Annotated in this window: 48 protein-coding genes, 1 tRNA gene and 1 pseudogene (1 of these 50 only partly in view); 28 read left to right on the plus strand and 22 right to left on the minus strand. The window is 74.5% G+C overall.

From position 1 onward, the window contains the following. Both AB7F12_RS14465 and AB7F12_RS14470 read right to left on the minus strand, forming a co-directional pair. Window positions 1-330, minus strand: the start of a protein-coding gene (locus AB7F12_RS14465; RefSeq protein WP_428499117.1) for a SigB/SigF/SigG family RNA polymerase sigma factor. The gene continues 450 nt to the left of window position 1, outside the view; the window shows 330 of its 780 coding nt (coding positions 1-330); it begins with the start codon at window positions 328-330; its stop codon lies beyond the left edge, outside the window. Next, window positions 327-767, minus strand: coding sequence for an ATP-binding protein (locus AB7F12_RS14470; RefSeq protein ID WP_428499116.1), 441 nt, complete (start codon window positions 765-767; stop codon window positions 327-329). The genes AB7F12_RS14465 and AB7F12_RS14470 overlap by 4 nt, the downstream gene beginning before the upstream one ends. A 473-nt stretch (window positions 768-1,240) precedes the next feature. On the opposite strand from AB7F12_RS14470, the gene AB7F12_RS14475 reads away from it, so the two are divergent. Then, window positions 1,241-1,840 (plus strand): hypothetical protein, encoded by a 600-nt coding sequence (locus tag AB7F12_RS14475; protein ID WP_428502226.1) that lies wholly within the window; start codon window positions 1,241-1,243, stop codon window positions 1,838-1,840. A 138-nt stretch (window positions 1,841-1,978) separates the two neighbouring features. Here the strand turns inward: AB7F12_RS14475 and AB7F12_RS14480 are convergent, their stop codons facing one another. The 4 genes from AB7F12_RS14480 to selA form a co-directional block, all read right to left on the minus strand. Continuing rightward, window positions 1,979-2,272 (minus strand): WhiB family transcriptional regulator, encoded by a 294-nt coding sequence (locus tag AB7F12_RS14480; protein ID WP_428502227.1) that lies wholly within the window; start codon window positions 2,270-2,272, stop codon window positions 1,979-1,981. A 303-nt stretch (window positions 2,273-2,575) separates the two neighbouring features. Continuing rightward, window positions 2,576-2,974 carry an STAS domain-containing protein gene (locus AB7F12_RS14485; RefSeq protein WP_428502228.1) on the minus strand — a complete coding sequence of 133 codons (399 nt, stop codon included), beginning with the start codon at window positions 2,972-2,974 and terminating at the stop codon, window positions 2,576-2,578. 71 nt (window positions 2,975-3,045) lie between these two features. After that, on the minus strand, window positions 3,046-4,836 hold the full coding sequence (gene selB, locus AB7F12_RS14490; protein WP_428502229.1) for a selenocysteine-specific translation elongation factor: 1,791 nt from the start codon (window positions 4,834-4,836) through the stop codon (window positions 3,046-3,048). Between the two features lie 4 nt (window positions 4,837-4,840). Then, on the minus strand, window positions 4,841-6,196 hold the full coding sequence (gene selA / locus AB7F12_RS14495) for an L-seryl-tRNA(Sec) selenium transferase (protein WP_428502230.1): 1,356 nt from the start codon (window positions 6,194-6,196) through the stop codon (window positions 4,841-4,843). Between the two features lie 37 nt (window positions 6,197-6,233). On the opposite strand from selA, the gene selD reads away from it, so the two are divergent. Together selD and AB7F12_RS14505 are read left to right on the plus strand one after the other, a co-directional pair. Then, window positions 6,234-7,271, plus strand: a complete 1,038-nt coding sequence (selD, locus tag AB7F12_RS14500) for a selenide, water dikinase SelD (RefSeq protein WP_428502231.1) — start codon at window positions 6,234-6,236, stop codon at window positions 7,269-7,271. A gap of 129 nt (window positions 7,272-7,400) precedes the next feature. Next, window positions 7,401-8,171, plus strand: a pseudogene (locus tag AB7F12_RS14505) (alkaline phosphatase PhoX); the annotation flags it as partial. Window positions 8,172-8,294: 123 nt separating this feature from the next. Here the strand turns inward: AB7F12_RS14505 and AB7F12_RS14510 are convergent. From AB7F12_RS14510 to AB7F12_RS14520, 3 genes are all read right to left on the minus strand, one after another. Next, a complete protein-coding gene (locus tag AB7F12_RS14510; RefSeq protein WP_428502232.1) occupies window positions 8,295-9,626 on the minus strand; it encodes an amidase in 1,332 nt (443 codons plus the stop codon). A 113-nt stretch (window positions 9,627-9,739) separates the two neighbouring features. After that, window positions 9,740-9,835 (minus strand) — tRNA-Sec (locus AB7F12_RS14515). A gap of 16 nt (window positions 9,836-9,851) precedes the next feature. Continuing rightward, window positions 9,852-10,244 (minus strand): STAS domain-containing protein, encoded by a 393-nt coding sequence (locus AB7F12_RS14520; RefSeq protein WP_428502233.1) that lies wholly within the window; start codon window positions 10,242-10,244, stop codon window positions 9,852-9,854. Window positions 10,245-10,523: 279 nt separating this feature from the next. Between AB7F12_RS14520 and AB7F12_RS14525 the strand changes: the two genes are divergently transcribed. The 5 genes from AB7F12_RS14525 to AB7F12_RS14545 all read left to right on the plus strand — a co-directional run bounded on the left by AB7F12_RS14525 (window position 10,524) and on the right by AB7F12_RS14545 (window position 18,139). After that, complete coding sequence (locus tag AB7F12_RS14525) at window positions 10,524-11,372, plus strand: alternative oxidase (protein ID WP_428502234.1); 849 nt, start codon at window positions 10,524-10,526, stop codon at window positions 11,370-11,372. 139 nt (window positions 11,373-11,511) lie between these two features. Further along, on the plus strand, window positions 11,512-12,306 hold the full coding sequence (locus AB7F12_RS14530) for an ABC transporter ATP-binding protein (RefSeq protein WP_428502235.1): 795 nt from the start codon (window positions 11,512-11,514) through the stop codon (window positions 12,304-12,306). Next, the gene (locus AB7F12_RS14535) at window positions 12,303-13,970 is read left to right on the plus strand and encodes a GAF domain-containing sensor histidine kinase (protein ID WP_428516583.1); all 1,668 of its coding nucleotides are present in this window, start codon (window positions 12,303-12,305) and stop codon (window positions 13,968-13,970) included. Before AB7F12_RS14530 ends, AB7F12_RS14535 begins: the two co-directional genes overlap by 4 nt. Continuing rightward, window positions 13,963-16,320: an FtsX-like permease family protein gene (locus AB7F12_RS14540; RefSeq protein ID WP_428500032.1), complete on the plus strand. Its 2,358-nt coding sequence runs from the start codon at window positions 13,963-13,965 to the stop codon at window positions 16,318-16,320. The genes AB7F12_RS14535 and AB7F12_RS14540 overlap by 8 nt, the downstream gene beginning before the upstream one ends. 184 nt (window positions 16,321-16,504) lie before the next feature. Beyond that, window positions 16,505-18,139: a trypsin-like peptidase domain-containing protein gene (locus AB7F12_RS14545; RefSeq protein WP_428500033.1), complete on the plus strand. Its 1,635-nt coding sequence runs from the start codon at window positions 16,505-16,507 to the stop codon at window positions 18,137-18,139. A gap of 233 nt (window positions 18,140-18,372) precedes the next feature. Here AB7F12_RS14545 and AB7F12_RS14550 read toward each other — a convergent pair whose 3' ends face one another. Together AB7F12_RS14550 and AB7F12_RS14555 are read right to left on the minus strand one after the other, a co-directional pair. Continuing rightward, a complete protein-coding gene (locus AB7F12_RS14550; RefSeq protein ID WP_428500035.1) occupies window positions 18,373-18,750 on the minus strand; it encodes a PASTA domain-containing protein in 378 nt (125 codons plus the stop codon). A gap of 80 nt (window positions 18,751-18,830) precedes the next feature. Then, on the minus strand, window positions 18,831-19,490 hold the full coding sequence (locus AB7F12_RS14555) for a LuxR C-terminal-related transcriptional regulator (RefSeq protein WP_428500036.1): 660 nt from the start codon (window positions 19,488-19,490) through the stop codon (window positions 18,831-18,833). A 170-nt stretch (window positions 19,491-19,660) separates the two neighbouring features. On the opposite strand from AB7F12_RS14555, the gene AB7F12_RS14560 reads away from it, so the two are divergent. Then, window positions 19,661-20,395, plus strand: a complete 735-nt coding sequence (locus AB7F12_RS14560) for a hypothetical protein (RefSeq protein WP_428500037.1) — start codon at window positions 19,661-19,663, stop codon at window positions 20,393-20,395. Between the two features lie 65 nt (window positions 20,396-20,460). Further along, the gene (locus AB7F12_RS14565; RefSeq protein ID WP_428500038.1) at window positions 20,461-21,747 is read left to right on the plus strand and encodes a competence/damage-inducible protein A; all 1,287 of its coding nucleotides are present in this window, start codon (window positions 20,461-20,463) and stop codon (window positions 21,745-21,747) included. Window positions 21,748-21,861: 114 nt separating this feature from the next. On the opposite strand, the gene AB7F12_RS14570 is transcribed toward AB7F12_RS14565, so the two are convergent. Beyond that, window positions 21,862-22,686, minus strand: a complete 825-nt coding sequence (locus AB7F12_RS14570; protein WP_428500039.1) for a hypothetical protein — start codon at window positions 22,684-22,686, stop codon at window positions 21,862-21,864. Window positions 22,687-22,949: 263 nt separating this feature from the next. Continuing rightward, window positions 22,950-23,708, minus strand: a complete 759-nt coding sequence (locus AB7F12_RS14575) for an IclR family transcriptional regulator (protein WP_428500040.1) — start codon at window positions 23,706-23,708, stop codon at window positions 22,950-22,952. A gap of 59 nt (window positions 23,709-23,767) precedes the next feature. On the opposite strand from AB7F12_RS14575, the gene AB7F12_RS14580 reads away from it, so the two are divergent. The 4 genes from AB7F12_RS14580 to AB7F12_RS14595 all read left to right on the plus strand — a co-directional run bounded on the left by AB7F12_RS14580 (window position 23,768) and on the right by AB7F12_RS14595 (window position 26,848). Next, a complete protein-coding gene (locus AB7F12_RS14580; protein WP_428500041.1) occupies window positions 23,768-24,949 on the plus strand; it encodes a 4-hydroxybenzoate 3-monooxygenase in 1,182 nt (393 codons plus the stop codon). Further along, window positions 24,946-25,653: a protocatechuate 3,4-dioxygenase subunit beta gene (gene pcaH / locus AB7F12_RS14585; RefSeq protein ID WP_428500042.1), complete on the plus strand. Its 708-nt coding sequence runs from the start codon at window positions 24,946-24,948 to the stop codon at window positions 25,651-25,653. The genes AB7F12_RS14580 and pcaH overlap by 4 nt, the downstream gene beginning before the upstream one ends. Next, the gene (pcaG, locus tag AB7F12_RS14590; RefSeq protein WP_428500043.1) at window positions 25,646-26,188 is read left to right on the plus strand and encodes a protocatechuate 3,4-dioxygenase subunit alpha; all 543 of its coding nucleotides are present in this window, start codon (window positions 25,646-25,648) and stop codon (window positions 26,186-26,188) included. Before pcaH ends, pcaG begins: the two co-directional genes overlap by 8 nt. 144 nt (window positions 26,189-26,332) lie before the next feature. Beyond that, entirely contained in the window at window positions 26,333-26,848 is a 516-nt protein-coding gene (locus AB7F12_RS14595) for a GtrA family protein (RefSeq protein WP_428500044.1), read from the plus strand. A 21-nt stretch (window positions 26,849-26,869) separates the two neighbouring features. Here the strand turns inward: AB7F12_RS14595 and AB7F12_RS14600 are convergent, their stop codons facing one another. Next, window positions 26,870-28,042, minus strand: a complete 1,173-nt coding sequence (locus AB7F12_RS14600; protein WP_428500045.1) for an acetyl-CoA hydrolase/transferase C-terminal domain-containing protein — start codon at window positions 28,040-28,042, stop codon at window positions 26,870-26,872. Between the two features lie 57 nt (window positions 28,043-28,099). Between AB7F12_RS14600 and AB7F12_RS14605 the strand changes: the two genes are divergently transcribed. Both AB7F12_RS14605 and AB7F12_RS14610 read left to right on the plus strand, forming a co-directional pair. After that, complete coding sequence (locus AB7F12_RS14605; protein WP_428500046.1) at window positions 28,100-29,086, plus strand: glutathione S-transferase family protein; 987 nt, start codon at window positions 28,100-28,102, stop codon at window positions 29,084-29,086. A gap of 79 nt (window positions 29,087-29,165) precedes the next feature. Continuing rightward, on the plus strand, window positions 29,166-30,374 hold the full coding sequence (locus tag AB7F12_RS14610) for a glycoside hydrolase family 3 N-terminal domain-containing protein (protein ID WP_428500047.1): 1,209 nt from the start codon (window positions 29,166-29,168) through the stop codon (window positions 30,372-30,374). Window positions 30,375-30,477: 103 nt separating this feature from the next. Here the strand turns inward: AB7F12_RS14610 and AB7F12_RS14615 are convergent, their stop codons facing one another. Further along, entirely contained in the window at window positions 30,478-36,090 is a 5,613-nt protein-coding gene (locus tag AB7F12_RS14615; RefSeq protein ID WP_428500048.1) for a carboxyl transferase domain-containing protein, read from the minus strand. 277 nt (window positions 36,091-36,367) lie between these two features. On the opposite strand from AB7F12_RS14615, the gene AB7F12_RS14620 reads away from it, so the two are divergent. After that, complete coding sequence (locus AB7F12_RS14620; protein ID WP_428500049.1) at window positions 36,368-36,910, plus strand: carboxymuconolactone decarboxylase family protein; 543 nt, start codon at window positions 36,368-36,370, stop codon at window positions 36,908-36,910. A gap of 1 nt (window position 36,911) precedes the next feature. On the opposite strand, the gene AB7F12_RS14625 is transcribed toward AB7F12_RS14620, so the two are convergent. Beyond that, on the minus strand, window positions 36,912-37,403 hold the full coding sequence (locus tag AB7F12_RS14625) for a hypothetical protein (protein ID WP_428500050.1): 492 nt from the start codon (window positions 37,401-37,403) through the stop codon (window positions 36,912-36,914). A 117-nt stretch (window positions 37,404-37,520) separates the two neighbouring features. On the opposite strand from AB7F12_RS14625, the gene AB7F12_RS14630 reads away from it, so the two are divergent. Then, window positions 37,521-38,687, plus strand: coding sequence for an acyl-CoA dehydrogenase family protein (locus tag AB7F12_RS14630; protein WP_428500051.1), 1,167 nt, complete (start codon window positions 37,521-37,523; stop codon window positions 38,685-38,687). An 18-nt stretch (window positions 38,688-38,705) separates the two neighbouring features. Beyond that, the gene (locus AB7F12_RS14635) at window positions 38,706-39,116 is read left to right on the plus strand and encodes a VOC family protein (RefSeq protein ID WP_428500052.1); all 411 of its coding nucleotides are present in this window, start codon (window positions 38,706-38,708) and stop codon (window positions 39,114-39,116) included. Window positions 39,117-39,139: 23 nt separating this feature from the next. On the opposite strand, the gene AB7F12_RS14640 is transcribed toward AB7F12_RS14635, so the two are convergent. From AB7F12_RS14640 to AB7F12_RS14655, 4 genes are all read right to left on the minus strand, one after another. Next, entirely contained in the window at window positions 39,140-39,550 is a 411-nt protein-coding gene (locus tag AB7F12_RS14640; RefSeq protein WP_428500053.1) for an SRPBCC family protein, read from the minus strand. A gap of 25 nt (window positions 39,551-39,575) precedes the next feature. Beyond that, window positions 39,576-40,148: a TetR family transcriptional regulator gene (locus AB7F12_RS14645; RefSeq protein WP_428500054.1), complete on the minus strand. Its 573-nt coding sequence runs from the start codon at window positions 40,146-40,148 to the stop codon at window positions 39,576-39,578. Continuing rightward, the gene (locus AB7F12_RS14650; RefSeq protein ID WP_428500055.1) at window positions 40,145-41,551 is read right to left on the minus strand and encodes an MFS transporter; all 1,407 of its coding nucleotides are present in this window, start codon (window positions 41,549-41,551) and stop codon (window positions 40,145-40,147) included. Before AB7F12_RS14650 ends, AB7F12_RS14645 begins: the two co-directional genes overlap by 4 nt. A 386-nt stretch (window positions 41,552-41,937) precedes the next feature. Next, window positions 41,938-42,363 (minus strand): hypothetical protein, encoded by a 426-nt coding sequence (locus tag AB7F12_RS14655; protein ID WP_428500056.1) that lies wholly within the window; start codon window positions 42,361-42,363, stop codon window positions 41,938-41,940. A gap of 189 nt (window positions 42,364-42,552) precedes the next feature. On the opposite strand from AB7F12_RS14655, the gene AB7F12_RS14660 reads away from it, so the two are divergent. From AB7F12_RS14660 to AB7F12_RS14670, 3 genes are read left to right on the plus strand one after another with little or no spacing between them, the layout of a single operon-like run. Then, a complete protein-coding gene (locus AB7F12_RS14660; protein WP_428500057.1) occupies window positions 42,553-42,945 on the plus strand; it encodes a pyridoxamine 5'-phosphate oxidase family protein in 393 nt (130 codons plus the stop codon). 37 nt (window positions 42,946-42,982) lie between these two features. Further along, a complete protein-coding gene (locus AB7F12_RS14665) occupies window positions 42,983-43,768 on the plus strand; it encodes an MBL fold metallo-hydrolase (RefSeq protein ID WP_428500058.1) in 786 nt (261 codons plus the stop codon). After that, entirely contained in the window at window positions 43,765-46,617 is a 2,853-nt protein-coding gene (locus AB7F12_RS14670) for a phage holin family protein (protein ID WP_428516585.1), read from the plus strand. Before AB7F12_RS14665 ends, AB7F12_RS14670 begins: the two co-directional genes overlap by 4 nt. A gap of 18 nt (window positions 46,618-46,635) precedes the next feature. On the opposite strand, the gene AB7F12_RS14675 is transcribed toward AB7F12_RS14670, so the two are convergent. Beyond that, on the minus strand, window positions 46,636-48,126 hold the full coding sequence (locus AB7F12_RS14675) for a long-chain-fatty-acid--CoA ligase (RefSeq protein ID WP_428500975.1): 1,491 nt from the start codon (window positions 48,124-48,126) through the stop codon (window positions 46,636-46,638). A gap of 149 nt (window positions 48,127-48,275) precedes the next feature. Here AB7F12_RS14675 and AB7F12_RS14680 point away from each other — a divergent pair, with 149 nt between their 5' ends. Further along, a complete protein-coding gene (locus AB7F12_RS14680; protein ID WP_428500976.1) occupies window positions 48,276-49,175 on the plus strand; it encodes an alpha/beta hydrolase in 900 nt (299 codons plus the stop codon). A gap of 417 nt (window positions 49,176-49,592) precedes the next feature. Then, on the plus strand, window positions 49,593-50,372 hold the full coding sequence (locus tag AB7F12_RS14685) for a GIDE domain-containing protein (protein ID WP_428500977.1): 780 nt from the start codon (window positions 49,593-49,595) through the stop codon (window positions 50,370-50,372). A 165-nt stretch (window positions 50,373-50,537) separates the two neighbouring features. Here AB7F12_RS14685 and AB7F12_RS14690 read toward each other — a convergent pair whose 3' ends face one another. After that, entirely contained in the window at window positions 50,538-52,118 is a 1,581-nt protein-coding gene (locus AB7F12_RS14690) for a trypsin-like peptidase domain-containing protein (protein WP_428500978.1), read from the minus strand. A gap of 169 nt (window positions 52,119-52,287) precedes the next feature. On the opposite strand from AB7F12_RS14690, the gene AB7F12_RS14695 reads away from it, so the two are divergent. The 4 genes from AB7F12_RS14695 to AB7F12_RS14710 all read left to right on the plus strand — a co-directional run bounded on the left by AB7F12_RS14695 (window position 52,288) and on the right by AB7F12_RS14710 (window position 55,370). Continuing rightward, the gene (locus tag AB7F12_RS14695) at window positions 52,288-52,422 is read left to right on the plus strand and encodes a hypothetical protein (RefSeq protein ID WP_428500979.1); all 135 of its coding nucleotides are present in this window, start codon (window positions 52,288-52,290) and stop codon (window positions 52,420-52,422) included. Continuing rightward, a complete protein-coding gene (locus AB7F12_RS14700; RefSeq protein ID WP_428500980.1) occupies window positions 52,419-52,859 on the plus strand; it encodes a pyridoxamine 5'-phosphate oxidase family protein in 441 nt (146 codons plus the stop codon). The genes AB7F12_RS14695 and AB7F12_RS14700 overlap by 4 nt, the downstream gene beginning before the upstream one ends. A 182-nt stretch (window positions 52,860-53,041) precedes the next feature. Then, window positions 53,042-54,319 carry a TMEM165/GDT1 family protein gene (locus AB7F12_RS14705; RefSeq protein WP_428517947.1) on the plus strand — a complete coding sequence of 426 codons (1,278 nt, stop codon included), beginning with the start codon at window positions 53,042-53,044 and terminating at the stop codon, window positions 54,317-54,319. 256 nt (window positions 54,320-54,575) lie between these two features. Next, on the plus strand, window positions 54,576-55,370 hold the full coding sequence (locus AB7F12_RS14710) for a DUF1684 domain-containing protein (protein WP_428500982.1): 795 nt from the start codon (window positions 54,576-54,578) through the stop codon (window positions 55,368-55,370). The last annotated feature ends 17 nt before the right edge of the window (window positions 55,371-55,387 follow it).

The following is a 55,387-nucleotide window of genomic DNA, read 5'->3' on the forward strand; positions in this document are numbered from 1 at the left end:
CCGCGGCACCCGCATGGACCAGCCGAGGTCGCGGAAGTGCCGGCGGACCTCGCCGCTGATCGTGGGGACGGCGAAGGAGAAGAAGTCGTGTCCGCGGTCGGGGGCGAAGCGGTCGATGGCGTTGATGAGCCCGACGGTGGCGACCTGGGTCAGGTCGTCGAGGGGTTCGCCGCGGTGGGCGAAGCGGCGCGCGATGTGCTGCGCGACAGGCAGGTAGCCGCGGACCAGCTCGTCACGGAGCTCGTCGCGTCGGGGGTCGTCGTCGGCCAGGCCCGCGAATTCTTCGAGGAGCGGGACGAGGTGGCCGTACTCGGGGTCGGTCCTGCTCACCTCTCGGTCGCGCCGGCGCTCTTGCCGAGGACGATCCCGACGAGCGGGCGTCCGTCCGGGCCCGGGCTGAGGCTGACGGTGACGTCGTCGGTGAGCGTCTCGAGGACGCGCCAGCCGAAGGTGTCGGTGGCGACGGTGGTGTCGGCACCTGCTCCTTCGACCTCGGCGCGGACGTCGATGCGGTCGTCGCGGACCTGGAAGCGGCAGCGCAGACCGGAGCCGGGGGCGGCGACGTCGACGAGGGTGGCGCAGGCTTCGTCGACGGCCATCCGCAGGTCGGAGATGGCGTCGAGGTCGAAGTCGGCGCGGGCGGCGAGATCGGACGCGACGGCCCGGATGGTGGGGATCAGCGCTGCCGACGCGGCGGTGCGCACCTCCACGGTGGGGCTGCCGGGGTCGGTGAGGTCGGCGGAGTCCCAGTCGTCCCTGTCGGACACGCGGGCGCTTCTCCCTTCGCGGGCTGTAGCTGTGTCCGGGCGGGAGCCCGGTCGCGGCGGTAAGTCTCTCGGGCATCTTGCTACCCGGGGTGGGCGGGTATCAATCATCGGCGGGCGGGGCACGCCGCGGCGGGGGCGCGGTGGGCTGCGGTGGTCCTCAGTGGAGGCTCCTGCCGGACGCCGGGTCGACGTCGTCGCGCCACGAACGGTCGTCGCGGACGGTGCTGCGCCGGGTGCCCCGTTGGGCCGTCTGTCGTGGCAGGTGGCGGCCGTTCGTCCGAGTGGATCGACCTCAGGGAGCAGTCCCGTCGACCGGCCGACGACGCATCCTCCCCGCTCACGGATCATGTCGGACCGTTCGCCGTTCGGTCCCGCCGAGGCGGCGGGCGGCGTCCGGGCCGGTGTTTGACTTCGGTGTCAGAGGGGCCGGCGCAGCGTCGCACCGGATGTCGTGAGCAGGGGGATTGCAGGGAATGACAGCGGTACCGGAGATGCGTGGGTCCGGGCCCGTCGTCCCGTTCGCGGGGCGGGCACAGCCCCGTACGGGTCCGGCGCGGATCGTCGCGATCACCGAGTCCCTCACCGAGCTCCGGCGTCCGGAGTCCGACCTGGCGCGTGTCCTGGCGGGTGTGGGTACGGCCGATCTGCTCGTCGCGTGTGACGACGTGGTGTCCGGTCGCCCGGTGGCGGCCCCGCCGACGCCGTTGTTCAGCTACCTCGACTACCCGGACTACGACGACCCGGCGGGCGACCTCGGTGAGGACATCGGGTCGGGCGGGCCGGACGAGTGCGTGCCCGGTGGCGACGAGGTGGACCTGACCGGTGTGCAGGTGCACCGGCTCGGCCTGCGCGGGGTGACCGTGGGGTCGGAGAGCGACGTGGTGGCCGCGCTGAGCGAGCTGGTCGGGTTCGACCCGGAGCCGGGTGTGTACTGCCTCGCGCCGGTGAGCTCGGCCGACGACGCGGCGCGCACGGTGCTGATCTCGGCGATGGAGCGGATCGCGCAGGTCTACGGACTGCCGCTGCTGCGGTACCGCTGCCTGGAGCTGTCGATCGTGCCCTGCGAGGGCTGACCCGCCGGCGGGCGGGGCTCTGCGCCGGCACGGGTCCGCCTGGCGACGGGCCGACCGGGCCGCGTGATGCGACCCGGTCGTGACGTCGCGGCACCGGCCTCGTCCCGCCCCCGACGGCCGGGACGTGACCGGTGGCCGTCAGCTGGCGGCGGCCAGTTCCCGCCGCTCGATGATGGCGCGCCGCTCGGCTTCGGCGAGGCCGCCCCAGACGCCGAACGGCTCACGTGTGGCGATCGCGAACTCGCGGCACTGTTCGAGGACGGGGCACCGGTGGCAGACCTCCTTGGCCTGCGCGGTCCGGCGCGCACGGGACGGGTTGCGCTCACCGTCCGGGTGGAAGAAGACGCCGCTGTCCATGCCGCGGCACGACCCGAGCCGCTGCCACTGCCATGCGTGATCCATCGGGCCGGGGAGTCGTGACACATCGCTCATCGCGGGCCCACCTCGTTCTTTCCGCTCCGTCCCGGCGGGCGTACCGGGAGACCGACGTCGTTCTTCCCGACGGCCCAGCGCTCCAAACGCGACGGACGCGCAGCGGGTGGCGGCGCGGCGGTGGGGTGGCGGCTGGGCCGGGGCGCGGTTGTGACGCGGGCCGGCGAGGCAGTGCGGGGAGCGGCCGATCGTCGCAGCTCAGAGGCTTGTCGGCCCGGATCGGAGGGGCAGCGAGTCTGCCCTGGTTGATCGAGTCCTGCTCATCGGAACGCTCAGAATGTGTTCTACATCACATTTGATGGGTCAGGTGGGTGCGAGGGCGGCGTCGACGGTGTCGTGGATGTCGAACATCGGCAGCAGCCCGGCGATCGCCAGCGGGCGCAGCACCCGCCTACCGGTGCACGCGAGCCGGAGCCCCACCCCCGCGGCGTGGGCGGCCTCCCGCACCTCGATCAGCGCCGCCAACCCGCTCGTCCCCAGGAACGTCACGCCGTCGAGGTCGACCACGACCAGCTCGGCGGCCTGGTCGCCGATCCGCGCGACCAGCGCCGTCCGCAGCTGCGGGGAGGTGAGCATGTCGACCTCGCCGCCGACCGTCACCACGACCGTCCCCGGTTCCGGCGTCACGACCGAGACCGTGATCTGGTCGGGTCCGTCGGCCCCTGACGCGGGGGCCGGCTCGGAGGCGGAGGAGGCGTGCATTGCCGTGACGGTAGGGCGGGTCCTGCGGTCCTGCCACTCGTGGCTCGGCGCCCGCGTGGCCGGCGCCGTGGTCAACGGCGCAGGCGGTGCGCCCCGGACCCGGTACGGACGGTGCGCCCCGTGCGGCCCAGGTGTTCCATGAGCGGGACGGCGACGCGCCGCGTCGTGTTCAGGGCCTGCCGGACCTCGCTGAGGGTGAGCTCCTCGGCGCCGATGCCCGCCAGGAGATCCAGGGCCCGGTCGTCGGCCCCGGCGAGCAGGACGACACCGTCGGCGAGGCGCAGCAGCTCGCCGGCCCGGACGAGGGAGGCGACCTCCCGTGGCCCCAGGCCGAGCTCGGCCAGACGGTCGGCGCCGGGCGCGGCGAACGGATCGGCCTGCAGGTCGGCGCGCAGGGCGTCGAGGCCCGCGCGGACGGCGGCGGGCAGCCCGGCCGCGACCGAGCGCGACACCCGCCCGTCGCGGTGCACGAGCCCGGGCGCGTCGGCGGCGTCGAGGAGGGCGTCGATCAACCGGGAGTCGGGCAGGTCGGCGGCCCGGCGGGCGGCCTCGGTGGGGAGCCCGGGGTCGAGGGGATCGGCGGCGTCGACGGCGGCTCCCAGCGTCGCCAGGACGGGATCGACGACGGTGGGGTCGACGAGCCAGCCCGCCGCCGTCGGAACGGTCAGGGCGGCGACCTGCGGACGGGGCACGCCCATCGCGACCAGGTCGGCGGCCCGCACGACGCGGCGGCGGGCGAGCTCGGCCGCGGCGTCCGGGACGGGGCCCATGCTTGCCAGCTCGGCGGCGCGACGTTCCCCGGAACCCCTGCGGCGCAACACGGGCGGCGCGACGTCGAGCACGGCGGCGCCGGCGGCGATGCGGCGACGCCCGGGGTCGCGCAGGACGACGACGTCGCCGATGCGCAGCGGCAGCGGCCGGGCCAGGCGCAGTCGGGCGGTGTCGGCGCCGAGCGGCCGCACCCGCACCGGCACGGCGGCCGACCCGGCGTGGAGGCTGAGCTCGGCGGGCAGCTCTGCGGGCGCGCCCCCGTGGGGGTCCCGCAGCCGGACGTCGACGAGGTCGCCCACCAGGAAGGCGCCCGGTGTCAGCAGGAGGTCGCCGCGGCCGACGGCCTCGCGGGCGACACCGCGCAGGTTCACCGCGACCCGCGCGACCCCGGAGACCGCGTCCCGCGGCTCGCCGAGCGCCTGCACGGCGCGGACGGTGACGCGGCGGGTCCCGTCGGCGCCCAGCAGGTCGAGCTCGTCGCCGGTGTGCAGCGTCCCGGCGGGCAGCGTCCCGGTGACGACCGTGCCCGCGCCGCGGATGGTGAACGACCGGTCGATCCACAACCGCACGTCGGCGGCCGGGTCCGGGGTGGGCAGCGACGCGGCGAGGTCGGCGAGGGCGGCCCGCAGGTCGTCCATGCCCGCGCCGGTGACCGCGGAGACGGCCACCGCGGGCGCGTCGGCGAGCCCGGTGCCGGCGAGCCGCTCGCGGGCCTCCTCCAGCGCGAGCGACGGGTCGAACAGGTCGCTGCGGGTGACGACGAGCAGACCGTGCCGCACACCGAGCGCGGCGAGGGCGTCGAGATGCTCGGCCGACTGCGGCATCCAGCCCTCGTCGGCGGCGACGACGAGCATCGCCGCGGGCACGGGGCCGACGCCGGCGAGCATCGTCGTGACGAAACGTTCGTGGCCGGGGACGTCGACGAACGCGACGGTCGCCCCGCCGGGCAGGGTCGTCCAGGCGTAGCCGAGGTCGATGGTCATACCGCGGCGGCGTTCCTCGGCGAAACGGTCGGGTTCCATCCCCGTCAGGGCCCTGACCAGGGTGGACTTGCCGTGGTCGACGTGGCCGGCGGTCGCGATCACCTGCATCCGCTCACCCCCGGGCGGCGACCACGGCGGCGGCCACGGCGGGGTCGGCCGCCGGGGGCAGCGCGCGCAGGTCGAGCAGGCAACGGCCGTGTTCGAGCCGGCCGACGACGGCGGGGTCACCCGCCCGCAGCGCCGCGGCGAACCGCTCGGGCAGCGACACCGCGGCGCTGTCCAGGGTCACGCCGGGCGCGCCGCCACCACCGACCGTGGCGACGGAGGCGACGTCGGCCGCTTCGATTCCCTCGGCCCGCAGGGTCGCCGCGAGGTGCGCCGCCCGGTCACGCAACGACTGCGGGGAGGCGTCGAGCGCCGCCCGGGTCGGCGTCGCGGGACCGGTGAGCGTGGCCTCGACCGCGGCCAGGGTCAGCTTGTCGACCCGCAGCGCCCGCGCCAGGGGATGGCGGCGCAGCGACTCGACGAGCCCGGCGCCGCGGCCCGGCCCGCCCAGCAGCAGCCCGGCCTGCGGGCCGCCGAGCAGTTTGTCCCCCGACGCCGTGACGAGCGCGGCACCCGCGGCGAGCGTGGACGCGGCGTCGGGTTCGTCGGGCAGCAACGGGTGCGGGGTGAGCAGCCCCGACCCGATGTCGACCACGACGGGCACGTCCCCGGCCAGCCGGCTCAGGGACGCGACGTCGACGGACCTCGTGAAGCCGCTGATCGTGAAGTTCGACGGGTGCACCTTGAGGATCAGCCCGGTGTCCGGCCCGACCGCGTCGGCGTAGTCGCGTGGGTGCACCCGGTTCGTGGTGCCGACCTCGCGCAGCCGCGCGCCCGTGGAGACCAGGAGGTCGGGGATGCGGAAGCCGTCGCCGATCTCGACGAGCTCCCCGCGGGCGACGACGATCTCGCGGCCGGCGGCCAGGCCCGTCGCGACCAGGGCGAGCACGGCGGCGCCGTTGTTCAGCAGGTGCGCGGCGGCGGCCCCGGGGACGGCGGCGAGCAGGGCGTCGAGCGCCGCCGCGCCGCGGCGGCCACGGCCGCCGGTGGCGAGGTCGAGCTCCACGTCGCACGTCCCGGCCGCGACCGACAGCGCCTCGACCGCCGCGGCCGAGAGCGGGGCGCGGCCCATGTTGGTGTGCAGCAGCACGCCCGTGGCGTTGAGGACGGGCCGCAGCGACGTCGCCGCCGACGGCAGCGCGGCCAGCGCCGCATCGGTCACCCCGGCGGGCGGGATCTCGCCCGCCCGCGCCCGCTGCTGCGCCTCGACGACCGAGCGTTTCACCAGCTCGCGGCCCAGCCGGGCGACGGCCGCGGCGACGCGGGGCTCGGCGAGGACGGCATCCGTGCGAGGCACGAGCCGTCGATGATCGGCACTCACCCCGGTCACCCTATGCACAACCCGCGGGTGGTGTTCGGCCATGGCCGACAACGCCACCCCCGGGGCCTAGGGTCGGGGCATGCCCGTCGCCGCGCGCCGCCTCACGGAGTTCAGCCACGGCGGGGGGTGCGCGTGCAAGCTCGCCCCGGGGCGGCTCGCCGACGTCCTCGCCCGGATCACGCCGCCGTCGCACCCGGACCTGCTGGTGGGCACCGAGACCGGTGACGACGCGGCCGTCTGGCGCCTCGACGCCGACCGCGCGCTCGTCGCCACCACGGACTTCTTCACCCCGATCGTCGACGACGCCCGCACCTGGGGCCGGATCGCGGCGGTCAACGCGGTGTCCGACGTCTACGCGATGGGCGGGCGGCCGCTGTTCGCACTGAACCTGGTGGCGTGGCCGTCGGACGACCTGCCCGAGGAGCTGCTCGCCGAGGTCCTCGCCGGCGGGGCGGACGCGGGCGCCGAGTGCGGGTTCGCCGTCGTCGGTGGGCACTCGATCGACGACCCGGAGCCCAAGTACGGGCTGGCCGTCGTCGGGGAGGTGCACCCGGACCGGATCCTCACCAACACCGGCCTGCGCGACGGCGACGCCCTCGTCCTCAGCAAGCCGCTGGGGGTGGGGATCGTGTCGTCGGCGGTGAAGGGCGGTGTCGCGCCGGTCGATGTCGCGGCCGCCGCGGTGGCGTCGATGACCACCCCGAACGCCACCGCGTCGGTCGCGGCCATCGCGTCGGGCGCGACGGGCTGCACCGACGTCACCGGGTTCGGGCTGCTGGGGCACCTCAAGAAGATGGCCGCGGCGTCCGGTGTGGACGCGACGATCGACGTCGACGCGGTGCCGGTCATCGACGGGGTCCGCGAGCTGCTGGAGTCGGGCGTCGTGCCGGGCGGGACGCGGCGCAACCGCGACTGGACCGCCGACGTCGTCGACGCGGGGGAGCGGTCGGAGCAGGAGCGGCTGCTGCTCGCCGACGCGCAGACCTCCGGCGGCCTGTTGTTCGGGGCCGACCCGGCCGCGGCCGCGGATGCCGTTGCGGCACTGCGTGAACAGGGGCTGCGGGCGGCGGTGGTGGGCTGGGTGACCGCGGGCACCGGTCGTATCCGCCTGACATGACCGGTGAGTGGCGACCGTCGCTGTAGCGACTGTCGCCACTCGCCAGGGTCGTCCCGTTCACCCGATCGTCGACTTCGTCCTGCAGCGTCCCTGTTCGCCACCACGAGCGGATCAGGAGCCGAGGACGAGATGACCGAACCGTCCCGCCGCAACTTCATCCGGCGCACCGCGGCCGTCGGCGCCGGTGTGCTGCTCATCGGCAGCGTCGACGCGCTGCAGGCCGTACCCGCCGCCGCCACGCCCGGCAGCCCCCTGGGGTACGGGCCGCTCGTCGCCGACCCCGCGAAGCGCCTCGCGCTGCCCGCCGGGTTCCGGTACTCGATCGTCGCCGAGGCCGGGCGCACCGTGCTGGAGTCGGGTGAGCCCACCCCGCGCAACCACGACGGCACCGGCGCGTTCCGGGGCCGCGGCGGCGCGACCGTGCTCGTCACCAACCACGAGATCCGCGAGCCGTGGGGTACCGAGCTGCCCGTCCCGCACGTAGACGGCCTCGTCTACGACCCCGCCGCGGCCGGTGGCTGCACGATCGTCGAGATCGGTCGCGACGGTGGCCGGGCCCGGGAGCGGGTCGGTGTCGCCGGCACCGCGACCAACTGCGCGGGCGGGCAGACGCCGTGGGACACGTGGCTGACCTGCGAGGAGATCGACGCCCGCGCCGGTCAGGACGGTTTCGGCAAGGACCACGGGTACGTCTTCGAGGTGGACCCGTTCGACCAGCGGGCCAACCGCGACCCGCAGCCGATCAAGGCCCTGGGCCGCTTCGAACACGAGGCGGCCGCGGTCGACCCGCGCAGCGGCGCGATCTACCTGACCGAGGACTCCGCGAAGCCCAACGGCCTGCTCTACCGCTGGACACCGCCGCGCGGCCACACCGGTGGCAAGGGGGCGCTGCGCCGGCTCGGCCCGGTCGACGGTGTGCTCGCCGCGCTGCGCGCGACCGACGGCGCCGGGAAGCACGTCGACGACCTGTCCCGTGCCACCGGGGCGGCGAGGGGCGACGGTGGCTGCGACGACCATCGCCGCTCACAGGCCCTGCAGGCAGGCGGCCGTCGCCAGCAGGAGGGGTTCGCTGCCCGGTCGCCCGACGAGCTGCACCGGCACCCGGGCGGCCCCCCACCGGACCGGGACGACGAGCGCGGGGAGCCCGGCGAGGTTCCAGGCCTGCGTGTAGGGCACCGGGACGGGGCGCGACCCGCGCATCGCGGGCGCCCGGGACCCGACCGCGGGCAGGACGAGGACGTCGTAGCGGCCCCCGTCGAGCCAGCCCGCCATCCGGTCGCGCCACGTGTGCACGGTGCCGGGAACGACCCGTGCGCGGCGCAGGTCGCGACGGCCGCGCCGGACCACCGCCGCCGTGCGCCTGCCCAGCTCCCCGTCGTCGACCCGCAGGGCGGCGGCCTCCTGCGCCACCCCCGCACGCCAGCGGCGGGTCCACTCGCGGTCGAGCCCCGACGGGTAGGGCGGGTCGGCGTCCACGGCCTGCACGCCCAGCTCGGTGAACCGCCGCGCGGCCTTGCGGATCGCGTCGTGGTGCGCGGGGTCGAGCCTGCCCCGGCCCGACGGGCTGGCCGTGGAGACCGCGACCCGCCGCGGGATGCCGACCGCCGCGAGGTCGCCGATCGTGGTGGCGGACAAGGCTTCGAACAGCAGCGCGACGTCGGCCGCGGTGCGGGCGACGAGGCCGGTCTCGGCGAGCCCGAACCAGCGTTCCTCGGCGCCACCGGGCAGCGGCAGCGTGCCGTGACCCGGTTTGAGGCCGACCTGCCCGCACCAGGCCGCGGCCAGCCGTACCGAGCCGCCGCCGTCACGGCCCAACGCCAACGCGGTCATGCCGGCGGCGACCGCGGCCGCGCCGGCCCCGCACGGGTTCGACGCCGGCAACGCGATGTCGACCGGACCGCCCGCACCCGGCGCCATCCGGGTGAAGCCGCACACGCCGAGCTCGGCGGTCCTGGTGCGTCCCAGGACGATCGCGCCCGCCGCGCGCAGGCGGCGGACGAGCGCGTCGTCGCGGATCGCGGGCTCGCGGCGACGGTCGCCGACCACCCCGTGCCCGGTGGGCACCCCGGCGAGCGCGACGTCGTCCTCCACCGCGACCGGGACCCCGGCCAGCGGCAGGGCGAAGCGGTCGGTGCGGGCGTCGATCCCCGTCGCCTCGGCGCGCACCCGCTCGGGATCCACGGCGCAGAACGCCCCCACCCGCGCGTCGACGGCGGCGATCCGGGTCAGGTGGGCGTCGGCGACGTCGGCGGCGGTGGCGTCCCCGTCACGCACGTGCGCGGCGATCGTCGCCGCGTCGGCGCCCGCGAGCCCGGACATGTCCGGGCCGGCACGGTCGGAGAGCACGCTCGCCATCGGCTCACTCTGGCATCCGCGCCGGTCGGGGCCGCACCGACCCGCCGGGAGGACGCCGAGATCGATCACCGCGACGCGGCTCGTTCACCCGTACGGCCGCGGGTCGGGCCGGATGGCGGAGGCGGACGGGAATCGAACCCGCCTGACCGAGATGCTCGGCCACGTCGGTGTTGAAGACCGCGGGGGCCACCAGGCACCCAGACGCCTCCACGGCGCCACCGACCGTCAGGCCGTGGGGCGCAGCGCCTCCGGCACGCCGTCGGCCGTGTCGAACAGGCCGAGCAGGCCCGTGGCCTCCAGCGCGCGCGTGACGATCCGGGAGCCGCACACCAGCGTGAGCCGCCGGCCCTGCTGCTGCGCGTCGTCCTTGGCCGCGACGAGCGCCGCGAGACCGGCCGAACCGAGGAACGTCACCGACGACAGGTCGAGGACCAGCAGGTTCGCCGTGGGGAGCCGGTCGGCGATGCGCTCGGACAGCATGGGCGCCGTCAGCGTGTCGACCTCGCCGCTGACATGGAGGACGACCGCCCCGTCGCCGTGCTCGACGGCGTCGAAACGGATGACCTCGGCGGTGGGCTCGCCGACCTCGTCGGCAGGTCCGCCCGTCTCACCGTTCATGCGCACCGTCGCTCCTCGGGCTCTCCGGACAGGTGACGCGGACTGTTGTTCTCAACCGCGCGCCAACCCTACGACCCGCCCGGAGCACCACACAACACGCCCCCCGGGCACGCCCGGACGGCCCTCCGACGGGGTGGTCGCCGCCGCCGGTGGGTGTACTCGCCACACCCCGAACCGGCCGGGCAGCATGATCTCCGGCGACGGCCGCGGCGGGCAGAGTTCACCTCGTCACCGGGACGGCAGCAGGGCCGGACCGGACACCCGACGAGGAGCACCACGATGAGCGCCCCGACCCTTGCCGACGCCACCCGTCACGCCACCGACTCCGCCACCGACCCGATGCCGACGGTCGAGTTCCTCCCGGGCTTCCCGTCGCCGCGCCACGTGGCCCGGCCCGTCCCGGCCCCCGCCGACGCGAGCGTCCCCGCGTCGCCCGCCGGTGCCGGCCCCGGCCCGACGACCGCCGCCGAGACACCCAGGCTCGGCCGCCGGGCGCTGCGCCGCGAACAGGACGCCACCCTCCTCGCGCCGCGGCGCCGCTACAGCCTCGTCGCGAAGCTGCTGTTCGCGACGATGGACCTGCTCTACGGCCGCCGCCGCACCATGGAGAAGTTCCAGGTCCTGGAGATCGTCGCCCGCATCCCGTACCAGATCTGGGAGAACGCGGCCTACCGCGCGCTGACCCGCCGCCACCGGGACATGGGTGTGGCGGCCCGCATCCGTGAGCGCATCGAGGAGAACCGCGAGCAGCAGGACAACGAGCAGTGGCACCTGCTCATCACCGCCGAGCTGGTCGGGCAGAGCGGGCGGACGCTCAACGCGTTCCGCTACCGGTTCCTGCCGTGGCTGATGGCGGTCGGCTACTACCACACCTCCTGGCTGCTGTTCGTCCTCGCGCCGCGCTGGAGCTACCGGCTCAACGCCGACTTCGAGGACCACGCCGAGCACGAGTACGCCGAGTTCGTCGCCGAGCACCCCGAGTTCGAGCACCGGGCGCACGGCTCCGTCTTCGCCGCGCAGTACGGCGCCCAGGGGTCCCTGGCCGACCTGCTGCGACAGATCGGGTACGACGAGCGGATGCACAAGCAGGAGTCGGAGCGCTACCTGCGCGAGGACAAGCTGGGCTGACCCGGCCCGCCGGGTCGAGGATGATCGCGAACGGGACAGTTCGTCGGAACGGGCACCGGGTAACGGATCCGGGGCCCGTTCCGACGATCCGGACGTCGGCCGGCGCCGGACGGACAGCAGTCGGGATGTGGTGGTGGCGGTGAGCGCGAGTTTCGAGGCGACGGCGCGGGCGGTCGTCCCCGTACCCGACGCCGTCCCCGAGGCGGCCCCCGACGCCGCCGGGCCGGCAACCGCCCCGCCCGAACTGGTCGTGCGCGGCCTGCGCAAGACCTACGAGGCCGAGACCGCCCCCGTCCGGGCCCTGCGCGGGGTCGACCTCACCGTCGGGCACGGCGAGTTCGTCGCCCTCATGGGCCCCTCCGGCAGCGGGAAGTCGACACTGCTGCACCTGCTCGCCGGCCTCGACCGGGCCGACGAGGGATCGGTGACGCTGGCCGGGGTCCGCACCGAGGAGCTCGGCGGGGCCCGGCTCGCGCGGCTGCGACGCCGCCACGTCGGCCTCGTCTTCCAGTTCTTCCACCTCATCGACCACATGTCCGCGCTGGAGAACGTCGCGCTCGCCGCGCTCGTGGCCGGCGCGAAACCCGCCGAGGCCACCGAACGGGCCCGCGACCTCCTCGACACCCTCGGCCTGCTGGAGAAACAGGGGGAGCGGCCCGCGGCGCTGTCCGGTGGGCAGCGCCAGCGCGTCGCGATCGCCCGCGCGCTCGCCAACCGGCCCACACTCCTGCTCGCCGACGAACCCACCGGCGCGCTCGACTCCGACGGCGCCGCCGAGGTCCTCGACCTGTTCACCCGCCTGCACCGCGACGGCCAGACGATCCTGATGGTCACCCACAGCGCCGACGTCGCCGGAGGTGCGCAACGGATCGTGCGGATGCGCGACGGTGTGCTGCTCGACGACGGCCCCGACACCGCGGGAGACCTGCCGTGATCCGCGCCGCCTCCGCCGCGCCGGGCCGCCGCGCCCGCCGGTCGCTGCTGCTGTCCGGGCTCGTCGTCGGGACCGGGATCGCGTCGGTCGCCGTGTGCGTCGGGCTGCTGCGCGGCGGCCCCCCGCTGTGGGTGTCCGCGGTCCTGGCCGTGGCCCCGGTCGTGATCGCCGTCGCCGCCGGGTTCAACGCCCGCGCCCGCCGCGCCAGCACCACCGTGCTCGTCGCCGCCGCCGACTTCGCCGGGCTGGCCGTCGCCGTCGACGCCGGGCTCGTCCTCACCCTGCTCGCCCTGGGCAAGCTGCCGTCGGGGGCGCAGCAGGACCTCGTCGACCCGGCCCTGCTCGGAATGCTGCTGGTCGCGACCCTCGCGGGGCCGCTCGGCCGGCGCGCCGGGCGGGCCGCCCGCATGTCGCTGCTCGGCACCCGCCGCTCACCCGACGAGCTGCTCGCCGACTTCGCCGAACGCGCGGGCCGCGGCACCCCCGTCGACGACCTGCTGCGCCGCCTCGCCGAGACCATGCGCCGCGACTGGCGGCTCTCCAGCGTCCAGATCTGGACGGGCGTCCCCGACGCCCCCGGGCTGCACCGTGGGCTCGTCGTCCCCGAACCCTACGAGGAGCTCCCACCCCCGGCCCCGCTCGACGCCACCGAGATGGCCACCCTCGAACGCGCCGGCGTCGCCGGTCCCGGCTGGCTACGGCTGTGGCTGCCCCGCCTGCTCGCCGAGCACGACGCCGACGGCACCACCACCCAGCTGCGCCTCGCCCCCGCCGTCCACGGCGGCCGGGTGCTCGCCCTCGTCGTCGTCGAACGACCCGTCGACGCCGACCAGTTCACCGCCGCCGACGAACGCGCCCTCGCCGAGGTCGCCCGCCGGCTCGCGATCGTGCTGCGCAACCGCGCCCTCGACGAGGCCCTCCAGGCCACCCTCGCCGACCTGCGCCGCTCCAACGCCGACCTGCAGGCCTCCCGCGGCCGCCTCGTCCGCACCGCCGACGCCGAACGCCGCCGCATCGAACGCGACCTCCACGACGGCGCCCAGCAGCACCTCGTCGCCCTCGCCGTCGGGCTGCGGCTGGTCCGCGACAGCCTGTCCGAGGCCGGCGACACCGCCGCCAACCTGGAGCTGCTCGACGAGCTCGACACGGGTGTGCGCGAGTCCATCGAGGAGCTGCGCAACCTCGCCCACGGCATCTACCCGCCGCTGCTGCGCGACTCCGGGCTCGGCGAGGCCCTGCGCGCCGCCGCCCGACGCAACCCCCTCGACGTCACCGTCGCGACCCAGCACCTGACCCGCCACGGCGAACAGCTCGAAGCCGCCGTCTACTTCTGCTGCCTCGAAGCCCTGCAGAACGCCGCCAAGCACGCTCCGGACGCGAGCGTCGTCGTCACCCTGGAGGAGGACGACGACGAGCTGCGTTTCGCCGTCGTCGACACCGGGCCGGGCTGCGACGTCGACAACATGGCCGCGGGCGCCGGCATGCAGAACATGGCCGACCGGCTCGGCGCCATCGGCGGCACCCTCGAGCTCAGCTCCGCCCCCGGCCGCGGCACCACCGTCGGCGGGCGGGTGCCCCTGCACACCGTCGCGCCCGTCACCACCGTGACCGGTCCGGTCACCGTTCCCGCCCGCGTCGCCGCGACCGCACCCCGGCATGGGTGACGCGTTCGGCGCGATCCGCGCCGTCGCCCGCGCCGAGCTCCGCGTCGGCTGGCGGGCGACCCTGCTCATGGGCCTGGTGTTCGGGCTGGTCGCGGGCATCGTCCTCGGCGGCATCGGGCTCGCCGGACGCACCGCCACCGCTTACCCGCGACTCGTCGAGGCCGTGCACCTCGACGACGCACGCGCCCTCGTCGCCGCCGACCAGCCGCAGCTCGCCGCCGCCGTCCCGTCCCTGCCCGCCGTCGCGCAGGCCCGCACCGACGAGACCTGGATCGCCCAGCTCGACGGGCCCGCGCTGCGGTTCGTCTCCATCGGCGCCCCCACCACCGCACACGAGGCCCTCGTCGACCCCGTGATCATCGACGGCCGCGCCCCCGCCCGCGACGCCCCCGACGAGATCATCATCAGCGAACCCCTCGCGCAGAGCAGCGGACTCGGCATCGGCGCCACCCTCACCCTCGGGATGCTGACGCTCGACCAGGTCTCCAAGTTCGACGTCGGCTTCGGCCCACCCGCAGGCCCGACGACGAGCGTGCGCGTCGTCGGGATCGCCCGCATGCCCTCGTGGGGCGGAGCGCTCGCCAACGTCCAGGCCGGCCCGGCGTTCGCCGCGAAGTTCCTGCCCGACATCGTCGGCTACTCGATCTACGTGCGGTTCACCGCCGACGCCGACGCCGCCCAGCGATTCAGCGCCGCCTTCGCCCGCACCGCCGCCGTCGTCGACCAGATCTCGCCGTCGGTGGTCAGCCAGTACCTGCCGCACACCGTCGAGCTGCCCAGCGCGACCGTCGACCCGTCCGTGCGCGCCGCCGAACAGGTCCTCGTCGGCGGCCTGATCCTGTTCGTCGTCGTCCTCGCCCTCGGCGGGCTGCAGGTCCTCGGCCAGACGATGCTGCGCCACCACGGCACCCGCGGCGGGACCCAGCGCGTCGAGTCCGCCCTGGGCATGCGCGCGAGCGAACGCACCGCCGCCCGCGCCCTCGCCGCCGCGGGAGCCGCCGTCGTCGCCGGGATCGTCGCCGGTGGGGCCGCGCTCGCCTCCGGCTGGCTCGAACCGCTCGGCAGCCAGGCCCGCTTCGAACCCGCCCCGGGGTTCCGGCCCGCCTGGGCGCTCGCGGTGCTCGGCGCGATCGGCACCGCCGTCGTGTTCGTGCTCGTGGTCGCCGCGGCCGCCGCGATCGCCGGCCGCCGGCGCGCCGCCGTCGTCCCACCCGTGCGCGCCGCCGCGATCAACCCCTTCCGGCGCTGGCCCGCCGCCGTGCTCGGGATGCGGCTGGCCATGCACGGACGCCTCGGCCGCGGAGGCGTCCCCGCCGTCGCGACGGTCGTCGCCGCCTCGCTCGCCATGGCGGGCGTCGTCGCCGCCGTCGCGTTCGGGGCCAGCCTGCAACGCCTCGTCGACACCCCCGCCCGCTACGGGCAGGCCGCCGACCTCACCATCGTCGACGCCCGCGAACACGACATCGGCCGCATCGTCGCCGACCCCCGCGTCGCCGCCCTCGACGTCGGCGCCGCGGGCACGGCCGAGCTCGCCGACGGCGAGTACATCGAGGTCGCCAGCCGCGACGTCCGCAAGGGACACATGCCGATCGCCGTCGCGGGCGGACGGATGCCGGCCGCCGACGACGAGGTCGCCGTCGGGCCACGGCTCGCCTCACGCCTGGGGGTCGACGTCGGCGACACCCTCGAGGTCCGCCGCGTCCACGGCGGCACCATCGCCCTGCGGATCGTCGGGAAGGCGGTCCTCATCTCGCAGAACCACAGCGGGATCGGCGACGGCGCCGTCGTCACCCCCGGCGTCATGCGTGCCGTCACCCCCGGCCAGCCCCTCTACGACGCCACCGTGCTCGCCGCCCCCGGCACAGCCGACGCCCTGTTCGCCGAGCTCAGCCAGGGCCTCGAGGTGTTCCAACGCACGGTGCCGACGGCCGTCGGCAACCTCGCCGACCTCGTCACCCTGCCCGAGCTGCTCGCCCTCGTGCTCGCCGTCGTCGCCGGGTCCGGGCTGGTCCATGCCCTGCTCACCTCCGGCCGCCGGCACGCCCGCGAGGTCGCCGTCCTGTCCGTGCTGGGCGCCACCCCGGGGCAGGTCCGCGCCACCCTCGCCGTCATGGCCGCCACCACCGTGCTGCCCGCGCTCGTCGTCGGGGTCCCCCTCGGCCTCGGCGCCGCACGGGTCCTGTGGTGGCAGCTCGCGACGGCCACCGGTGTCGCGGGCGACCTCGCCGTCCCCGGCCGGCTCCTCGTCGTCATCGTCCCCGCCGTTCTCGCCGGGGCGTTGCTGCTGTCGCTGGCCCCCGCCGCGCGGGCCGCCCGCACCCCACCGGCCGTGGCGCTGGCCACCGGCTGACCTGGTCACCACTCAACGGGGGTGTGGAAAACCGCACCCTGCCCCCGCGGGAACGCGCCCCCGCACCGGCCTGGAACCAACCTCGAACCGGACCCCTCCGGGCGGCATCGTTCTCGATGTCAGCACGACAGCCCCGAGGCACCGGCGAACCGCACACGGACTCGGTCGAGGAAGGACCCCCACCATGGCACTGCGCACCCTGTCCCGCGTGGCCACCGTCGGTGCCGCCGCCGTCGCCGCCGCACTCATCGCCGCCGCACCCGCGACGGCGCAGACCTCGGCCCCGCCGGGGTCACCCCAGGCGGCGACCGCCACCGAGAAGACCGCCGCCGCCGTCCGCCCCGCCATCACCTACCTGACCAGCACCTTCACCGGCTACGTCGCCGACGAGACCGGCACCTTCTTCAACAACGGCGCCCCCTACCAGCTCAGCACCACCTGCACCGGCTTCGGCGTCAACCCCAACGGCTACGTCGCCACCGCCGGCCACTGCGTCGACACCTCGACCGCGCAGGGCATCAAGTCCGAGTTCGTCCTGGCCGCCGCCCAGCAGGTCGTCGCCGCCATCCCGGGCATCGACCTCGCCACCGCCTACCAGTTCGGCATGGCCAACTGGTCCGTCGAGGGCGCCACCAAGGGCTCGCCCATCGACGCCCAGATCTCCGTCATCACCGGCTCGAACACCAACGCCAACGCACTGCCCGCCCGGGTCGTCGACTACCGGCCCCTCGACCAGGGCGACGTCGCCCTCCTGAAGGTCGAGACCACCGACCTCCCGAGCGTCGAGCTCGCCACCGACGCCGACGTCCAGATCGGCACCCCCGTGCTGTCCATCGGCTACCCGGCCAGCGCCGACGCCGTCACCGACGCCAGCCTCGAACCCTCCAACAAGGACGGCCAGGTCAGCTCCAAGAAGACCCTCGGCACGGTCCCTGTCTACGAGACCAGCGCCGCCCTGTCCGGTGGCATGAGCGGGGGCCCGACCGTCGGCCTCGACGGCCGCGTCATCGGCGTCAACAGCTTCAAGCCCGCCTCCGAGTCGCAGGCCTTCAACTTCATCGCCCCCTCCAACGGCCTCTCGGAGCTGCTGTCGCGCAACGGCGTCCGCAACGAGCTCGGCCCGGAGGACAGGAACTTCCGCACCGCCCTCGACGCGTACTACGCCGGCCACTACAGCGACGCCATCGCGGGCTTCGACAAGCTCCTGCAGGTCCACCCGCAGCACGCCCAGGCCACCCAGTACAAGACGCTCGCCGCCAAGGCCCGCGACAAGTTCGGTGACGTCCCCGTCGCGCCGCCCGCCGCCGAGGGCATGTCGCCGATCCTGATGTGGTCGCTCATCGGCGGTGGCGCGGTCGTCGTCATCGGTGGGGTGCTGACGATGGTCCTGGTCTCCCGCAAGCGCCGCTCCGGCGGCTCGACCCCCGCGATGACCGGGGCGAACCCGCACCTGCCCGTCGCCGGGCCCGGCTACCCGCAGCACCACCCGGCGCAGTACCCGGCGCAGCAGGGCTTCGCGCAGCCGCCGCAGTACCGGCCCGCCCCGCCGCAGGGCTACCGCCCGGACCCGGGCCGCCCCGCTCCGGCGCAGCCGGCGAGCCCGCCGGCCGGGTTCCCGGTCGTGGACCAGCGGCAGGGCTGGCAGCAGGACGGCGCCCTCTACCGCCCGGCCCCGTACGCGCCCGCCGACGCGACCTTCGACCCGGGCGCCACGACGGTGGTCGTCGACCACCCCGCCCCGGTCGGCTGCGGTACCTGCGGCACGACCCTGGCACCCGACGCCGCCGCCTGCTCCACCTGCGGCCGCCCCCGCGGCTGACCGCGACAGCACGACCCGACCCCGAGGGGCCGGCCGGGAGACACCCCGGCCGGCCCCTCGGCCGTTGCGGGTGCCGCCCGGTGCGGAGCGCCCCGGCGCCTCCCACCCGAGCGCCCTGTACGCGCCGCCCGCCCGCCGCCCGCGCGGTCCCGCTGTTGACGCGGTCGCCGGGCTCACGCGCGCAACCTCACGGTCGGCCGGTGGCCGAGGTGGAGCAGTGAGGTTGCGGGCGGCTACTTCGTCATGGTGACGACGACCAGCTGCGTCGTCGGGACGGCGGTGCCTGGGGCGGGCTCCACCTTGGTGACGGTCCAGTTCTCCGGGAGCACGACGACGGAGCGGCCGGACCTCGGGTCGGCGGCGAGGCGGACCTCGGCGAAGCCCAGCTCCTGCAGCGTGTTCCGGGCGATCGCGCCGTTGCGGCCGACGAGGTCGGGGATCGCGACGACCGCGGGTGCCGTCGACGGCGGCGGGCCCGGCAGCGGGGCGTCGCCGGCGCCCGGGGCAGTGACGGTCACGGTCGTCGCGGGCGCGGCGGCGCTTCCGCCGCAGGCGGCCGGCCCGAGGGCGACGAGCAGCCCGACGACGAGCGCGGCGGCACGGTTCGGCACGGTCGCTCCCGTCGGTCGTCCGGCCCGGCACGACGTGTTCGCGTGCGGTGCCGGACACGTTACGGCCGGCGGCGGCCGGGCTACGAGTTCTGCAGGTAGACGAGCACGGCGCTGACGCGGCGGTTGAGGTCGCGCTCCTCGGACAGGCCGAGCTTGGAGAAGATCGAGTTGGTGTGCTTCTCGATCGCGCGCTCGGACAGGACGAGGGCGGCGGCGATGGAGGCGTTGGCCTTGCCCTGCGCCATCTCCCCGAGGACCTCGAGCTCGCGGGGGGTGAGCTTGTCGAGCTCGGAGGGCTTGGCGCGCTGGGCGTTGACGAGGCCTTCGATGACGGTCGGGTCGATGACGGAGCCGCCGTCGGCGACGCGGTGGATGGCCTCGTTGAGCTCGGCGCCGTCGGCGACGCGTTCCTTGAGCAGGTACCCGCGCCGCGCGGTGCCCTCGGCGAGGAGCTTGAGGGCGTAGGTGGCCTCGGCGTACTGGCTGAGCAGGATGACGCCGGTGTCGGGGCTGCTGGTGCGCAGGTCGGCGGCGAAGGAGATGCCCTCGTCGGTGTTGGTGGGGGGCATCCGGATGTCGGTGACGACGACCCGTGGCCGGTGCTCGTCGACGAGCGCGCGCAGTCCGGGGAGGTCGGCGGCCGAGCCGACGAGCTCGAGATCGTCGTCGGCACCGACGAGCCTGACCAGCCCGTGGCGCAGCAGCGCGTTGTCCTCGGCCAGAACCACACTGATCGTCACACCCCCAACTCTAGGGAAGCCTCCCGGCCCGCACAGGTGTGGTGGCCACACCCCGTGGGGTCGGGTGGGGCGCACACCGGATCCTCGTGGCTGCAGGGTCGGGCGGGACCTGTTGCGGCGGCAGGGTTGTCCCCAGCAGATCGGCCCCGACGACCTCCCAGGAGCTCACGATGACCGCCACGACCGCCGCCACCAACGCCCCGACCGTCGCCGCCGCGGCTGCTGCCACGAGCAGCGTCGAGGTCGCTCCCGCCACCCGGTTCCGCCGCCGCGCCATCGGCTCGGTCGCGATCGTCGGCGGGGTGCTGACCGCGGCCGGGTTCGCGGCGACGGTGTGGGAGGCGAGCCCGTCGAAGGCCGACTACCTGGCCTCGCTGGTGTCGAACCCGGTGCAGAGCCAGATCGCGGCGGTGCTGTTGCACTTCGGCTACATGGCCTTCATCCCGGTGCTGGTGGCGTTCGCGGCGATGACGCGGCGGCGGTGGCGCGTCGGCGGGACGCTCGGCATCGGGCTCTCGGCGATCGGCGCGCTGGCGTTGCCGGGCCTGCTGGTCACGGACTTCTACGACATGGCGATGCGTCAGACGTTGCCGGCGGACCTCGCGGTGAAGGCGTCGGACGCGGCGCAGGAGCTGCCCCTGGGTGCGCTGGTGGGCGGCCCGTTCATCATGATGATGTTCGTCGGTTTCCTGGTGGCGACGATCGCCGCCTGGCGCGCCGGGTTCGCACACTGGGTGATGGCGCTGCCGCTGGTGGCCGGTGTGGTGCTGCCGATCGTGCTGGGTGTCGACCCGATCGCCAACATCGCGTCCGGGGCGTGCCTCGGGCTGTTCGTGGTCTCGGTCGGGGTGGCGGCGCTGCGGATGAGCGACGCGCAGTGGGTGACGGGCCGCAAGGACGCCTGATCCCCGCAACCTCCCCCCGTGAGTGGCGACTGTCGCCACTCACGGGGGCGTTTTACGGTTCACCCATGGGTGAGGGAGCCGACCGGCCACGCGCCGGGATCGTCGTGACGGGCAGCGAGCTGTTGACGGGGGCGATCAGCGACGCGAACGGGCCGTGGCTGGCGCGGCGGCTGGCGGATCTGGGGTTCGAGGTCGCGCACGTCGTGTCGGCCGGCGACCGGCCCGACGACCTGGTGCGCGCGTTGGAGTTCCTGGCCGGTGCGGGGGTGGCGCTGATCGTCACCAGCGGGGGTCTGGGTCCGACGGCCGACGACCTGACCGCCGAGGTGGTAGCGGGGTTCGCCGGCGTGGAGCTGGAGCCCGACGAGGCGATGCGCGCCCGGATCGAGGAGATCCTGGCCGACTGGGGTGCCCGGACGGGGTTCGCGGGTCCGGCGCTCGACGAGGCGACCCGCAAGCAGGCGCTCGTCCCGCGCGGTGCGACGGCGCTGGCGCCGGTGGGGACGGCGCCGGGGCTGGTGGTGGACCGCCCGGGCGGCCCGCTGGTGGTGGTGCTGCCGGGGCCGCCGCGTGAGCTGCAGGGGATGTGGCCGGCGGCGATGGCGGCGCCCGCGGTCGCGACGATGCTGGCGACGGTCCCGCCGGCGAACGCGCGGCTGCTGCGGTTCTTCGGCCTGCCGGAGTCGGAGATCGCGGCGACGCTGCGGGAGGTGCCGCTGGACCTGTCCGGTGTCGAGGTCGGGACGTGCCTGCGGCGGTCGGAGCTGGAGGTGGACCTGCGGCCGCGGCCGGGCGCGGAGGCGGTCGCCGAGCAGCTGGCGGCGCTGATCGTCGAGCGCCACGCCCGCAACCTGGTGTCGGCGGTGGGCGCGACGGTCGACGAGCTGGTGGCGCAGGCGTTGCTGGACAGGGGGTTGACGGTCGCGACGGGGGAGTCCTGCACGGGGGGTCTGCTGGCGGGGCGGCTCGTCGACCGGGCGGGGTCGTCGGCGTACGTGGCGGGCGGGGTCGTCGCCTACTCGAACGAGGCGAAGACCGCGCTGCTCGGTGTCCCGGCGGCGATGATCGCCGCGCACGGGGCGGTGTCGCCGGAGGTGGCGCGGGCGCTGGCCGACGGGGCGCGGGAACGGTTCGGTGCCGATGTGGGCGTGGGCATCACGGGCGTCGCGGGCCCGGGTGGGGGGACGGCGGCGAAGCCGGTCGGGTACGTCTGTTTCTGCGTGACGACGTCGGACGGCACGGTCCTGGCGCGGGATCCGCAGCTGCGTGGGAGCCGGGCCGACGTCCGGGAGCGGTCGGTGGACACGGCGATGCACCTGATCCTGCGCGCGGTGGCGCCGCGGGGTGCCTGACCCCGGGGCGCGCCCGGCCCGGGGCACCGGGGCGACGCGCGGAAGGGCCGGTGGTCGCCCCAGCGCACCACCGGCCCTTCGCCTGGCGTCGGCCCCCGCCGTCGCCGGGGTGTGTCAGCGCCCCTGCTGCACACCCGAGTTGGTGTTGTTGTTCGCGTCGGCGTTCTGCAGCTGCGTGCCACCGAGGTTGAGGATGTTGCCGACGTTGAGGGCGGGCGAGACGTCGGCGGTGATGCCGATCAGGTTCGGGCCCTGCACGGCGGTCTGGTCGGCGCCGTCGTGGCCGCCGCGCTGGTGGCGCCCGCCGCGGCGGTCGTCGTCGCCGCGCTGGTGGCGGCCGGAGGCGGCCTGCTGGATGCCGGAGTTGGTGTTGTTGTCCGCCTCGGCGTTCTGGATCTGGGTGCCGCCGACGTTGCCGATGTTGCCGACGTTCGCGGCGGGGTTCACGCCGACCAGCGCGGAGACGAGGTCGCCGGCCTGGAAGGCGCCCTGGCCGCGGCCGTCGCCGCAGCCGAACTGCTGGATGCCGGAGTTGGTGTTGTTGTCCGCCACGGCGTTCTGCGCCTGGGTGCCGAAGAGGTTGAGGATGTTGCCGACGTTGAGCGCCGGGTTCACCGCGGCGGTGACGTCGGCGAGGCTGCCACCCTGGGCGGCGGTCTGCGAGGTGTCGCAGTCGTTGTCGCGGCCGCCACCGTTGCCGCCGCCACCGTGGCCGCCGCCCTCGTGGCCGCCGTGCCCGCCACCGTTGTGCCCGCCACCGTTGTGCCCGCCGCCGTGACCGTGGCCGCCACCACCGTGGCCACCACCGTTGTAGCCACCGCTGTGGCCGCCACCGTGACCGTTGCCGCCCGCGAACGCGACGCCCGGGACGCCGAGGACCAGCGGCAGGGCGACGACGGCACCGACGGCGGCGCGGCGAGCGGTCTTGGTGATCTGCATCCGACGTTCTCCTCGTGATCTCGCATCACCGGTCGTTCCGCGTCCGATAGTTCATCCACTGTGGACGAACTCGGGAGTTCGGTGTCGCGGTCGGGCCGGCGGGGGATGGGCGGTGAGCATCACCGCGTCGATCACTCCAACGAGGGCCACTCGAAGGGGTTACGAAAATTGCTCCGTTATGACCCAGCTCACATGATTCCCGGCTGAATCAGACAAACTGGCGCATAGTCACCACGAACCGTGACGCTCGATCGAGGAATTGCTCACGCAAGGTGATGGTCGCTCTGGGTCAGTGCGCGGGAGATCCCGCGCGCGGCCGCCCGGACGGCGGGCACGAACGAATGCGGGTTCGTGCCGTCCGCCGGGACCACGACGGACAGTGCCGCGACCACCTCGCCGTTCGGGGCCCGCACCGGGGCAGCGACGCTCAGCGAGATGAGCTCGATCTGCCCGTCGCTGATCGCCACGCCGGTGGTGCGGACGTCGGCGAGCATCCGGCGCAGCTCGCCCGGGTCGCAGACCGTCTTCTCCGTGTAGCGCCGCAACGGCGCCCCCAGCACCCGCTCGCGCAGCTCCGGGTCGGCGTGGGCGAGCAGCACCAGCCCGACCCCGGTGGCGTGCAGCGGCAGCCGGCCGCCGACGCGGGTGAACACGTGCACCGACGCCCGGCCCGACAGCCGCTCGACGTACACGACCTCCGTCCCGTCGAGCACCGCCAGCTGCACGTTCTGCCGCGTCACCTCGTAGAGGTCCTCCAGGAACGGCATCGCCGTCTCCCGCAGCCCGAGGCTGCGCGGGGCCAGCGCGCCGACCTCCCACAGCCGTAACCCCACGTGGTAGCGACCGTCGTCACCGCGTTCGAGCGCGCCCCACGCCGCGAGCTCCCCGACGAGCCGGTGCGCCGTGCTCAGGGGCAGTCCCGCGCGGACGGCCAGCTCGGACAGCGTGAGCCGCGGACGGTCGGCGCTGAACGCCGCCAGCACGTCGAGGACCCGCGCGGTCACCGTCGCCACCCTGCCCATCCTTCCGTTCAGTGGAAGCATGGTCGAGTCGGGATCGTGGGGACGGGAGGGTCGTGCGGATGCGGACCCAGGTCGGGATCGTCGGCGCCGGGCCCGCCGGACTGCTCCTCTCACACATGCTCGCCCGCCGCGGCGTCGACTCCGTCGTCGTCGAGGCCCGCAGCCGCTCCTACGTGGAGCAGCGGGTGCGGGCAGGTGTGCTCGAACACCCGACGGCCGAGCTGCTGCGCGCGGAAGAGGTCGGCGAGCGGATGGACGCGCAGGGGATGCCCCACGACGGCATCTCCCTGCTGTTCGACGACACGTGCCACCACATCGACTTCGCCGACCTCGTGGGCCGCGGGATCGTCGTCTACGGCCAGCAGGAGGTCGTCAAGGACCTCATCGCCGCCCGGCTGCGCGACGGCGGGACCATCGAGTTCGAGGCCGCCGACGTCGCGCTGCACGCCCTCACCACCGACCGCCCGTCGATCACGTTCACCGACACCGCCGGCATCGCCCGCGAGATCGAGTGCGACGTCGTCGCCGGCTGCGACGGCTTCCACGGGGTGAGCCGGCGCGCGTTCGCGCCGACCGTCGTCGAACGCGCGTACCCGTTCGGCTGGCTCGGCATCCTTGCGAAGGCCGCCCCCACCCGCGACGAGCTCGTCTACGCGAACTCCGACCGCGGGTTCGCCCTCTACTCCATGCGCAGCCCCCACATCACCCGCCTCTACCTGCAGGTGCCCGCCGACGAGGACGCCGCCCGCTGGTCCGACGCCCGGATCTGGGACGAGCTGGGCGCGCGCCTGACCGGGATCACACTCAACGAGGGCCCGCTGCTGGAGCGGCCGTCGGTCACCGGGATGCGCAGCATGGTCGCCGAACCCATGCGCCACGGCCGGCTGTTCCTCGCCGGTGACGCCGCGCACATCGTCCCGCCCACCGGCGCCAAGGGCATGAACCTCGCGGTCGCCGACGTCGCCGTCCTCGCCGACGCGCTCGAGGACCTGCTGCGGCGCGGGTCGTCGACGGGTGTCGACGCCTACTCCGCGACCTGCCTGCGCCGGGTGTGGCGGGCCGAGCACTTCTCGACGTTCATGACGTCGATGCTGCACCGCTACGGGCCCGGCTCCGAGCACGGCGACGCGTTCGGCCGCGCCCTGCAGCTGTCGCAGCTGCGCTACACCGTGTCGTCGCGGGCCGCCGCGACGAGCCTGGCCGAGAACTACACCGGACTGCCGCACGGAGGTCTCGCGTGACCCGTTTCCCGCCCCCGCCCGACGGCACCCACCCGCCGCTGGACTTCGCCGGCTACCGCAGTACGACGCTGCGCGCGCCGTCGCAGCCGCCGGTGGTGCTGCCGCACCGGCTCACCGAGGTCACCGGGCCGCTGCTGGGCGCGGACCGGATCGGGCCCACCGACCACGACCTCACCTCCCAGCACACGGGCGAGCCGATCGGACAGCGGATCGTCGTGTCCGGGCGGGTCCTCGACTCCGACGGCCGCCCGGTGCCGGACACGCTCGTCGAGGTCTGGCAGGCCAACGCCGCCGGCCGCTACGCCCACGCCCGCGACAACTGGCCCGCCCCGCTCGACCCCAACTTCACCGGCGGCGGCCGCGTCATGACCGACTCGGCGGGCACCTACTCGTTCACCACCATCCGCCCCGGCGCCTACCCGTGGGGCAACCACCACAACGCCTGGCGCCCCGCGCACATCCACTTCTCGCTGTTCGGGACGTCGTTCACGCAGCGGCTCGTCACGCAGATGTACTTCCCCGACGACCCGCTCTTCGGCCAGGACCCGATCTTCAACTCGGTGCCCGACGCGGCCGCGCGGCAGCGGATGGTGTCGCGTTTCGACCTCGACGCCACCCGCGCCGAGTGGGCGCTCGCCTTCACCTGGGACATCGTGCTGCGCGGCCGCGAGCAGACCCCGTTCGAGGAGCCCCACGATGACTGAGACCCCCGGGCCCACCCCGTCGCAGACGGTCGGGCCGTTCCTGAGTCTGGGCCTGACCTGGCCCGACGGCGCCGACGTGGCCGGCGAGGACACCCCCGACGCCCTCCGCATCGGCGGCATCGTGGTCGACGGCGCCGGGGAGCCGGTGTTCGACGCCGTCGTCGAGACCTGGCAGGCCGACCCCGACGGGCACTTCGACCACCCGGACTCGGCGGCGGGAAGCGCGTTCCGCGGATTCGGCCGGTGCCCCACCGACGGTGACGGCCACTGGGAGATCCGCACCCTCAAACCCGGACCGGTCGACGGCCAGGCCCCGCACATCGACGTCAGCGTCTTCGCCCGCGGGCTGCTCGACCGTGTCGTGACCCGGATCTACTTCCCCGACGAGGCCGCCGCCAACGCCACCGACCCCGTCCTCGCCACCGTTCCCGCCGAGCGCCGCGCCACCCTCGTCGCCGTCGACACGGGCCGCGGCGACCTCCGCTTCGACATCAGGCTGCAGGGCGAGGACGAGACGGTGTTCTTCGCGGTCTGAGCGCGCCGGGACCCTCGCGGTGCGAGGGTGCCGGACCGTGGGATGGGACACGTCTCACAGGTGATCCACAGGTCCCACCGAGCACGACCCCACGCCGGGATGAGAAAACTGTCGTAGATGGTTGAAACCGGTAGGAGGGTCGTGATGGCGAACGGTGTGGTCGAACAGGGCGGGCGCGGACCGCGTCTGCAGCTGCCGACGCCCACGCCCGCCCTCACCGACCGCCTCGAACGGCTGCGCCGACGCCACCCGACGTTCGTGCAGCTGGCCCGGTTCGCGATCGTCGGTGGCACCGGGACGGCCCTCAGCGCGCTGATCTATCTCGCGCTGCGCACCTGGATGTCGCCCGTGCCGGCCAACGTCGTCGCCCTGTTGCTGAGCACCGGGCTCACGACGGAGCTCAACCGCCGCTTCACCTTCGACGGCGCCGCCGCGCACCGGCTGCGCGCCTCGGTGCAGGACGTGGTCACCGTCGTCTTCTACGCCTTCTACACCTCCGGTGTGCTCCTGCTGCTGGAGTGGCTGGTCCCGGGCGCGACCCAGTGGGAGGAGGCCCTGGCCATCGCCGCGGCCAGCGTCCTCGGTGGGCTGATGCGGTTCCTCGCGATGCGGTACTGGGTGTTCGCCCCCGGCCGGCCGGGACGGTCGGCAGCCGCCTGACGGCCCGCGGCCGGCCGGGACTCACAGGTCGCCGGAGGCGACGCCCCACAGGTCCAGCAGGGCGGCGCGGCGGGCGGGGCGGTCGAGGCCGCGCAGGTCGACCACCCCGCGTTCGGTCACGACGACCCCGATGTCGTGGGAGGCCGTCGTGACCGGGCGGGACAGCCGCGACACCAGCGTCGGACGGTCGCGGTGGCGGCTCGCCAGCGCGATCACCGAGAGCCCGCCGACGCAGCGGGCCCCGGCGGCCGCGAAGTCGGGGTGCCCACCGATCAGGCCGGTCGTGCGCGACCCGATGCCCTCGACGTTGACCTGCCCGTCGACGTCGATCTCCAGCGCGGCATTGAGCGCGACCAGCGGCGGCAGAGCGGCCGACGACAGCCGCCCGACGTCGTGGGTGACCTCCACCGGGTGCAGGAGCCGGCGGCCGTCGGCCCAGTCGTGCAGGCGACGCGTCCCGATCAGATAGGCGCACACCGGGTCGTCGAGCAGGAGACCGGCCGCGTCGAGGTCGACGACGGGTTCGGGCAGCAGCCCGGAGTCGACGCGGACGGGCACCCGCAGCGCCGACACCATCGCCGCCGCCAGCCGTCCGGGCCCCACCTGCACGCGCGCCCCCTCCGGCACGAGCCCGGCGACGTGCTCGGCGATCGCCACGTCGACAGCGGTGGGTGCGGGGGTGGGGATCTCCGCGGGCCCGGCGGAGGTCTCGGCGACGACGGTGATCGCGGCGTCGGGCAGCGGCGGGCCGGCGTCGGCGTGCGGCGCGGTGCCCGACACGAGCGCGGCGACGGGGATGCCCGCCTCGATCAGCCCCCGCGCCCAGCCGGCATCCCCACCCATGCGGTAGCCGTCGGGGTCGCGGACCAGGGTCGCGACGACGAGGTCGGGCCGCAGCGGTCCCGCCAGCAGCGACGGCACCGCCGAGAGCCGCGACGGCGTGAATCGGACGGTCCCGGCGTCGATGTGCTCGCGCAGCGCAGGGCCACCGGCGACGCAGACGACGTCGGCGAACGCGGTGACGTCGAGGTCCGGGGCGGGCGCGGGGTGCCAGCCCACGACGAGCCGGACGTCACCGGCGGCGGCCGCGGCAGCCGACAGCGGTGCGTGCAACTGCTGCGGGGTGCTCGTGCCGTCGGCGAGGGCGATGCGCATGCCCGGGCGGACGAGGTCGGTGAGGGCGGCGGCGGCCATCAGCCGATTCGATCACAGCGCGGGCGGCTCCCGGGTCCCCGGCCTAGATTCGGGGACATGGCTGACACCGGTGCGTTCGTGCGCGCCCCGCTCGGAGTGCAGGAACGCATCACGGCCGACGGGTCGTCGCCGTGGCCGGTGGAGGCGGGCCGCTACCGCCTCGTGGTCGCGCGGGCGTGCCCGTGGGCGAACCGGACCGTCATCGTGCGGCGGCTCCTCGGACTGGAGGACGCGTTCTCCCTGGGGATCGCCGGCCCGTTGCACGACGAGCGGTCCTGGCGCTTCCACAACGACCCCGGCGACAAGGACCCGGTGCTGGGCATCGAGTACCTCGGCGAGGCCTACCGCGCCGCCGACCCCGACTACACCGCGGGCATCACCGTGCCGGCGATGGTGGAGATCGCGAGCGGCAAGGTCGTCAGCAACGACTTCGCCAACATGACGCTCGACTTCACCACCCAGTGGACGGCCTTCCACCGCGAAGGTGCTCCCGACCTCTACCCGCAGGCGTTGCGCGCCGAGATCGACGAGGTCAACGAGGGCGTGTACCGCGACGTCAACAACGGCGTCTACCGGGCGGGTTTCGCGAGCACCCAGCAGGCCTACGAGGACGCCTACGGGGCCGTGTTCCGGCGCCTCGACCTGCTGGCCGACCGCCTCACGACGCAGCGGTTCCTCGTCGGCGACACGATCACCGAGGCCGACGTCCGGCTGTGGGTGACGCTCGTCCGCTTCGACGCCGTCTACCACGGGCACTTCAAGTGCAACCGGCAGAAGCTGTCGGAGATGCCGGTGCTGTGGGCCTACGCCCGCGACCTGTTCCAGACACCCGGCTTCGGCGACACCATCGACTTCGCGCAGATCAAGGCCCATTACTACGGCGTCCACCACCAGGTGAACCCGTCGGGCGTCGTGCCGCTGGGCCCGGACCCGCGCAACTGGCTCGACCCGCACGACCGCGCCGAGCTGGGTGGGCGCCCGTTCGGCGACGGCACCCCGCCCGGGCCGGTCCGCGAGGGGGAGCGGGTCCCGCCCCTGTCGTGATCTGCACTGTCGTGATCTGCACTGTCGTGACGGTGGGTCGGGTCGTCGGCTGCGGCCGCGCCTGGGACGATCGAAGGCGATGTCATCCCGTCGATCGCCCCGCAGCCTGCGCACCGCCGTCCCCGTGCTCGTCGGGCTGATCGCCGGCTCGGTGCTCGCCGGGGTCGGGGTCGCCGCCACCGGTGCGGGCGGCGGGCCCGGCCTGACGTCGCAGGTCGTGTCGACGACCCCGACGCCCTCCGCCGACGCGCCACCGTCGACACGAGCCCTGGCCGAGTCGACCTGTGCCCCGATGGTCGCCGCGATGTCGACGCGCGACCGGCTCGCCCAGCGCGTGATGGTCGGCGTCGACCCCTCGAACCCGGCCTCGGTGGCCGCCACGGTGAAGGCCACGCACGTCGGCGGCATCTTCGTCGGCGGCAACGCCACGGCCCTGCTGCAGAACGACGCGCTCGCCGCCGTGCAGAAGGCGTCCCCGGTGCCCGTGGCCGTGGCGGTCGACGACGAGGGCGGCCGCGTCCAGCGCATCGACGACCTCGACGGCTCCCTGCCCAGCGCCCGCACGATGGCGGCGACGAAGACGCCCGAGCAGGTCCGGGCGATCGCGAAGAAGCGCGCCCAGCAGCTGAAGGCCCGCGGCGTCACGATCGACTTCGCCCCGGACGCCGACGTCAGCGACCAGCCCGCGAACGCCGTCATCGGCGACCGCTCCTTCTCGAACGACCCCGCCGTCGTCACCGAGTACGCCCAGGCGTTCGCGCAGGGGCTCGAGGACGGCGGGATCGTCGGCACCCTCAAGCACTTCCCCGGTCACGGCCACTCGACCGGCGACTCGCACAAGGGCCGCGTCAGCGTGCCGCCGCTCGCCCAGCTCCGCAACGCCGACCTGCTCCCGTACGGCGACCTCGTCGGACCCGGCAAGCCGTTGCACGGCACCCGGATCGCGGTGATGGTCGGCCACCTCGACGTCCCCGGCCTCACCACCGACCTGCCCTCGTCGCTGACCCCGGCGGTCTACCAGCTGCTGCGCGACGAGTACGGGTTCGACGGGATGGTCGTGACCGACGACCTCGGCGCCATGAAGGCCATCTCGGCGCAGTTCACGGTGCCGCAGGCGTCGGTGCGGGCGCTGGCGGCGGGGGCGGACATGGCGCTGTCCTCGGACATCACCTCGCCGGGCCCGGTGATCGACGCCCTGGAGAAGGCGCTGGCCGCGGGCACGATCACCCCGGCCGACAACGACGCCGCCGTCGCACGCATCCTGGCGAACAAGGGCCTCTGCGGCTGAGGCCAGGCTCGCCCCCCGATGTGCAGGAACGGCACTTTCCCGCAACCGGGCTGCGGGAAAGTGCCGTTCCTGCATTGCGGGCAGGTGCGCCCGCCGGACCTCGTTACGAGCGCAGGGCCTTCGCCATGCCGCGCTGGACGGCGTCGGCGAGGTAGGGGCGCAGCTGGGCGGGCGGGACGATCCGGTCGACGGAGCCGACCTGCTGGGCCCGCTCGATGCTGTGCTTCGCGTCGAACTCCTCGGCCACCTGCCCGAGCTTCACCGACCGCACCTGCGCCCGCAGCTGGGCGAGCTCCGAGCGCAGCCGCGCGACCTCCGTCTGCACCCCGCTCTCGACGGCGTCGGCGAGCTTGGACTCCAACGCGGCGACGTCCGGGTCGGCGGCGGTGCGCCGGTTGACCTCCCCGGCGAAGACGACCGCGGCGGCGGGGGCGCCGCCGAGCACCGAGGCGTAGGAGCCCTCGATGGCGGCGACCTCCATGTTGTCGTTGAGCGTCTTGGAGAACACGACGAACGCGCCGCCGTGGTAGCGGGACACGACGCAGAACACGATGGGCCCGTCGAAGTTGACGACGGCCCGGCCGATCTCGGCGCCGTACTCCAGCTGCAGGCCGCGCAGCGACTCCGGTGAGCCGTCGAAGCCGGACAGGTTGGCCAGGATGACGACGGGCCGGTTGCCGCTGGCGGCGTTGATGGCGCGGGCCATCTTCTTCGACGACCGCGGGAACAGGGTCCCCGCGGTCCACTGGGAGGGGCCGTCGACGGGGGAGAGCCCGCGGCGGGCCAGCGGCCGCGACTCGACGCCGACGAGCGCGACGGACTGGCCGCCGAGGTGGGCGTCGAGCGCGACGACGGACTCGGCGTCGTGCATGTCGGCCCAGCGCTCCAGGGTGGGGTGGTCGCTGTCGGCGACCCCGTGCAGCAGCGAGCGGATGTCGAAGGGCTTCTTGCGTTCCCGGTTGGTCTCGGGTGCGAAGACCTCGCCGAGGCGGGTGAAGTCGCAGCCGGCCCCGGCGTGGGGGGAGTCGCTGATGTCCCGCTCGACCGGGTCGGTCGAGGGCGCGGGCCGCGGGAACCGCTCGCCGGGCGCGGTGTAGGTGTGCGCGTAGTGGGCGAGCAGGACGTCGACGGCGCCGGAGAGGTCGGGCGCCCAGTACTGCGCCTGGCCGTTGGGGCCCATGATGCGGTCGTAGCCGCCGATGCCGAAGTTGTCCTCGGCGGAGACGCCCCCGGAGTAGTCGAGCGACTGTTTGCCGGTGAGCACCATCGCGGAGTCGGGCGTCATGACCAGGATGCCCTTGGTGTGCATCAGCATCGTGGCCTCGGCGTTCCAGTACGGCTGGGCGCCGACGTTGATGCCGGTGACGACGACGTTGATCTCGCCGCCGTCCTGGGTGAACTCGACGATCGCCCGCAGCGCGCGGGAGATCCAGTCCATGTTCTCGACCCCGGAGTCCATGGCGATCTTGGCGCCGGCGGACACGGCGAACCATTCGACGGGTGCGCCGAGGCGGCGGGCCAGGTCGATGGCGGCGACGACGCGCGCACACTCGGGTTCGGCGAGCGCCCCGAGGGCCTTGGTCGGGTCGCCGATGAGGACGACGCGGGTCATGCCCTCGGGGTAGCGCGCGGTCGCGGTGGTGACGACGCCGAGCACCAGGTTGGCGGTGTTGCCGCCGGGGGCGCGGTCGACGGGTACGGCGGTGCCGGTGTCGTCGAGGTCGTACTCGACGAACCGGCCGGGGGGCCCGGCGGCGTCGGGGTTGCGGGTCACGAGCGGGACGAGCTCGTACGGGTAGACCGCGCCGCGGCGCCGCGCCCGGATGACCTTCTGGGTGTAGGCGTCGAGCTCGCGCAGCGGCAGCGTCGGCGGCTCGGTGACGCGCAGCGTGAGGCCCGCGCCGGGCGGGCGGGACATGCGCAGCATGTGTTCGCGGGTGCTGCCGTCGGGCAGGCTGGTCCGGAACTGGACGAGGACCTGTTCGAGACCGAGGCCGTCGGTGCGGGGTGCCAGGGTCCGGACGACGGCGTCGAGGGCCTCGAAGGGGACGTCGACGGGCGGCCACACGTAGAGCAGCAGCCGGTTCCAGTCGAGCTTGGCCGCCCGCGGGTCGGACGCGCGGGCCGCGCGCATGCTGTCGAGGCAGGCGTCGAGCGTCCGTTCCAGCTCGGGCAGGCCGCTGATGCGCCCGGTGTCGTCGCGCACCAGGGTGAGGGCGCGGACGTCGGCGAGCGCGATGAGCCGCTGGTCCTCGGGCATGGTGCGGCCCTGGGCGCGGAACAGGTGCACGTCGACCGCGGACGGGAGCCGGGTCAGCTCGAACCCGGACAGCCGCCACAGCCCGAGACGTTCGGCGACCATGGGGTGCAGCCCGCGCAGGGTGCGGTCCTCGACGGGGGCCCCGTCGGGGCCGGCGCGGAAGGTGAACCACATGGTGGTGCCGTTGCCGTCGCCGTCCGCGCGCCGGACCGCGACGGCGACCCGGCCGACGGACGCGGGGATGGTGCCGACCTTGTCGGCGATCCGGCGGGCGCGGGCGTCGGGGTCGACACCTGCGGAGTCGTCGGAGGTCACGTAGAGGTCGATGAGCGCGGTGCGGCCGGGCGGCAGCGTCGCGACCATGCGGTTGAGGTCGGTGGAGACGGCGGCGGGCGCGTCGGAGCCCGGGTCGTCGGTGGCGGCCCGGCCGCTGGCGACGGTCGCGAGGATCAGGTAGTCGTGCCCGTCGGCGGTGTAGCCGGCCGTGAGCACCGGGCGGCCGCCGTGGTCGACGATCTGCACCGGGCCGGTCTGGCGGATCCGGTAGTAGCGACGGGTCATCACCTCCAGCATCGCGGCGTGCTGGGCCTCGGTGAACACCTCGAGGATGGGCTCGCCCGCGGCGACGATGCGGTCGATCTGGGCGGCGCGCTCGGGCCCGTCGGTGGCCAGCGAGGCGAGCCGCTGCGCGACCTCGGCCTGCACCTGGTGGCGGGTCTCGGTGATGCGGGGGGCGTCGAAGAGCCGGTGCCGCACCTGCCGGGCCACGTCACCGATCAGCGGGAACCGTAGCTGGGTGGCGGTGACGAGGTTGTCGAGCATCTGCCGGTAGGCGTCGCGGGCGCCGGCGGGCAGCGTGGCGTGCTGCAGCCGCCAGCGCAGCAGCTCCGAGAGCACCGAGGCCTGCGCCGTCGCCCGGCGGTGCGCCAGGAAGATCCGGTACAGGGCGGGCCCGAGGTCGGCCGACGGCTCCAGGTCGGTGACGCCGTAGTGCGCGAGCGCGCGGCGCAGCCGCAGCCGGAACGACTCGGGCAGGCCCTCCGCGTCGGCGTCGCGGGACCGCAGGTAGGCGTGGAGGAACTCCTGAGGGTTGCGGGCGGCCTCGGCGTCGACGGTGGAGGCGTCGGGGGCCTGGCCGTCGGGGACCCGCTTGTTGCGCGACAGCGCCGACAGGTCGGCGAAGATCTGCAGGACGGCGATCTCGGCGGCGAGGGTGCGCGGGTCGTCGTCGGGCAGTTCCTCGCGGGCCGCGGCGAGCCGGGCCAGCAGCGGCCGGGCCTCGGACTCGTCGACGTCGAAGCCGAGCACGAGGGCGCGCAGCGCGGCGAGGGCGTCGGCGGCGCGGGTCGTCGCGTCGGCGGTCGCGGTGGGGTCGCCGAACGCGGAGAGGTCGACGCGGTCGCTCGCCTCGCCCCCGCCGTCGCCGGACTCGTCGGGCTCCAGCCGGACGAGCTTGGTGCCGCCCTCGACCTGCGTGTTGGCCGCGACCAGGATCTCGGCGACGGTGCCGGACACGGGCGCGCGCAGCGCCGTCTCCAGCTTCATCGACTCGACGACGGCGAGCACGTCGCCCTCGGCCACCACGTCACCCTCGGACACCGGGATGGCCACGACCATCGCCGGGGCGGGCGCGCGGACCATGCCGGCCTCGCCGCCGGAGATGCGGTGCACCGCACCGTCGACCTCGACGAGGTAGTCGGGGCCCTGCGCCACCGACAGCACCGAGTAGGTGCGCCCGGCGACGGTCACGCGGCGCTCGAACCGGCCGGAGCGCTCGACGTCGACGTCGACGGACTGGCGGTTGGTCATGCCCGGCGCGGCGGGCAGGTCGAGCTCGACGCGGTAGCGCCGCGGTCGCGACCGGGCGACCCGCAGCCGGTAGGCCTCGCCGCCGGCGCGGACGTCGACCTGGTACCAGGTCTCGTGCCCCACCTCGGGGCGCCCGCGCTCGGCCGACAGGAACAGCCGCTGCTGCTGGCGTTCGACGTGCGCGTCGTGCGCCTCGACCGCGGTGGCCAGCAGCGCGACGTCGAGGCGGCGCGGCGGGGTGTACCCGTCGGCCATCATCGTGTCGAGCCAGGTGGTGTCGAGCTCGCCGGAGGCGACCTCGGGGCGGTCGAGCAGGTCGAGCAGGAACGCCTTGTTGGTGGTGCCGCCGTCGATCACCGCGGCGGTCTGGCGCAGCGCGCGGGAGAGCCGGGCGCGGGCCTCGCCGCGGTCGCGGCCCCACGCGATGACCTTGGCGATCATCGAGTCGAACTGCGAGGGGATGACGTCGCCGGTGGCGACGCCGGTGTCGACGCGCACGCCGGGCCCGCTGGGCAGCGCGAGGTGCATGATGCGCCCGGGTGCGGGGGCGAAGCCGCGGTCGGGGTCCTCGGCGGTGAGCCGCGCCTCGATGGCGTGCCCGCGCGGCTCCGGGGCCGACGGGGCGATCTCGGCGAGCGTGCCCCCCGCGGCGACGTGCAGCTGCAGCTTGACGATGTCGACGCCGGTGGTGGCCTCGGTGACGCAGTGCTCCACCTGCAGCCGGGTGTTGACCTCCAGGAACGACAGCAGCCGCTCCTTGGGCTCGTAGAGGAACTCGACGGTGCCCGCGTTGACGTAGCCCGCGGCCCGCACCAGCTCGGCCGCCGAGGAGCGCAGCAGCGCCTCCTGCTCGGCGTCCAGCGCGGTCGACGCGGACTCCTCGATGACCTTCTGGTTGCGCCGCTGCACCGAGCAGTCGCGCACCCCGAGCGTCCAGACGTCGCCGGTGGCGTCGGCGACGACCTGCACCTCGACGTGGCGCCCGCCGCGGATCGCGCGCTCCAGGAACACCGTCGCGTCACCGGCGGTCTTCGACGCCTCCGACGACGCGCGGGTGAACGCCTCGTCGAGCTCGTCGGCCGACGAGACGTACCGGATGCCGCGCCCGCCGCCACCCGCGGTGGCCTTGACCATCAGCGGGTAGCCGATCGTCTCGGCGTGCCGGCGGGCCTGCTCCACGTCGGCCACCGGGCCGCCGCTCCACGCCGCCATCGGGACGCCGACCTGCGCGGCCAGCAGCTTCGACTCGATCTTGTCGCCGAGGCGGTGCATGACGTCGGACGCCGGGCCGACGAACGTGATACCCAGCCGCTCGCACATCGCGACGAAGTCGGACTTCTCGGAGACGAAACCCCAGCCCGGCCACACGGCGTCGGCACCGCAGGCGCGCAGCGCCCGCTCCAGCTCCGCGTGGTCGAGGTAGGGGCTGGGACCCATGTGGTCGGGGTCGTCGGGCCCGATGAGGACGGACTCGTCGGACTCCCGGACGAACATCGCGCGCGCGTCGACGGCCGTGTGCACGGCGATCGTCGTCAGTGGCGTGCGGCCCTCGGCGTTCCACTCGCGGACCGCGTTGATCAGTCGCATCGCGGGTTCTCCGCGGTTCACGACGGCCAGGCGCGTGAAGGGTCTGGTCCCTGGGTTCATGCAGCGATCATCCTCGGGCTCGTCCTCGTGGTGGTCGTCGCGGCCGACGCGACCGGCGACCCCCGGCACCGTCCGGACGTCGTCGTTCGGACGTCGTCGACCGTCGTCGTCGTCCGTGACTCTGCTATGGATCGTCGCGGCACGGCACCCCGGCCCACCCACCTCACGTCGCTACCGACGGGTATCCCCGTTCGGGGCGTTCGCCGACCCAATCCGATGTGACCGGGCTCTCGCAACCGCCCGTGTGGGGGACGGCGTGGCCGCCTACCCTGCGGGCGTGGCCAGAGTTCAGTACGTGACCGCCGCCGATGCCCCGCCCGAGACGGCGCCGGTCCTGGCGAAGCTGCCCGATCTGCACGTGTTCGCGATGGTGGCCAACGCACCCACCCTGCTGCGGCCCTGGCTGCGACTCGGTGGCGCGTTGCTCAACGACCTGGCGATCGACCCGCTGCTGCGCGAGCTGGTGATCATGCAGGTGGGTCGGCTCGCGGCGCGCTACGAGTGGGACCAGCACGTCGAGATCGCGCGGGCCGCCGGGGCGACCGACGAACAGATCGCGGCGCTCGACCGCGGTGACGACGGCGCCGACTGCTTCGACGCGGTCCAGCGCGCCACGCTCGCGGTGGTCGCCGACGTCGTCCGCGACGGCGAGGTGCCCGACGAGCGGCACGCCGCGCTCGCCGCGCACCTCGACGACCGGCAGGTCGTCGAGGTGATGGTGCTGGCCGGGCACTACCTGGGCCTGGCCCGGATGATGACGGCACTGCGGATCGACGCCGACGACGCCGCCGCGGTCGGCGCGATCCGCGCGAGCACCTGACTCATCCGCCGCCGGCCGCGGCGGCGGTCTGGGCGTCCCACATGCAGATCACGACGGCGACGACGAACACCTGCAGCGCCTCGTGCATCCGGGGCAGCTCGGCCAGCGCGCCGCCGCGCCACGCGCTGAGCCGCGTCACCGCGCCCGCGGTGGTGCCGTCGGGGCCGAGCAGGTCCTGCTCGCTGCCCCAGAACGAGCGGCGCCGGAAGCGGTAGCTCGTGCCGTCGGCCTCGGTGATCGACCACTCCTTGCGGCCGACGCGCTCGGCGACGGCGAGGGGCTCCGACAGGGTGCCGGCGGAGTCGAGCAGCCGGCACAGCTCGTAGCGGCTGCCGAACTTCCGCGCGACCACCCGGTAGGACTGCCCGTCGCGGACGGTGAACGTGCCGCCGCCCTTCCAGGTGGTGCCGTCGAACGTCGCGACCGGCCGGTCGTCGACGCTCACCTCGTAGCGCGACCGCCAGAATCCGGTCTTCTCCGCCCTGACCGTCACCCGGCCACCCCCTCCGTCGGCCCCGACCCCACCAAACCGGGCACGCCCGTGCAACACCGGACCGTCCGGTCGGTCGGGATGCTGCGCGGCGGCCGGTGGGCGTGCATCATCAGCGGCGTGGACTTCGCCGAGGACGACGATCACCGCGCCATCCGCGAGGGGGTGCGCACCGTCTGCAAGGGCTTCCCCGACGAGTACTGGCGCGCCGCCGACGCCGAGCACCGCTTCCCGTGGGACTTCTACGACGCCATGGCCGAGGGCGGCTGGATCGGCATCGCGATCCCCGAGGAGTACGGCGGGGGAGGGCGCGGCATCACCGAGGCCTCGATCGTGCTGGAGGAGGTCGCCGCCTCCGGCGCCGGGATGAACGGCGCCAGCGCGATCCACCTGTCCGTGTTCGGGATGAACCCCGTCGTCAAGTACGGCAGCGACGAGATGCGCGCGACGTACCTGCCCCGCGTCGCGTCCGGCGACCTGCACGTCGCGTTCGGCGTCACCGAGCCCGACTCCGGCACCGACACCACGTCGATCACCACGCGCGCCCGCCTCGACGGTGACCACTACGTCGTGCGCGGCCAGAAGGTGTGGACGTCCAAGGCGGGCGACTGTGAGAAGGTCCTGCTGCTCGTGCGCACCACGCCGATCGAGGAGTGTGCCAAGCGCACCGACGGCATGACGCTGCTGCTGGCCGACCTGCAGGTCCCCGAGGTCGACATCACGCCCATCCCCAAGCTGGGCCGCAACGCCGTCGCCTCCAACGAGACCCGCTACGACGACCTGCGCGTCCCCGTCGCCGACCGCGTCGGCGAGGAGGGCAAGGGCTTCCGCTACCTGCTAGACGGCCTCAACCCCGAACGCATCCTCATCGCCGCCGAGGCCCTCGGCATCGGGCGGGTGTCCGTGCGCCGCGCCGTCGAGTACGCGAACGGCCGGCAGGTGTTCGGCCGGCCCATCGGCAAGAATCAGGGCATCGCGTTCCCGCTGGCCGAGGCGCACATGAAGCTGCGGGCCGCCGAGCTCGCCGTGCGCGAGGCGTCGTGGCGCTACGACCACGGCCTGCCCTGCGGCGAGCAGGCCAACACGGCCAAGTACCTGGCCTCGGAGGCGGCGTTCTTCGCCGCCGACCGCGCGATGCAGACCCACGGCGGCTTCGGCTACGCCACCGAGTACGACGTCAGCCGCTGGTTCACCGAGTCGCGGCTGATGAAGATCGCCCCGATCTCGCAGGAGATGGTCCTCAACTACGTCGCCGAGCACGTGCTGGGGCTGCCGCGCTCGTACTGACCACTAGGGTCGGGCCGCGTGGAGATCCTGAGCAGCCGCGCGATCCTGCGGCCCGCCGATCCCGACGCCGCGCTCGGCTTCTACCGCGACGTCCTCGGTCTGGCGGTACACCGCGAGTTCCCCGGCGGCACGGTGTTCTTCCTGGGCAACGGGTTGCTCGAAGTGTCCGCCCACGCCGCCGAGCCCGGGGCCGAGGGCGCCACCGCGGGCGCCGAGGGGGCGGGACTGCGGCTGTGGCTCCAGGTGCGCGACCTCACCGCCACCCACACCGAGCTCGCCGGCAAGGACGTGCGCGTGCTGCGCGAACCGCGCCGGGAACCCTGGGGGCTCGACGAGATGTGGATCGCCGACCCCGACGGCACCCGGATCGTCGTCGTCGAGATCCCACCGGAACACCCGATCCGCCGCGACGTGCGCCCCGACCGGTGAGCGAGGGGCCCGGCGCGCGATCCTCAGGACGTCGACGAGCCCTCGACCGCGATCTTGATCTCCGCGAGCGTCTGCTCCAGACCGGCGCGGATGCCGGGCCCGTCGGCCCGCTCGGTGTGCAGCGTCACGGTCACCGTCGCCTCGCCCGGTGAGCCACCCACCTCCAGCGCGCCGCCGTAGCCGTTGGGCCCCTCCGAGCCCCACGACAGCACGCGCTTGTCCTTGTCGGTGTCGATCCACGCCTCGCCCTCGCGACGTGACCCCTCGACCTCGGCGACGACGTGCACCTCCTCGCCGCCGTGCGACGGCTTGCCCGTCGGCACGGCCTCGCGCATCGCGGCGAAGTAGTCGGGGAGGTTGTGCACGTCGGACAGGTAGTCGAAGAGCTCGTCGGGGTCCGCCGCGACGGTGGTGGAGTGCTCGTAGTCGCCCATGCCGCGCCGGGTACCCCGCAGCCGCTCAGCGAACCGGCGGCGGGTCGATCCACGCCTGCAGGATCGGACCGAGCCGCTCGACCAGCGCCGCCGGCGGCTCCGCGACCGTCGCGGGCGACGTCAGCAGCAGCCGCACCGCACCCAGGCCGATCAGCTGCGCGCACACCAGCTCGGCGCGCAGCCGGGCGTCCGGGCCGGTCAGCCGGGCCGCCAACGGGCCCACGAGCCGACGGTCCAGCTCCTCGACGATCCGCTCCCCACCCGGGCGCGGACCCGTCAGCACCACCCGCAGCAACGGGTCGGCCTCGGCGCGGTCGTGCAGCGCGAGCAGCGCCGCGACGAGATGACGGCCCAGCGTCTCGTTCGGGGCGTCGAGCAGCTCCGCCGTCTCGGCCTCCAGGTCGGACGCCGCGGTGAGCAGGGCTTCCTTGCTGCCGAAGTACTTCACCAGCAACGCCGCGCTCACCTGGGCCTCGGCCGCGATCCCCCGCAGCGTCGCCCCCGCGTAGCCGTGCACCGAGAAGTGCCGCCGCGCCGCGCGGATCAGGGCGTCGCGGGTGTCGGCGGCGCAGCGGCGCTCCGTGACCGTCGCGTTCATGCCGCCCTCGCCCCCACCGTGGCGGGAGCCTCGTGCTCGTCCGCACCCGCAACCGTCTCCGGCGACGGCGTCACCGCGGCGATGATCGTCCCGACCAGCGCCGCGGCCGCCGCGACGACGAAGACGATCGTGTAGGTCCGCGGCGGCACCACCGTCCCGCCGGCGCTCACCGTCATCGCCGACGTGACCGCCGCGATCACGGCCGTGCACGTCGCCGTGCCCAGCTGGCGCATCAGCGTGTTCAGGCTGTTCGCCGCCGCGGTCTCGCTCTGCGGCACCGCCCGGATCACCAGCAGCGGCATCGCCGAGTACGCCATCGCGCTGCCGATCGAGATGACCGTCGTCGCCAGGATCAGCAGACCCAGCGCACCGGGCAGCATCGCCGCCATCAGGTTGCCGGCCAGCAGCATCAGCCCACCGAGCACCAGCGTCGTCCGCGGCCCGCGCCACGCCGACAGGCGCGCCGACACCGGCGACAGCACCGCCATCGCCGCCCCCATCGGCAGCATCGCGATCCCCGCACCCACCAGCGACAACCCGAACCCGTACCCCGAGCTGGGCGCCGCCTGCATGATCTGGGTCGTCATCACGAACGACGCGAACATCGCGAACCCGATGAGCACCGTCGTCACGTTCGTGAGCAGCACCGCCGGTCGCGCCGTGACCCGCAGGTCCACCAGCGGGCCCGACGTGCGCAGCTCGTACCAGCCCCACAGCGGGAACACGATGATCGCGCCCGCGATCAGACACAGCACCACGGGACTGTGCCAACCCCAGTCCGAGCCCTTCGACACCGCGAGCAGCACACACACCAGGCCGATGGTGATGCCGAACGCGCCCTTGACGTCGAACCGTCCGCCGGAGCGCAGCGGTGACTCCGGCACGTATGCGCGCACCCCCGCGACCAGCAGGAACCCGAGGATGCCGACGCCAAGGAACAGCCACCGCCACGACACCACCTGCGCGACGACCCCCGCCAGGGGCAGCCCCACCGCGGCCCCGATGCCCAGCGACGAGCTCATCAACGCGATCCCGCTGCCCACCTTCTGCTCGGGCAGCTCGTCGCGGATGATGCTGATCCCCAACGCGATGACGCCGAACGCCGCGCCCTGCAGCACCCGGCCGACCAGCAGCACGACGATGTCGGGCGCCGCCGCGCCGAGCACCGACCCGACCGACACCAGGGCGAGCGAGAACAGCAGGATCTTCCGCTTGCCGTACATGTCGCCGAGGCGTCCGAACACCGGCGCCGACACCGCACCCGCCACCAACGTGGCCGTGATCAGCCACGACACCGTCGACACCGTCGTGTCGAGCAGGTGCGGGAACTGGGGCAGGAGCGGAACGACGATCGTCTGGACCAGCGACACGGCGAGGCCGCTCGCGCACAACAGGCCGATCACGACCGCAGAACGTGACCGGGTGGGGGCGGCTGTCGCCACAGGCACTCCATTTCGGGTGAACACAGGTTCACCCTTAAGAGAGCACGTGCGCCGCATCCGGCACAAGTTGGGACGAACCCATGCGAACAAGCTCACGCAGGGCGGGCAACGCCGCTCGCCCGGGGCCGGGGCGCACGAGCTGCCGCACCCGTTCCGCGCGTGTCGCACCCTTGCAACGGGTGCGGCGGCGACGCAACGGGTGCGGCACCGGGCGCCGCGCGGGTTGTCCGGTCGGGGCACGCCGTTCGCGGTCGTCGCGGGCCCCGCAGCGTGCGCGGTGTGGATCGAACCTGCGCGAGGCACGACGAACCCGCGCGGTGCCCGGAGGTGGTGATCGAGGGGAGTGATCAGCGGGTGGGGGTCGACCACGTCCCGGACGACAGGGGCCGGCGCGGAGCGGGGATCGTCGGCGACCCGGCGGCCCTGCGCCGGGGCCCGCCGCCGGACTCGCCGAGCTCGACGGCGGACTGCTCCCGGCCACGATCGTGCCCGCGGGAGGTCGAGCCCGGCGGGATCGTGGCCAGCAGCATCCGGACCGAGACGACGAGCGCCGCCACCCCGGCGACGAGCAGGAACGCGACCATCGCGAGGCCGCCCACCAGGGCCGCCCCGCCGGCGCGGTCGAAGGTCGCGCCGGCCGAGGTGCCGATCGGCCCGGCGGGCGGCAGCGGCAGGGGAGCGGCCCCGGGGGCGGCGGCCGCGGTCAGGGAGAGGGCCGCGACGACCAGCACGGCGGTGGTGGTGACCTGGCGGAGGCGGTTCCTGGGCAGCACGAGGTGACCCCTTCTCGACGGTCGGTCGGGGTGAACGGTGGGCCGGTGTGGTGGCGGAACGTTAGCCCGGCAGGCCCGTGACCTGCGCAGACGTCACTCGATGGGGAATCCCTCGATGCGGTGGCCACGAAGCGCGAGCAAACCGGCCCCGGCTGCGGGCGCCGGCGAGGGGTGGGCGACCCTGGTCGGGTGATCGTCGACCCGTCGCCGGAGTTCCGGCAGTTCTGGACCGAGCGCCACCTGTGTGTCCTGGTCACGCCGCGCCGCGACGGGTCGCCCCACGTCGTCCCGGTGGGCGTGACGATCGACGTCGAACAGGGAATCGCCCGCGTGATCTGCTCGGGGACGTCGCAGAAGGCGCGCAACGTCGAGGCCGGCGGGCCGGCGGGGGTGCGGGCGGTGGTGTCGCAGGTCGACGGGCGCCGCTGGTCGAGCGTGGAGGGGGTGGCCGTGCTGCGCACCGACGCCGCGTCGGTCGCCGACGCCGAGACCCGCTACGCGGCGCGCTACCGGGTGCCGCGGGAGAACCCGCGGCGCGTGGTCGTCGAGATCACCATCGACCGGCTGCTCGGGATGCAGTGAGCCGATCGTGGTGCCCGGCCGGGCATAGTCTCCCGACGTGCCCGACGCACTCCCCGGCCTCAGCTTCCTCGGCCACTCGACGGTGCGTGTCGAGCTGGGCGGGCGGGTCGTGCTCACCGACCCGGTGCTCACCCGGCGCGTCGGCGGCCTCACCCGCGTCGTCGACCTGCCCGATCCGGCCCACCACGCCGACGTCGACGTCGTCCTCCTCTCCCACCTGCACGGCGACCACCTGCACGTGCCGTCCCTGCGCCTGCTGGGGAACCGGCCCCGGATCGTCGTGCCCCGCGGTGCCGGGGAATGGGTGCGCGACAAGGGGATCGACAACGTCGTGGAGCTGGGGATCGGGGAGGAACTCCGCGACGGCGACCTGCGCATCACCGCCCTCCCCGCCGCGCACAGCGGGCACCGGTGGGGGCCGCGGTTCACCCACGGCCCGCAGGCACCGGCCGTCGGGCACCTGCTCGAAGCGGCCGACGGGCGCGTCTACGTCTCCGGCGACACCGACCTGCACCCCGTCATGGACACCCTCGGCGACCTCGACGTCGCGCTGCTGCCGGTCTGGGGGTGGGGGCCGAACCTGGGCCCCGGCCACCTCGACCCCGACCGCGCCGCGCAGGCCGTCGAGCGGCTGCGGCCCCGGCTCGCGGTGCCGGTGCACTGGGGGACGCTGGCGCTGCCCGGCCTGGTCCGGGCGCCCGGGAAGGCCGGGGCGCGGATGCGGCGCCTGCTCGTCGACCCCCCGCGCCGGTTCGCCTCGCAGGTCGCCGCCGGACCGACGACGACACAGGTCGTCGTGACCGAGCCGGGCCGCCGCGTATGAGCACGCTCGCACTGTCGCTCGACGACCTCACCGATCCCGCGACGATCGGCTATCCGCTGCTCGCGCTGGGCGTGTTCATCGGCTCGGTGATCCCGATCGTGCCGACCGGCGCGGTCGTCGGCGCCGCCGCCGCCGTCGCGATGACGACGGCGCACCTGTCGCTGCCGCTGGTCGTCCTGGTCGCGACGGCCGCCGCCCTCGCCGGCGACCTCATCACCTACGCCGTCGCCCGCCTCGGCAGCGACGCCGCCGTCCGCTGGGTGACGCGGCGGCAGTCGACCGAACGGCTCGACGCCGCCCGCGCGGCGTTCGCGCGCCGCGGCTGGCAGGTGGTCGTCGTCGGCAGGCTCCTGCCCGCCGGCCGCATCCCCGTCCTCGTCGCGGCGTCGGCACTCGCCTATCCATGGCGGCGCCTCGTCCCGGCGGCCGCCCTCGCCGCACTGCTGTGGGCGCTGGCCTACTCGGTGCTGGGCGTCGTCAGCGGCGGCCTGTTCGACAACCCCCTGGTCGCGACCCTCGTCGCCACCGTCCTCGTGCTGCTGGTCGGGGCGGTCACCGGGCTGGTCTCGAGCCGGCGCAGGAAACGCCGCCGCGCGGAGCCGGCGCCGACCCAGGAAAGGAGCGCGCTCGTGGGCGCGACCGAACCCGGACCCGAGCGGGGCCGGATGCTGCGTGGCGGGCGCGTCGTCGTCCGCGCGCTGTGCGTGTGGGCCGCGACCGCCGGGGCCCTGCTCCTGCTCGACCGGCTGCTGCCCGGCTTCGCGATGGACTCGTGGTGGCAGCCCGTCGTCTGTGCGCTACTGCTCGGGCTGCTCACCGCGATCGGCTGGCCGCTGGTGATGCGCCTGGTGCTGCCGATCGCGCTGTTCACCCTCGGCATCGGCGGGTTCCTGCTGATGGGCGCCGGCGTCGCCGCGGTGTTCCTCGCCGTCCCCGGCGTACACATTCACGACTTCCGCAGCGCCGTCCTCGTCGCCGTCGGGCTGGCCGCGGTCGGGGCGATCATCTCCTCGGCGCTCGCGCTCGACGAGGACGAGATCTTCTTCCGCCGCGCCGCCCGGCGCGCCCGGCGAGCGGCCACCGAGCCCCACCAGGTGCCGGGCGTGCTGTTCCTCCAGGTCGACGGGCTGGGCTACGACGTGGTGCGCCGCGCGGTCCGCGACGGCGACATGCCGACGCTGGCCCGCTGGCTCACCGACGGCGGGCACCGGCTCACCGACTGGCACTGCGACTGGAGCTCGCAGACCGGCGCCAGCGTCTGCGGCATCCTGCACGGCGACAACACCGACATCCTCGGTTTCCGCTGGTACGAGAAGGACCGCGACCACGTCATGGCGTGCGCGCACCCCGGCGACGCGGCCGAGATCGAACGCCGCCACTCCGACGGCCGCGGCCTGCTCGCCGTCGACGGCGCCGGGCGCGGCAACCTGTTCACCGGCGACGCCGAACACGTGTCGCTGACGATGAGCGCGATCCCGCTCGTCGAGAAGCGGCGCCGCCGCGGCCGGGGCCAGGAGAAACTGTGGGCCGGCTACTACGCCTACTTCGCCAACCCGGTCAACGCGCTGCGCACGTTCGTCGCCTCGCTCGTCGACGTCTTCCGGGAACTGCTCGCCTCCGCCCGGCAGCGCCGCGCCGACGTGCGGCCCCGCACCCGTCGAGGCGGCTGGTACCCGCTGGCCCGCCCCGGCACGACCGTCATCGCCCGCGACATCGTCGTCTCCGCGATCATCGAGGACATGATGGCCGGCCGCTCGGTCGTCTACGCCGACTTCCTCGGCTACGACGAGGTCGCCCACCACTCCGGGATCGAGCGCTTCGACACCCTGGAGGTGCTGCGCGGCATCGACCGCCAGATCGGCAGGCTGCGTCGCGCCACCGACCTCGCGCCGCGGCCCTACGAGATCGTCGTGCTCTCCGACCACGGCCAGACCCAGGGCTGGGCCTTCGCCGACCGGTTCGGCGAGTCGATCGAGCAGTTCGTGGGCAGGCAGTGCGGCGCCCCGCAGACCGACGTGCCCGCGGCGCACGACCCGTGCCGTCCCGCCGAGGGCTGGCAGGCCGGGGCCGTGCTCGCGGAGGCGGCGTCGGGCACCGGGCCGATCGCGCGGCGGCTGCGGGCCCGCGTCGAGAAGGCGGGCGCCACCGAGCGCCGGACGCGCACCGAGAGCGGCAGGCCCGGCGCCGTCGCCCGCGTCGCGCCCGGGGTGGTGGCGGTGGCGTCGGGGCACGTCGCGATGGTGTCGCTCACCGAGCACCCCGGGCGGGTGCCGCTCGAGACGATCGAGCAGGAGTTCCCCGCACTGCTGCCCGCGCTCGTCGACCATCCGGGGATCGGGTTCGTGCTGGTGCGCAGCAACGAGTACGGCCCGGTCGTCCTCGGCCGCGACGGAGTCCGGCGGCTCGCCACCGACCCGGCCTCGGACAGCGTCGAGGGGACCGACCCGCTCGCCGGCTACAGCCCCCACGCCGCCGACCTGATCCGGCGCGTCGACGGCTTCGAGCACTGCGCCGACATCATGATCAACAGCCGTTACGACCCGAGGACCGACGACGCCCCACCCTTCGAACCGCACGTCGGGTCGCACGGTGGGATGGGTGGCCCGCAGTCGCGGGGGTTCCTGCTGCACCCCGCCGCCCTGCCCGCCCCCGGCGAGATCGTCGGTGCCGAGGCCCTGCACCGTGTCCTGCGCGGCTGGCTCACCGACCTGGGCCACCCCGAGCCGCCGCCGCCTGCTGCCCCGGCCCGCCCCGCCCCCGACCCCGCTCCCGAACTGCAGGAACGGCACTTTCCCGCAACCCGGTTGCGGGAAAGTGCCGTTCCTGCAGAAGGCCCGAACCCCTCGTGAGGGACGACGGTCACAGGCTCAGGGGGCCTTCACCTCGCGCCGCAGGATCTTGCCCGTCGGGCCTTTCGGGAGCTCCTCGACGAGCCAGATCCGGCGCGGGTACTTGTACGCGGCGAGCCGGTCCTTGACGAAGTCGCGCAGCTCGTCGGGGTCGGCCTTCTCGCCGGCCTTGAGCGCGACCGCGGCGCCGACCTCCTCACCCCACTCCGGGTGCGGGATGCCGACGACAGCAGCCTCGGCAACGGCCGGGTGCTCGTAGAGGGCCTCCTCGACCTCCCGGGGGTAGACGTTGTAGCCGCCGCGGATGATCAGGTCCTTCTTGCGGTCGACGATGAAGTAGTAGCCGTCGGCGTCCTTGGTGGCGATGTCGCCGCTGCGGAACCAGCCGTCGGGGATGGCCTCGGCGGTGGCGTCGGGGCGGCCCCAGTAACCCTTCATGACGTTCTCGCCGCGGATGACGATCTCGCCGGGGGTGTCGACGCCGACGTCGGCGCCGTTGTCGTCGACGACGCGCATCTCGCAGCCGGGGATCTCGAAGCCGATGGAGCCGGGCTTGCGGTCGCGGTGCGGCTGGTTGAACGAGGCGACGGGCGAGGTCTCGGACAGCCCGTAACCCTCCAGCACCATGCAGCCGAACTTCTCCTCGAAGGCGCGCATGATCTCCACGGGCATGGCCGAACCGCCGGACGCGCAGGTGCGCAGCGTCGACATGTCGGCGCCGTCGGCGTCGGGATGGTGCAGCATCGCCGCGTACATGGTGGGGACGCCCTCGAACACCGTGACCTTGTCGCGGGCGACGACCGCGAGCGCCTTGGCCGGGTCGAACCGCGGGATCAGCGTCAGCGTGGCCCCGACGCTGACGGCGGCGTTGAGCCCACAGGTCAGGCCGAACACGTGGAACAGCGGCAGGCAGCCCATGATCACGTCGTCGGTGCCCAGCGACAGCACCGACGACGCCGTCGTCGCCGTGTTGCTGCGCAGGTTGGCGTGGGTGAGCTCGGCGCCCTTGGGCTGCCCGGTGGTGCCGGAGGTGTAGAGGATGACGGCGGTGTCGGAGTCGTCGCGACCGACGGCGTCGGGCGCCGGCGCGGCGTCGCCGAGCTGCGCGGCGTCGGGACCCATCGGACCGACGAGCACCGCGGGGATGCCGACGGTCCCGGCCGCGGACGCCACGGCGTCGCCGCCGGAGTCCCAGCCGAACACGAGCGACATGCCGGAGTCGCGCAGGTAGTACTCCACCTCGCGCTCCTTGAGCAGCGGGTTCATGGGGACGACGGTCGCGCCCGCGAGCAGGGCACCGTGGAACAGGATGGGGAACGCGGGCAGGTTGGGCAGCACGATCCCGACCCGGTCGCCGGGGGAGATGCCTTGTGCCGCAAGCATCCCGGCGACCCGGGCGGCCGCCGCGTGCAGGTGGGCGTAGCTCAGCTCGACGTCGTCGAGCCGGATCGCGACGCGATCCGGGTGGGCGGTGGCGGTGGCCACCAGGTTCTCGGCCAGGTTCGTCATCGTCGGCTCCCCGAGGTCGGCGCGAAAGCGTGTCGCCGCAAGAACCTACTGCCGGTAGCCCTGTCGCGGCACGCGTTGACGGGCCGGACGACACCGACCTAGCGTCGTGATCAGCAACACGCCCCCCCGTGCGACACAGGAGCCCACCCATGACCGCGCCCCCGTCGGTGCCGCCCGCCCTCCTCGAGTTCCAGACGACCTTGCGCGTCCCCGAGGGCGACGAGTCACCGGTGGTGCTGTTCCGCTCGTTCGACGACTACATCAACGGCGGCGCCCCGGAGGTGGCGCGGGTGGTCGAGGGGATGCCGATCCGCGAGTCCGGCGGCTGGCGGCTGGGCGCCGACGTGCACGTCCCCTTCGGCGAGCCGCCGTTCCCGACCGTGGTGCACCTGCACGGCGGGGCGTGGGTGATGGGCGCGCCGTCGACGCATCGACGGCTGTCGGCGGAGCTGGCGTCGCGGGGGCTGCTCGTGGTGTCGGTCGACTACCGGCGCGCCCCCAAGCACCGCTTCCCCGGGGCGGTCGACGACGTCGCCGCCGCGCTCGACTGGGCCCGCACGCACGCCGCCGAGCTGGGCGGGGACCCGGACCGGCTGATCGTGTCGGGCGACTCGGCGGGGGCGAACCTGGCCGCGGCGGCGCTGGCCACCGGCGCGGGTGCCGACGTCCGCGCGGCCCTGCTGTTCTACGGCATCTACGACTACCACCGGGCCCTCCCGACGCTGTCGGGGCTGCTCGGCGGGGAGGATGCGGCGTCGCAGCTGTATCTGCCGCCCGAGGAGTTCGAGCTGCTGCGTGGTGACCCGCGCTGCGCCCCGGAGCGGCAGGTGCAGGGCTTCCCGCCGACGCTGCTCTCTGTCGGGGAGCTCGACCCGCTGCGCCCGGAGTCGGAGTCGATGGCGGCGCGCCTCGCGGTGGCGGGCGTACCGCACGAGCTGCACGTCGCCGCGGGTGTGCCGCACGCGTTCCTGCAGCTGCCGTCGCTCCCGGCCCACGACGAGGGTTTCGACGTCGCGGCCGCATTCCTGCGCCGCCACGGCCTCCTCTGACGCGCCCGCCGCCCGCCGCCCGTCTCCCGACGCCGAGCGTGTTGTGAGCGCGCCCTGCCCGCGCTGATGACACGTCGGGTGGGGCGGGGGCTCGACGTCGGCTGCCGAGCGTGTGGTGAGGGCTCCGCGTTGGCGCCTGACGACACGTGGGGCGGGGCGGGGGTTCGAGGCCGATCGCCGAGCGTGTCGTGAGCGCGCCCTGTCCGCGCTGATGACACGTCGGGTGGGGCGGGGGTTCGAGGCCGGGTGCCGGGCGTGTGGTGGGTGCGCTCCGTTCGCGCTGACGACACGTCCGGTGGCGGGTGGCGGGCCGTGGTGCCAGTACCCCCTGCCGACCGGGGTGCTGGCCGACCCGACGTGTCGAGCCCTCGTCCGTAGCGTTTCCCCGCAGGCCGGACGGATGCGGAGGAACGGGACATGTGGCTCATCGGGGTCGTGGTGGTGCTGGTCGGCGCCGGGTTCCTGTGGTCGGCGGTGAAGGCGCAGCGGTCGGTGCACGCGATGCTGGCCGCGGACACGCTGTCGGTCCCGGAGCTGGAGGATCTGCGCCGGACCTCCGACGAGCTGGGGGGCCGCGGAGGCTTCCGCAAGGTGTGCGAGGTGGTCGGTGCCGCGCACCCGAGCCCCGAGGGCGTGCTGCACTCGGAGCTGTCGGGGACCGAGTGCGTGTGGCACAGCCACCGGGTGCAGCGCCGCTACAAGCACTACGACCGGGATCGTGACGGCAACACCCGTGTCTCGACGCGCACCGAGACCGTCGCGGAGCAGTCGTCGGGGCACGGGTTCGCGCTGATCCGCGACGGTCTCACGATCGGGGTCGATCATGCGGGCCGCCGTCCGGACGGCGTCGAGCAGGTGACCGACCGGTTCGAGGAGTCGCGGGAGCCGTCGAACGGCTGGGCGGACGTGGTGGGCGCGCTCGTCGGCGGGGACCGTGACGAGACGATCGGCTTCCGGTACACGGAATGGGTGCTGCGTCCGGGGACGCCGATGTACGTCCTGGGTGAGGTGCACGACGCGGTCGGCCCGCTGGTCATCGCGCCGCCCGCTGACGCCGCGCGGCCGTTCGTGATGTCGACGAGCACGGAGGCGCAGCTCACCGACGCCGCCCGCGGGAGGCAGCGGTTCCGGTCGCGGCTGGGTGCGGCGCTGGTCGTCGCCGGGATCGTCGTGGTGGTCCTCGCGCTCGTCCTGTGACGAACCGTGGGCGGCCCTGTCGGGTGCCCACCGACCGGCGCAGCGCACCGACCCACGCAGCCCGCCCGCCCTTGGCGCCGACTCGGCGGAGGTGCGGGCGTGGCCGGCGGGTGGGTGACCGGGTGAGGACGGCGGCGGTCGTCCCCGCGACCGCCGCCGTCGGGCTCAGTTGCCTCCGCGGCCGAAGGGGTTGCCGCCGAACGGGTTCTGGCCGCCGAACGGGCTGCCGCCCTCGCCGGAGCCGCCCCCGGATCCGCCCGGTTCCGAACCGCCGGTGCTGGTGGTCGCGGCCTGGTCCTGCTGGCTGCCCAGCGTCACGTCGACGGTGCGCGACGAGCTGCCGGTGCCGATCGTCAGGGTGACCTTGTCGCCGGGGGCGTAGGAGCCGATGCGGGCGACGAGGTCGGAGAAGTCGCCGACCGTCGCATCGCCCACCTTGGTGACGACGTCGCCTGCCTTCAGTCCGGCCGCTGCGGCGGGCGAGCCGTCCTGCACGGCGGCGATCTGTGCGCCGGCGGAGTCGCTGTTGCCGCCGGTGGAGCCCTGCACGCCGAGCACGGGCTTCGTCGCGTGGCCGGTGTTGATGATCTCCTGGGCGACGCGCTTGGCCTGGTCGACGGGGATCGCGAAGCCGAGGCCGACGCTGCCCGTCGAGCCTTGTGCCGTGGCGATGGCGGAGTTGATGCCGACGACCTGGCCGTCGAGGTTGACCAGCGGGCCACCGGAGTTGCCCTGGTTGATCGGCGCGTCGGTCTGCAGTCCGTTGTAGACGACGCCGTTGCCGTCCTCGCCCTGGACGGCGACGGTCCGGTTGAGGGCGCTGACGATGCCGGTGGTGACGGTGCCGGTGAGGCCCTGCGGCGATCCGATGGCGACGACCTGCTGGCCGACCTGGACGTCCTTGGTCTGGCCGAGTGTCGCGGGGGTGAGCCCGGAGACGCCGTCGAGCTTGATGACGGCGAGGTCGTAGCTCGGTGCGGTGCCGACGACGGTCGCGGAGTGCTGGGAGCCGTCGGAGAGTGTCACGGTGATCTTGCCGGTCGACCCGGCGACGACGTGGTTGTTGGTCAGGACGTTGCCGTCGGCGGTGAGGACGACCCCGCTGCCCTCGGCGGTGCCCTGCGCGAGGGTCACCCGGATGTCGACGGTCGACGGCGTGGCCTTGGCGGCTGCGGCTGCGACGGTGCCGTTGGTGGTGGCGGCGTTGGAGGCGCTGGCGGGGCTGGAGCTCAGGGTGACGGTGCCGCCGTTGTTGTCGAGGACGGCGTAGGCGGCGCCGAACCCGGCGCCTCCGCCGACGAGGCCCGCGATCAGCGCGGCGGCCACGATCCCGACCATGGGCCGGGCCTTCTTGCGCTCGTCGCGTTGCGGGGCGGGGGATGTGAGGGTCGTCGTGCCGGGGCCGGCACCGTGCTGGGCGTGCGCCCCGTAGGGCTGTTGCTGGCCGTGGTGCTGGCCGGACGGTGGGGGCCAGCCGTGGCTGTTCCACTGGCCGGCGTGCCCGCCCGGTGCGGCGGCGCCCCAGCCGGCCGCGGGGAACCGGGTCGTCGGCGGGCCGGCGGTGGGGTGGTCGGTGGTGGATGCGGACGTGTCGGTGGGCGGGCCGGCCGCTGCCGGGGTCCCTGCCTGGGGTCCGTGGGTGGACGGCTCGCCCGTGGGCGGCACGGAGGTCTGCTCGGTCGGGGGTCGACCGGCCGGATCGGCGTCTCCGTCGGGACGGCCGTACCCCCGCTGCTCGTCGGTCATGGTGACGACTGTGGCCGTCCAAGCTGAGACGTCGCTGTGCTGTCCCTGGGAAATGGCGGGTGAATCGGCCTGCAGTCGCTGAGGGCTGTCAGGGCGCACTCGACATGTCCACCTCGCCGCCGGCCTCGACCCGCTGCCCGACCTGATCGGGCTGCGCCGCATCGGGATCATGTGGGAGGTCATCGCCCGCGCCGCCGGCGTCACCCGGCAGTCGGCTCACGAGCGCTGGGCCCGACCGGGCGCCGACGTCCTCGACGGCTACGGCACCGGCGAGCTTCCCGGCGGACTACTTTCGACGCCATGACGTCGCTGGACGCTGTGTGGGCCCTGGCCGCCGCCGAGTCGTACCTGGCCGTCGTGTCGGTCACGCGCGCCGACGGGACGGTCGCGTCCTCACTGGTCAACGCCGGTCCGGTCACCGACCCGACGACGGGGGAGGCCGTCGTCGGGTACGTGACCTACGGGCCGGTGAAGCTCGCGAACCTGCGTGCCCGGCCCGCGTCGGCGCTGACGTTCCGCTCCGGCTGGCGCTACGCGACGATCGAGGGCACCTGCCGGATCATCGGTCCGGACGATCCCGCCGACGGGGTCGACGCCGAGCGGCTGCGGGTGCTGCTGCGCGAGGTCTTCACGGGCGCGGGTGGGTCCCACGACGACTGGGACGCCTACGACGCGACGATGCGCGCCGAGCGTCGCGCCGCCGTCCTCCTCGCTCCGACGAGGGTCTACGGCAACGCGTGAGCGTGTCCGGCGCCACGGAGCGAGATCCGCGGCGCCGTCGGCCTGTACGGTTCCTGCAGCGAAGGGGAGTAGCTCCCAACGTCGCGGTCGACATACTGATCACGTAGCAGTGATCCGGCCGCACGGCCTGCACCACCAGGCGAGCGAGACCTTCGATCCGGTAGAGCTGTCGGGTCGAAGAGGTGGTCCTCTCGGTCCGGCACGAGATCGAGGAGCGCTCGATGCCCGACGTCCTGACCGCGGCCGCGGTCAGTTCCGGCGTGATCTTCGTCGCCGAGCTCGGTGACAAGTCCCAGCTCATGGCCCTCACGTTCGCCACCCGTTTCAGGATGGTGCCGGTCCTCGTCGGCATCACGATCGCCACGTCGGTCGTGCACCTGGTGTCGGTGGCCGTCGGCCACGGCCTGGGCGCGGCGCTGCCCACCGGGTGGATCGCGCTGGTCGCCGCCGTCGCGTTCCTGGGGTTCGGCGCGTGGACCCTGCGCGGCGACTCGCTCAGCGACGAGGAACGCAGCAAGGTCTCCCGCGTCGCGCGGTCGGCCGTCATGGCGGTGACCGTCGCGTTCTTCCTCGCCGAGCTGGGCGACAAGACGATGCTGGCGACGATCACGCTCGCCACGCAGCACGGCTGGGTGGGGGTGTGGCTGGGGTCGACGCTGGGCATGGTCGTCGCGGATGCCCTCGCCATCGTCGTCGGCCGCCAGCTGGGCAAGCGGCTGCCGGAGCGCACGATCCGCTTCGGCGCGGCGGGCCTGTTCGCCGTGTTCGGCGTGTGGCTCGCCGCCGATGCGGTCGAGCAGCTCACCGGCGAGCGGGTCGGTGCGTTCTTCGACCACCATGCGGTCGGCTGGGTCGCGCTGGTGCTGGCCGTGGCCGGGATCGTGCTGGGTGTCCGGTACCGGCGGCACGCGGTGTCGACCCGTCCGGTGCCGGCCGGGCCGTGGCGCGTCGGGTCGGCGTCGCGGTGGGTGCGGGCGCTGTCCGTGGTCGCCGCGGTCCTGGGCCTCGCCGCGCCGCTGCTCGTCGCCGTCGACGTCATCCAGCCGCTCGCGTTGTTCAGTGACCCGGGTGTCGCGGCCGCGGGTGCCGGTGTGTTCCTCGGTGGGTTCGCGCTGTGGCGGGCCGCGATGGCGTCCTATGTGGCGTCGGGCCGGGCGGGCGGGCGGTGTTCGGGGTTCGCGCAGGTGGGCCTGCACGCGCGCACGCGCAACCCCGGCCTGACGGGCGTGGTCCTCGCGACGGCGGGGTTGCTGCTGATGGTGCCCACCGTGATGGGTGTCCTGGCGATGCTGCTGATCGTGGTGGCCGTGCAGGTGCAGACGCGGGCGGTGCGGGAGCCGAGGCTGGCGGCGGCCTACGGCGCGGCCTACGCGGGGTACGTGCTGCGGTCCGGGCGGTTCCTGCCCCGGCTGCGGCCCGCGGAGACCCCGGGCCTGCGCGACCGCGTGCGCGTCGGCTGACCCGGCGCCGGTCGGGCCGGGGTCGGCTGATCCGGCAGGCGGCCGGTCCGGGCGGTCCGGTCCCGAGGGCCGAGTACCCGGGCGCCGGCACGTGGTCCTGCGCCCTGGACCCTCTGGTCGGTGAGCTGACCCGTGAGTGGCGGTGGTCGCGGGCGACCGTCGCCACTCACGACCCCGGCGGGGGAAGGGACGCGCCCCGCGGCGGCGTTGTCACCCACGGGCGGCGCACGGTGCCGCAACGAGCCGGAGGTTGACCATGACCGAGACGACCCTCGTCGCCGAGTGGGACGGCTGGCACGCCGTCCGCGAGCGCTGGCTCGCGACCCCGCACGGCTGGCTCTCGCTGACCGGCCTGCACTGGCTCGACGACGACGCGGCGTCCTACCAGGACCTGCCGGGCACGTGGCGGACCACCGGCGACGGCGGCGTCGAGCTCGTCGTCCCCGAGGGCGAGGCGATGACCGTCGACGGCGCGCCCGTCACCGGCAAGGTCCGGCTCGAACCGGTCGACGGCCTGCCCGGCATCCTGGTCGGGACGGGGGAGCGGCGCGTCGAGGTCATCCGCCGCACCGACTCCTACGGTCTGCGGGTGCGCGACCCGCAGGCGCCGACGCGCACGGCTTTCCGCGGGGTCCCGCACTTCCCGGTCGGGCAGCGCTGGGTGCGTCCGGGCCGGTTCGAGGCCTACCCCGAGCCGCGGCCGCTGGTCGTGGGCGCGGTCGTCGAGGGGCTGACGCACCGCTTCGAGGCCCTCGGCGAGGTCGTCTTCGACGTCGACGGCGTGCAGCAGCGGCTCGTCGCGATGCCCGGGCACACCGGCGGGCTGGCGGTGCACTTCCGCGACGGCTCGTCGGGGACGAGCACCTACGGCGGCGGGCGGAACCTGCAGATCGCCGACCCGGCGGCCGACGGCTCGGTGACCGTCGACCTGAACCGGGCGTCGAACCTGCCGTGCGCGTTCACCGCCTACGCGACGTGCCCGCTCCCGCCGGAGGGCAACGTCGTGACGGTGCCGGTCGAGGCGGGCGAGAAGACCCCGGCCGCCGCGTGAGGTCGTGAGTGGCGGGG

The sequence above is a fragment of the Pseudonocardia sp. genome (genome assembly GCF_050250275.1).
GTDB lineage: Bacteria > Actinomycetota > Actinomycetes > Mycobacteriales > Pseudonocardiaceae > Pseudonocardia.

Excerpts from the sequence above, each read along its gene's own strand:
- AB7F12_RS14475 (WP_428502226.1), top strand. The coding sequence starts at position 1,241 with ATGACAGCGGTACCGGAGATGCGTGGGTCCGGGCCCGTCGTCCCGTTC.
- AB7F12_RS14480 (WP_428502227.1), bottom strand. The coding sequence starts at position 2,272 with ATGAGCGATGTGTCACGACTCCCCGGCCCGATGGATCACGCATGGCAG.
- AB7F12_RS14485 (WP_428502228.1), bottom strand. The coding sequence starts at position 2,974 with ATGCACGCCTCCTCCGCCTCCGAGCCGGCCCCCGCGTCAGGGGCCGAC.
- selB (WP_428502229.1), bottom strand. The coding sequence starts at position 4,836 with ATGCAGGTGATCGCGACCGCCGGCCACGTCGACCACGGCAAGTCCACC.
- selA (WP_428502230.1), bottom strand. The coding sequence starts at position 6,196 with ATGGCCGAACACCACCCGCGGGTTGTGCATAGGGTGACCGGGGTGAGT.
- selD (WP_428502231.1), top strand. The coding sequence starts at position 6,234 with ATGCCCGTCGCCGCGCGCCGCCTCACGGAGTTCAGCCACGGCGGGGGG.
- AB7F12_RS14510 (WP_428502232.1), bottom strand. The coding sequence starts at position 9,626 with ATGGCGAGCGTGCTCTCCGACCGTGCCGGCCCGGACATGTCCGGGCTC.
- AB7F12_RS14520 (WP_428502233.1), bottom strand. The coding sequence starts at position 10,244 with ATGAACGGTGAGACGGGCGGACCTGCCGACGAGGTCGGCGAGCCCACC.
- AB7F12_RS14525 (WP_428502234.1), top strand. The coding sequence starts at position 10,524 with ATGAGCGCCCCGACCCTTGCCGACGCCACCCGTCACGCCACCGACTCC.
- AB7F12_RS14540 (WP_428500032.1), top strand. The coding sequence starts at position 13,963 with ATGGGTGACGCGTTCGGCGCGATCCGCGCCGTCGCCCGCGCCGAGCTC.
- AB7F12_RS14545 (WP_428500033.1), top strand. The coding sequence starts at position 16,505 with ATGGCACTGCGCACCCTGTCCCGCGTGGCCACCGTCGGTGCCGCCGCC.
- AB7F12_RS14560 (WP_428500037.1), top strand. The coding sequence starts at position 19,661 with ATGACCGCCACGACCGCCGCCACCAACGCCCCGACCGTCGCCGCCGCG.
- AB7F12_RS14565 (WP_428500038.1), top strand. The coding sequence starts at position 20,461 with ATGGGTGAGGGAGCCGACCGGCCACGCGCCGGGATCGTCGTGACGGGC.
- AB7F12_RS14570 (WP_428500039.1), bottom strand. The coding sequence starts at position 22,686 with ATGCAGATCACCAAGACCGCTCGCCGCGCCGCCGTCGGTGCCGTCGTC.
- AB7F12_RS14575 (WP_428500040.1), bottom strand. The coding sequence starts at position 23,708 with ATGGGCAGGGTGGCGACGGTGACCGCGCGGGTCCTCGACGTGCTGGCG.
- AB7F12_RS14580 (WP_428500041.1), top strand. The coding sequence starts at position 23,768 with ATGCGGACCCAGGTCGGGATCGTCGGCGCCGGGCCCGCCGGACTGCTC.
- pcaG (WP_428500043.1), top strand. The coding sequence starts at position 25,646 with ATGACTGAGACCCCCGGGCCCACCCCGTCGCAGACGGTCGGGCCGTTC.
- AB7F12_RS14595 (WP_428500044.1), top strand. The coding sequence starts at position 26,333 with ATGGCGAACGGTGTGGTCGAACAGGGCGGGCGCGGACCGCGTCTGCAG.
- AB7F12_RS14600 (WP_428500045.1), bottom strand. The coding sequence starts at position 28,042 with ATGGCCGCCGCCGCCCTCACCGACCTCGTCCGCCCGGGCATGCGCATC.
- AB7F12_RS14605 (WP_428500046.1), top strand. The coding sequence starts at position 28,100 with ATGGCTGACACCGGTGCGTTCGTGCGCGCCCCGCTCGGAGTGCAGGAA.
- AB7F12_RS14610 (WP_428500047.1), top strand. The coding sequence starts at position 29,166 with ATGTCATCCCGTCGATCGCCCCGCAGCCTGCGCACCGCCGTCCCCGTG.
- AB7F12_RS14615 (WP_428500048.1), bottom strand. The coding sequence starts at position 36,090 with ATGAACCCAGGGACCAGACCCTTCACGCGCCTGGCCGTCGTGAACCGC.
- AB7F12_RS14640 (WP_428500053.1), bottom strand. The coding sequence starts at position 39,550 with ATGGGCGACTACGAGCACTCCACCACCGTCGCGGCGGACCCCGACGAG.
- AB7F12_RS14645 (WP_428500054.1), bottom strand. The coding sequence starts at position 40,148 with ATGAACGCGACGGTCACGGAGCGCCGCTGCGCCGCCGACACCCGCGAC.
- AB7F12_RS14670 (WP_428516585.1), top strand. The coding sequence starts at position 43,765 with ATGAGCACGCTCGCACTGTCGCTCGACGACCTCACCGATCCCGCGACG.
- AB7F12_RS14675 (WP_428500975.1), bottom strand. The coding sequence starts at position 48,126 with ATGACGAACCTGGCCGAGAACCTGGTGGCCACCGCCACCGCCCACCCG.
- AB7F12_RS14680 (WP_428500976.1), top strand. The coding sequence starts at position 48,276 with ATGACCGCGCCCCCGTCGGTGCCGCCCGCCCTCCTCGAGTTCCAGACG.
- AB7F12_RS14685 (WP_428500977.1), top strand. The coding sequence starts at position 49,593 with ATGTGGCTCATCGGGGTCGTGGTGGTGCTGGTCGGCGCCGGGTTCCTG.
- AB7F12_RS14690 (WP_428500978.1), bottom strand. The coding sequence starts at position 52,118 with ATGACCGACGAGCAGCGGGGGTACGGCCGTCCCGACGGAGACGCCGAT.
- AB7F12_RS14695 (WP_428500979.1), top strand. The coding sequence starts at position 52,288 with ATGTGGGAGGTCATCGCCCGCGCCGCCGGCGTCACCCGGCAGTCGGCT.
- AB7F12_RS14700 (WP_428500980.1), top strand. The coding sequence starts at position 52,419 with ATGACGTCGCTGGACGCTGTGTGGGCCCTGGCCGCCGCCGAGTCGTAC.
- AB7F12_RS14710 (WP_428500982.1), top strand. The coding sequence starts at position 54,576 with ATGACCGAGACGACCCTCGTCGCCGAGTGGGACGGCTGGCACGCCGTC.